The 57,671-nt window shown below is 44.3% G+C and carries 54 protein-coding genes (2 of these 54 cut by a window edge); 33 read left to right on the forward strand and 21 right to left on the reverse strand.

Annotated features, from left to right (window positions below):
• Both C942_RS21830 and C942_RS21835 read right to left on the reverse strand, forming a co-directional pair.
• A protein-coding gene (locus C942_RS21830) for an ABC transporter permease (protein WP_007470433.1) crosses the window boundary here: on the reverse strand, positions 1-347 show its start. Its footprint begins 355 nt before the window's first position; 347 of the gene's 702 nt are visible here — the first part of the coding sequence; the start codon lies at positions 345-347; its stop codon lies off the left edge, out of view.
• 6 nt (positions 348-353) lie between these two features.
• Positions 354-1,160, reverse strand: coding sequence for a substrate-binding domain-containing protein (locus C942_RS21835; protein ID WP_007470435.1), 807 nt, complete (start codon positions 1,158-1,160; stop codon positions 354-356).
• A gap of 295 nt (positions 1,161-1,455) precedes the next feature.
• Here C942_RS21835 and C942_RS21840 point away from each other — a divergent pair, with 295 nt between their 5' ends.
• From C942_RS21840 to C942_RS21850, 3 genes are all read left to right on the forward strand, one after another.
• Complete coding sequence (locus tag C942_RS21840) at positions 1,456-2,928, forward strand: sigma-54-dependent transcriptional regulator (protein ID WP_007470438.1); 1,473 nt, start codon at positions 1,456-1,458, stop codon at positions 2,926-2,928.
• Positions 2,929-2,944: 16 nt separating this feature from the next.
• Complete coding sequence (locus tag C942_RS21845) at positions 2,945-4,981, forward strand: sensor histidine kinase (protein WP_007470440.1); 2,037 nt, start codon at positions 2,945-2,947, stop codon at positions 4,979-4,981.
• A 403-nt stretch (positions 4,982-5,384) separates the two neighbouring features.
• Positions 5,385-5,741: a hypothetical protein gene (locus C942_RS21850; RefSeq protein ID WP_036801455.1), complete on the forward strand. Its 357-nt coding sequence runs from the start codon at positions 5,385-5,387 to the stop codon at positions 5,739-5,741.
• Here C942_RS21850 and C942_RS21855 read toward each other — a convergent pair.
• Positions 5,686-6,903 carry a transglycosylase SLT domain-containing protein gene (locus C942_RS21855; protein ID WP_036801458.1) on the reverse strand — a complete coding sequence of 406 codons (1,218 nt, stop codon included), beginning with the start codon at positions 6,901-6,903 and terminating at the stop codon, positions 5,686-5,688. The two genes, C942_RS21850 and C942_RS21855, sit on opposite strands and share 56 nt — an antisense overlap.
• Positions 6,904-7,204: 301 nt before the next feature.
• Here C942_RS21855 and C942_RS21860 point away from each other — a divergent pair, with 301 nt between their 5' ends.
• The 5 genes from C942_RS21860 to C942_RS21880 all read left to right on the forward strand — a co-directional run bounded on the left by C942_RS21860 (position 7,205) and on the right by C942_RS21880 (position 10,689).
• A complete protein-coding gene (locus C942_RS21860; protein ID WP_007470444.1) occupies positions 7,205-7,729 on the forward strand; it encodes a lecithin retinol acyltransferase family protein in 525 nt (174 codons plus the stop codon).
• A gap of 108 nt (positions 7,730-7,837) precedes the next feature.
• Positions 7,838-8,119 (forward strand): polyhydroxyalkanoic acid system family protein, encoded by a 282-nt coding sequence (locus C942_RS21865; RefSeq protein ID WP_036801462.1) that lies wholly within the window; start codon positions 7,838-7,840, stop codon positions 8,117-8,119.
• Positions 8,120-8,370: 251 nt separating this feature from the next.
• Positions 8,371-8,946: a phasin-related domain-containing protein gene (locus C942_RS24475; protein WP_007470448.1), complete on the forward strand. Its 576-nt coding sequence runs from the start codon at positions 8,371-8,373 to the stop codon at positions 8,944-8,946.
• Between the two features lie 125 nt (positions 8,947-9,071).
• Complete coding sequence (locus tag C942_RS21875) at positions 9,072-9,431, forward strand: phasin family protein (protein WP_007470450.1); 360 nt, start codon at positions 9,072-9,074, stop codon at positions 9,429-9,431.
• A 310-nt stretch (positions 9,432-9,741) separates the two neighbouring features.
• Complete coding sequence (locus C942_RS21880) at positions 9,742-10,689, forward strand: alpha/beta hydrolase (protein WP_051035888.1); 948 nt, start codon at positions 9,742-9,744, stop codon at positions 10,687-10,689.
• A 53-nt stretch (positions 10,690-10,742) separates the two neighbouring features.
• Here C942_RS21880 and pbpG read toward each other — a convergent pair whose 3' ends face one another.
• Both pbpG and C942_RS21890 read right to left on the reverse strand, forming a co-directional pair.
• Positions 10,743-11,645, reverse strand: coding sequence for a D-alanyl-D-alanine endopeptidase (pbpG, locus tag C942_RS21885; protein ID WP_007470454.1), 903 nt, complete (start codon positions 11,643-11,645; stop codon positions 10,743-10,745).
• Between the two features lie 258 nt (positions 11,646-11,903).
• Positions 11,904-12,863, reverse strand: a complete 960-nt coding sequence (locus tag C942_RS21890) for a hypothetical protein (protein ID WP_007470455.1) — start codon at positions 12,861-12,863, stop codon at positions 11,904-11,906.
• 437 nt (positions 12,864-13,300) lie between these two features.
• Here C942_RS21890 and C942_RS21900 point away from each other — a divergent pair, with 437 nt between their 5' ends.
• Genes C942_RS21900 through C942_RS24480 form a run of 3 tightly spaced genes read left to right on the forward strand, consistent with a single transcriptional unit; the run spans position 13,301 to position 16,400 of the window.
• Positions 13,301-14,203 carry a phosphate/phosphite/phosphonate ABC transporter substrate-binding protein gene (locus C942_RS21900; RefSeq protein ID WP_007470457.1) on the forward strand — a complete coding sequence of 301 codons (903 nt, stop codon included), beginning with the start codon at positions 13,301-13,303 and terminating at the stop codon, positions 14,201-14,203.
• Positions 14,200-16,092 carry an ATP-binding protein gene (locus C942_RS21905; protein WP_007470460.1) on the forward strand — a complete coding sequence of 631 codons (1,893 nt, stop codon included), beginning with the start codon at positions 14,200-14,202 and terminating at the stop codon, positions 16,090-16,092. Before C942_RS21900 ends, C942_RS21905 begins: the two co-directional genes overlap by 4 nt.
• The gene (locus C942_RS24480) at positions 16,089-16,400 is read left to right on the forward strand and encodes a response regulator (RefSeq protein ID WP_051035889.1); all 312 of its coding nucleotides are present in this window, start codon (positions 16,089-16,091) and stop codon (positions 16,398-16,400) included. Before C942_RS21905 ends, C942_RS24480 begins: the two co-directional genes overlap by 4 nt.
• A 149-nt stretch (positions 16,401-16,549) precedes the next feature.
• Here C942_RS24480 and C942_RS21915 read toward each other — a convergent pair whose 3' ends face one another.
• The 5 genes from C942_RS21915 to fdhD form a co-directional block, all read right to left on the reverse strand.
• Positions 16,550-17,182 (reverse strand): TetR/AcrR family transcriptional regulator, encoded by a 633-nt coding sequence (locus C942_RS21915; RefSeq protein ID WP_007470464.1) that lies wholly within the window; start codon positions 17,180-17,182, stop codon positions 16,550-16,552.
• A 113-nt stretch (positions 17,183-17,295) separates the two neighbouring features.
• A complete protein-coding gene (locus C942_RS21920) occupies positions 17,296-17,805 on the reverse strand; it encodes a DUF2505 domain-containing protein (protein WP_007470466.1) in 510 nt (169 codons plus the stop codon).
• A gap of 9 nt (positions 17,806-17,814) precedes the next feature.
• The gene (locus tag C942_RS21925; protein ID WP_007470468.1) at positions 17,815-19,806 is read right to left on the reverse strand and encodes an SDR family oxidoreductase; all 1,992 of its coding nucleotides are present in this window, start codon (positions 19,804-19,806) and stop codon (positions 17,815-17,817) included.
• Positions 19,807-20,555: 749 nt separating this feature from the next.
• Positions 20,556-21,470: a helix-turn-helix transcriptional regulator gene (locus tag C942_RS21930; protein ID WP_007470470.1), complete on the reverse strand. Its 915-nt coding sequence runs from the start codon at positions 21,468-21,470 to the stop codon at positions 20,556-20,558.
• On the reverse strand, positions 21,470-22,312 hold the full coding sequence (gene fdhD, locus C942_RS21935) for a formate dehydrogenase accessory sulfurtransferase FdhD (RefSeq protein WP_007470472.1): 843 nt from the start codon (positions 22,310-22,312) through the stop codon (positions 21,470-21,472). Before fdhD ends, C942_RS21930 begins: the two co-directional genes overlap by 1 nt.
• Before the next feature lie 236 nt (positions 22,313-22,548).
• On the opposite strand from fdhD, the gene C942_RS21940 reads away from it, so the two are divergent.
• From C942_RS21940 to C942_RS21975, 8 genes are all read left to right on the forward strand, one after another.
• Positions 22,549-23,016, forward strand: a complete 468-nt coding sequence (locus C942_RS21940) for a DUF3305 domain-containing protein (protein ID WP_007470473.1) — start codon at positions 22,549-22,551, stop codon at positions 23,014-23,016.
• Positions 23,006-23,680 (forward strand): DUF3306 domain-containing protein, encoded by a 675-nt coding sequence (locus C942_RS21945; RefSeq protein ID WP_007470475.1) that lies wholly within the window; start codon positions 23,006-23,008, stop codon positions 23,678-23,680. Before C942_RS21940 ends, C942_RS21945 begins: the two co-directional genes overlap by 11 nt.
• A 372-nt stretch (positions 23,681-24,052) precedes the next feature.
• Positions 24,053-25,723, forward strand: a complete 1,671-nt coding sequence (locus C942_RS21950) for a 4Fe-4S dicluster domain-containing protein (protein ID WP_007470477.1) — start codon at positions 24,053-24,055, stop codon at positions 25,721-25,723.
• A 10-nt stretch (positions 25,724-25,733) separates the two neighbouring features.
• Complete coding sequence (locus C942_RS21955) at positions 25,734-26,336, forward strand: TorD/DmsD family molecular chaperone (RefSeq protein WP_007470479.1); 603 nt, start codon at positions 25,734-25,736, stop codon at positions 26,334-26,336.
• A gap of 115 nt (positions 26,337-26,451) precedes the next feature.
• Positions 26,452-26,652 (forward strand): formate dehydrogenase, encoded by a 201-nt coding sequence (locus C942_RS21960; protein WP_007470482.1) that lies wholly within the window; start codon positions 26,452-26,454, stop codon positions 26,650-26,652.
• 13 nt (positions 26,653-26,665) lie between these two features.
• Positions 26,666-29,521 (forward strand): formate dehydrogenase subunit alpha, encoded by a 2,856-nt coding sequence (locus tag C942_RS21965; protein WP_007470484.1) that lies wholly within the window; start codon positions 26,666-26,668, stop codon positions 29,519-29,521.
• Between the two features lie 12 nt (positions 29,522-29,533).
• Entirely contained in the window at positions 29,534-30,145 is a 612-nt protein-coding gene (gene fdh3B, locus C942_RS21970) for a formate dehydrogenase FDH3 subunit beta (RefSeq protein ID WP_007470486.1), read from the forward strand.
• A 102-nt stretch (positions 30,146-30,247) separates the two neighbouring features.
• The gene (locus C942_RS21975; protein WP_007470488.1) at positions 30,248-31,324 is read left to right on the forward strand and encodes a formate dehydrogenase subunit gamma; all 1,077 of its coding nucleotides are present in this window, start codon (positions 30,248-30,250) and stop codon (positions 31,322-31,324) included.
• 101 nt (positions 31,325-31,425) lie between these two features.
• Here C942_RS21975 and C942_RS21980 read toward each other — a convergent pair whose 3' ends face one another.
• On the reverse strand, positions 31,426-32,421 hold the full coding sequence (locus C942_RS21980; protein ID WP_007470490.1) for an NADP-dependent oxidoreductase: 996 nt from the start codon (positions 32,419-32,421) through the stop codon (positions 31,426-31,428).
• A 217-nt stretch (positions 32,422-32,638) separates the two neighbouring features.
• Here C942_RS21980 and C942_RS21985 point away from each other — a divergent pair, with 217 nt between their 5' ends.
• On the forward strand, positions 32,639-33,058 hold the full coding sequence (locus C942_RS21985) for a MarR family winged helix-turn-helix transcriptional regulator (protein ID WP_007470492.1): 420 nt from the start codon (positions 32,639-32,641) through the stop codon (positions 33,056-33,058).
• A 218-nt stretch (positions 33,059-33,276) separates the two neighbouring features.
• On the opposite strand, the gene C942_RS21990 is transcribed toward C942_RS21985, so the two are convergent.
• Entirely contained in the window at positions 33,277-35,283 is a 2,007-nt protein-coding gene (locus C942_RS21990; RefSeq protein ID WP_051035890.1) for an LTA synthase family protein, read from the reverse strand.
• A 261-nt stretch (positions 35,284-35,544) separates the two neighbouring features.
• Here C942_RS21990 and cobB point away from each other — a divergent pair, with 261 nt between their 5' ends.
• Positions 35,545-36,255 (forward strand): Sir2 family NAD+-dependent deacetylase, encoded by a 711-nt coding sequence (gene cobB / locus C942_RS21995; protein ID WP_007470496.1) that lies wholly within the window; start codon positions 35,545-35,547, stop codon positions 36,253-36,255.
• A 109-nt stretch (positions 36,256-36,364) separates the two neighbouring features.
• On the opposite strand, the gene C942_RS22000 is transcribed toward cobB, so the two are convergent.
• The 4 genes from C942_RS22000 to potA all read right to left on the reverse strand — a co-directional run bounded on the left by C942_RS22000 (position 36,365) and on the right by potA (position 40,398).
• Positions 36,365-37,408, reverse strand: a complete 1,044-nt coding sequence (locus C942_RS22000; RefSeq protein WP_007470498.1) for an extracellular solute-binding protein — start codon at positions 37,406-37,408, stop codon at positions 36,365-36,367.
• A gap of 260 nt (positions 37,409-37,668) precedes the next feature.
• The gene (gene potC, locus C942_RS22005) at positions 37,669-38,439 is read right to left on the reverse strand and encodes a spermidine/putrescine ABC transporter permease PotC (protein WP_007470501.1); all 771 of its coding nucleotides are present in this window, start codon (positions 38,437-38,439) and stop codon (positions 37,669-37,671) included.
• The gene (potB, locus tag C942_RS22010) at positions 38,439-39,296 is read right to left on the reverse strand and encodes a spermidine/putrescine ABC transporter permease PotB (protein WP_007470503.1); all 858 of its coding nucleotides are present in this window, start codon (positions 39,294-39,296) and stop codon (positions 38,439-38,441) included. The genes potC and potB overlap by 1 nt, the downstream gene beginning before the upstream one ends.
• Positions 39,280-40,398, reverse strand: coding sequence for a spermidine/putrescine ABC transporter ATP-binding protein PotA (potA, locus tag C942_RS22015; protein ID WP_007470512.1), 1,119 nt, complete (start codon positions 40,396-40,398; stop codon positions 39,280-39,282). The genes potB and potA overlap by 17 nt, the downstream gene beginning before the upstream one ends.
• Before the next feature lie 364 nt (positions 40,399-40,762).
• Between potA and C942_RS22020 the strand changes: the two genes are divergently transcribed.
• The 3 genes from C942_RS22020 to C942_RS22030 are packed head-to-tail and all read left to right on the forward strand — an operon-like array spanning position 40,763 to position 43,002.
• On the forward strand, positions 40,763-41,557 hold the full coding sequence (locus C942_RS22020; protein WP_007470513.1) for a DUF2189 domain-containing protein: 795 nt from the start codon (positions 40,763-40,765) through the stop codon (positions 41,555-41,557).
• Entirely contained in the window at positions 41,554-42,342 is a 789-nt protein-coding gene (locus tag C942_RS22025) for a glucosaminidase domain-containing protein (RefSeq protein WP_007470514.1), read from the forward strand. The genes C942_RS22020 and C942_RS22025 overlap by 4 nt, the downstream gene beginning before the upstream one ends.
• Positions 42,343-42,345: 3 nt before the next feature.
• Positions 42,346-43,002 carry a DUF2987 domain-containing protein gene (locus tag C942_RS22030; protein ID WP_007470515.1) on the forward strand — a complete coding sequence of 219 codons (657 nt, stop codon included), beginning with the start codon at positions 42,346-42,348 and terminating at the stop codon, positions 43,000-43,002.
• Between the two features lie 112 nt (positions 43,003-43,114).
• Here C942_RS22030 and C942_RS22035 read toward each other — a convergent pair whose 3' ends face one another.
• Both C942_RS22035 and ptsG read right to left on the reverse strand, forming a co-directional pair.
• The gene (locus C942_RS22035; protein WP_007470517.1) at positions 43,115-44,026 is read right to left on the reverse strand and encodes a PIG-L family deacetylase; all 912 of its coding nucleotides are present in this window, start codon (positions 44,024-44,026) and stop codon (positions 43,115-43,117) included.
• 17 nt (positions 44,027-44,043) lie between these two features.
• Positions 44,044-45,486, reverse strand: a complete 1,443-nt coding sequence (gene ptsG, locus C942_RS22040) for a glucose-specific PTS transporter subunit IIBC (RefSeq protein ID WP_007470519.1) — start codon at positions 45,484-45,486, stop codon at positions 44,044-44,046.
• Between the two features lie 209 nt (positions 45,487-45,695).
• On the opposite strand from ptsG, the gene C942_RS22045 reads away from it, so the two are divergent.
• The 7 genes from C942_RS22045 to C942_RS22070 all read left to right on the forward strand — a co-directional run bounded on the left by C942_RS22045 (position 45,696) and on the right by C942_RS22070 (position 51,864).
• Complete coding sequence (locus C942_RS22045) at positions 45,696-46,400, forward strand: response regulator transcription factor (protein WP_007470521.1); 705 nt, start codon at positions 45,696-45,698, stop codon at positions 46,398-46,400.
• Positions 46,401-46,414: 14 nt separating this feature from the next.
• Positions 46,415-47,857: a HAMP domain-containing sensor histidine kinase gene (locus tag C942_RS22050; RefSeq protein ID WP_007470523.1), complete on the forward strand. Its 1,443-nt coding sequence runs from the start codon at positions 46,415-46,417 to the stop codon at positions 47,855-47,857.
• Positions 47,854-49,113: an ABC transporter substrate-binding protein gene (locus C942_RS22055; RefSeq protein ID WP_007470525.1), complete on the forward strand. Its 1,260-nt coding sequence runs from the start codon at positions 47,854-47,856 to the stop codon at positions 49,111-49,113. The genes C942_RS22050 and C942_RS22055 overlap by 4 nt, the downstream gene beginning before the upstream one ends.
• Before the next feature lie 247 nt (positions 49,114-49,360).
• Entirely contained in the window at positions 49,361-50,590 is a 1,230-nt protein-coding gene (gene pepT / locus C942_RS22060) for a peptidase T (RefSeq protein ID WP_007470527.1), read from the forward strand.
• Between the two features lie 189 nt (positions 50,591-50,779).
• A complete protein-coding gene (locus C942_RS22065; protein WP_007470529.1) occupies positions 50,780-51,184 on the forward strand; it encodes an MbcA/ParS/Xre antitoxin family protein in 405 nt (134 codons plus the stop codon).
• Complete coding sequence (locus tag C942_RS25545) at positions 51,184-51,330, forward strand: hypothetical protein (protein ID WP_232428209.1); 147 nt, start codon at positions 51,184-51,186, stop codon at positions 51,328-51,330. Before C942_RS22065 ends, C942_RS25545 begins: the two co-directional genes overlap by 1 nt.
• A gap of 48 nt (positions 51,331-51,378) precedes the next feature.
• Positions 51,379-51,864 (forward strand): RES family NAD+ phosphorylase, encoded by a 486-nt coding sequence (locus C942_RS22070; RefSeq protein ID WP_232428210.1) that lies wholly within the window; start codon positions 51,379-51,381, stop codon positions 51,862-51,864.
• 71 nt (positions 51,865-51,935) lie between these two features.
• Here the strand turns inward: C942_RS22070 and C942_RS22075 are convergent, their stop codons facing one another.
• On the reverse strand, positions 51,936-52,229 hold the full coding sequence (locus tag C942_RS22075; protein ID WP_007470531.1) for a hypothetical protein: 294 nt from the start codon (positions 52,227-52,229) through the stop codon (positions 51,936-51,938).
• Positions 52,230-52,551: 322 nt separating this feature from the next.
• On the opposite strand from C942_RS22075, the gene C942_RS22080 reads away from it, so the two are divergent.
• Positions 52,552-53,190 carry a hypothetical protein gene (locus C942_RS22080; RefSeq protein ID WP_007470533.1) on the forward strand — a complete coding sequence of 213 codons (639 nt, stop codon included), beginning with the start codon at positions 52,552-52,554 and terminating at the stop codon, positions 53,188-53,190.
• Positions 53,191-53,275: 85 nt separating this feature from the next.
• Here the strand turns inward: C942_RS22080 and C942_RS22085 are convergent, their stop codons facing one another.
• Complete coding sequence (locus C942_RS22085) at positions 53,276-54,025, reverse strand: oligogalacturonate-specific porin KdgM family protein (RefSeq protein ID WP_007470534.1); 750 nt, start codon at positions 54,023-54,025, stop codon at positions 53,276-53,278.
• Positions 54,026-54,758: 733 nt separating this feature from the next.
• Between C942_RS22085 and C942_RS22090 the strand changes: the two genes are divergently transcribed.
• Positions 54,759-56,483 carry a hypothetical protein gene (locus C942_RS22090; RefSeq protein ID WP_007470537.1) on the forward strand — a complete coding sequence of 575 codons (1,725 nt, stop codon included), beginning with the start codon at positions 54,759-54,761 and terminating at the stop codon, positions 56,481-56,483.
• Positions 56,484-56,906: 423 nt separating this feature from the next.
• Here C942_RS22090 and C942_RS22095 read toward each other — a convergent pair whose 3' ends face one another.
• A protein-coding gene (locus tag C942_RS22095) for a carboxypeptidase M32 (RefSeq protein ID WP_007470538.1) crosses the window boundary here: on the reverse strand, positions 56,907-57,671 show its 3' portion. Its footprint extends 720 nt past the window's final position; the window shows 765 of its 1,485 coding nt (coding positions 721-1,485); its start codon lies off the right edge, out of view; it ends in the stop codon at positions 56,907-56,909.

The following is a 57,671-nucleotide window of genomic DNA, read 5'->3' on the forward strand; positions in this document are numbered from 1 at the left end:
GAGACGAGGATAGGGAAGCAGATCAGCATCTGGCCCAGGATCATCGCTTGTTGAGTAAAGAGCATTTTCCAGTCGCCAAGTGGCCCTGATCGTGAGAGCAGCATATAAAGCAGCAGGCCGATAACCACTGTTGGGATTGACTGAAAAGTATTAAATAGAGACAGAAGCAGCCAGCGCCCAGGAAATCTGCCGTAGGCGAGGGCGAATGCAATAAGCAAAGCCGGCAGCAGCACAATACTGATTGCCAGCAGAGATACAGAGAATGAAACACCAACGATCCCCCAGAGAGCGGGATCGCCGCTCAGCAAAAGCTGAACGGCTTGTTGGCTGGTTTGCCAGATAGTCATTTATTATCAGATAGCATCTGCGACAAACAGCTGTTCACCGTGTCGCTTGTAGTTATTGATCATTTTTTGTGCTTTCGGATTTACCAACCAGTCGCTGAAAGTTTTCGCGCCCTGGTAGTTGATGTCCGGGTAGCGGCTTGGGTTTACCAGAATAACCTGGTACGGGTTGAACAGACGCTCGTCGCCCTGAACCATGATGGCAAGGTCTAGCTTGTTTTGGTATGCCAGCCAAGTACCACGGTCTGTCATAGTGTAGCCCTGAAGCTCAGAAGCCATGTTCAGTGTCGGACCCATGCCCTGGCCAACTGCTTTGTAGCCGCCGAAGTTTGGTTCCATCTTAGTTTGAGCCCACAGGTTCAGTTCTTTCTTGTGAGTACCGGAGTCATCACCACGAGAAACGAAAGTCGCGCTGTAAGATGCAATTTTCGTCATTGCATCAGCAACATCTTTGTCGCCTTCGATTTTAGCCGGGTCGCTCTTAGGACCAACGATCACAAAGTCGTTGTGCATCAGTTTACGAGGAAGCACGCCGTAGCCGTTCTCAACGAACTTGGCTTCAGCCTTAGGTGCGTGAGTCATCACCAGGTCAACATCGCCGTTTTGACCCATGCGCAGGGATTTACCTGTGCCAGCAGCCAGAACGTCAACACTGTAGCCAGTGTCTTTCTTGAACTCAGGCAGCAAGTAGTCAAGCAGACCTGAATGATAGGTACTGGTTGTTGTTGCCAGACGGATGGTCATGTTTTCAGCGGCTTGAACTGCGCTCGCAGAAGCAAGGGCCAGAATCACAAAAGTTGTTTTTAGAAATTTCATTGGTCTTCCTGACTTAACCGTTAATGAATTAGTTCAGCGGGTAACTAGCGTAAAGTTTGAGGCTTATCGCTGAGGAGTCTTACCCGTCCGTTATAAGCGGTTCCCTTAGCAAATCGAATGCCAGGTTGCTTGTGTGACAATATTTTATCGCGAGAGCTATCAGTAACCTAATGATTTAAAACAAATTTGAGTGGGTTGTCATGATGTCAGCCCGGAATCGATGATAAACGGCTTTGACATTAATCTATGCGGTGAGACAAAATGTCGCACTCACTCCCTTAATTAAAATAATGTTATGTCTGAAACTGCAGCCTCTACCTGGTCTGCGATGTCGGTTCTCGTTGTTGATGACGAACCGGGCATGCGCGCAATTCTTAAAAAAGCCCTTGGAAAGAAGTTTGCCCAGGTCGATACCGCTGGTAGCGTGGAAGAAGCCGAAGAGCTTCGCAAGCGCTGCCATTTTGACTTATTGATCGTAGATATCAACCTGCCTGGCCGCTCAGGTATTGAGTGGCATGAAGCTTTTGATCCGTCGACACGCCGTAGTGATGTGATTTTCATGACCGGATACGCTGATCTTGAGACGGCAATCAAGGCACTGCGTGCGGGTGCTTCAGACTTCATTCTAAAACCTTTCAACCTCGATCAAATGATGCAGTCGGTAAACCGTTGCATGGAAAGGCGGTTAGTTGAACGTCAGAAATTTGCATTGCAGCGTGATGTTGAGCGTAGTCATCCGGTAGATATTATCGGCGATGCGCCGCGTACCCTGATGATGAAGAAGATGATTTCTCAGGTGGCACCATCGCTGGCTGCGGTTTTGGTTGAAGGCGAATCCGGTACGGGTAAAGAATTGGTTGCCCGTGCGCTTCACCAGTTAAGTAAACGAAATGGCCCGTTTGTGCCGTTGAACTGTGGTGCAATTGCACCGGATCTGCTGGAAAGCGAACTGTTCGGTCATGTTTCAGGGGCTTTTACCGGCGCTAAGAAAGGGCGTGAAGGTCTGTTTCGGGTAGCAAACAATGGCACGCTGTTTCTGGATGAAATCGGTGAAATGCCGTTGTCTATGCAGTCATCGCTGTTGCGGGCACTGGAGCAGAAGGCGATTCGTCCGGTTGGTGCAGAGCGCGAAGTTCCTGTTGATGTACGGATTGTGGCTGCAACTAACCGAAACCTGAAGCAGGAAGTCGAAGAAGGCCGTTTCCGTCGCGATTTATATTACCGCTTAAACGTATTGACTATAGAACTGCCTGCATTGCGTGATCGCCAGGAAGATATTCCGGCACTGGCTCACCACTTTACTCAGCAGCTGGCAAAAGATTTGGGTGTGAAGCCGGTCAGTTGGACACATGAAGATATCAGTTCCATGCAAGCCTATGACTGGCCGGGTAATATCCGTGAACTGCGAAATATGATGGAGCGCTGCTTGTTACTGGGTAAGCCACCAGCTGAATACTGGCGTGAACTGGCGGGGGATATTCCGGCATATTCGGTTGCGGATATTGAAGCAGAACCTGTTCTTGAGGATGAGAATGCTGCCGCGAACGAAAGTGCAGATGATAAACGTCCTTGTACTTGTACCAGCTTCGAAGGGAATGAAACCTTCTGTTATCCGAGCGACTGGACGCTGAAAGAGGTTGAGAAAGCCCACATCATGCAGGTTGTCGACAGCAACGAGGGCAATAAATCAGCGGCAGCACGCCAGCTTGGTGTAGCCCGTAAAACGCTTGAGCGTAAGTTTAAAGAGTGGTCAGAAGAAGACGCCTGATTAGGAAACACAGACGATGAAAACATTTTTGGCGATGTGGATTAGGCGGTTTCGCACTATGGTGCGATATCGACTTTTGCTTCTGACCTCTACCCCTATTTTTATTACGCTGTTGGTGCTGATAGCACTAACAATGTACTGGACATTTATGTACACCTGGCAGAATGCACTGAAGAATGTGCGTGCTGACCTTGCCGTTTCTCATCACAGTATGGTGCTGTTGCAAAAGCAGCAACGTATGCGCCTGACATCGCTGACAGAGTCATATGATTTTCAGTATTTAATGAGAAATGATGAAGCCGCACTTATAGACTGGGTAAGTCGCCAGGCTCGTCGTTATGATCTTGACTTTGTTGTGCTTCATCCGGCATCGGCTCTGGGGGAGTTCCCGAAATCAAATCGCCATTTATTACTGCAAGGTGAAGAGCAAACTTTTTTCCAGCGACTGAGTACTCCTGAGCTGGAAGATTTACATGCAGATTTACCTGCACGGGCGCAAATACCTTTGTTGCAAGAAGGCGCAATCGAGACTAAAGGACTGGTTAGCCGTAGTCTGATCCCGATTTTCAATGAAGATAATAATCTGCAATGGATTATCGACGGCGGTATGTTGCTGAACAACAGTACCTCCTTGGTGGATAGAATCCGTGATTTGGTTTATGCGGCTGATACGTTGCCAGAAGGTAGCATAGGTACTGTTACTCTGTTTATGGACGACGTTCGTGTCAGTACCAACGTTCCGCTCGATAGTGAAAAGCTGAATGGTCGTGCGATTGGTACCAGGGTTTCAGAGGAAGTAAGACAGGCCGTTCTGGATAAGGGAGAAACTTGGTTCGGCCGGGCATTTGTTTATGATGCTTGGTATGTTTCCGGTTATGAGCCGCTCAAAGATCACAACGACGATATTATCGGAATGTTGTATACCGGTTATTTGGAGTGGCCGTTGATTCGGATCTACCTGACCAATCTGGTTGAGCTGGGCTTCGGCATTGTATTTGTTTTGTTGGTTTCCGGTATTGTGGTTTACCGTGGTGCCCGTGATTTGTTTTTGCCGATTGAAAAGATTCACCATGTCGTCAAATCCGTCCAGGTGGGTAAAGATTGTCGAATTGGTGAGCTGGATTTGGTCGAAGACCATGAGTTGGAAATCCTTGGCCGGCAGTTTGATAGCATGCTCGATTTGTTGCAATTGCGAAATGAAGAGATCAAACAGGCTTCACTGGAGTTGGAAGATAAAGTGAAGGAGCGCACTCAGAGCCTTCACGAAAAAACCGAGGAACTTGAGCAGCATATTAAGCTGCTGAATCAGGCTCGCAGCAAGCTGGTAACCAGTGAAAAACTGGCTGCGCTTGGAGAACTGACTGCAGGTATTGCTCATGAAATTAACAACCCGACAGCAGTCATTCTGGGTAATGTCGAGTTGTTGCAGTTCGAACTTGAAGACGATGCTGAAAGGGTTAAGGAAGAGCTGGAAGCTATCCACCAGCAAATTGACCGTATTCGGAATATTACCCGCAGTCTGTTGCAATATAGCCGCCAGGGTGGGGTACAGGATGAAGTGACATGGCAGCATTTAAACCCGATTGTTGAAGAGAGTCTGACTTTGGTTCGTCCTGGTATTAAGAAGAAGGCGATTGAGATCGAAGTCAGCCTGAATGCAAGGTGCTGTGTTGAAGTAAACCGTCACCAGCTTTTACAGGTTCTGGTGAACCTTCAGATGAATGGTGTCCATGCTATGGACGGTCAGGGATTGCTCGAAGTGAAGTCAGAAGACTGGCTGGGTGAGCAAGGTGAACCGATTGGTGCTGTGGTACATATCAAAGATCACGGTTGTGGTATCAGCAAGGAAAATATCGACAGGATTTTTGACCCTTTCTATACCACGCGGCGTAGCGGTACAGGACTTGGGTTGTCAGTCAGTCAGAGCATAATCAGCCAGATTGGCGGAGAAATATGTGTTGAGTCTGAGCCGGGTGAAGGAGCAACATTTTCTGTTTATTTGCCAGAAAAGGCAATAACAGATGATAAACTTGAACTGGCTGTAGAATTATGAACTGCTGACAGTTGAAGATTTACAATCTAATAAATAATAAAGGCATGACTGGATCATGCCTTTATTATTTCTGCTAGCAGAATATTATTTTATGCGTAATTTTTTTTGCATTATGTACCCATGAAAATTAAACCGACAAACATACAAGTTAAAGAAAATAGTGCTGTCCGCCGTATAATACCCATGCGATTCGGGAATATCATTTCATCGTGTTGCATACAATTCTCCTTTATGAGCAGAATAGGTCGTTTTTATTATCTACCTCAGTATAGAACAGGATTTTCACTACTGAGAAAAGGGCTCGAACCAGCTGAGAGTTCGGAACTTGTTAATATCCATAATAAAATCGTACCTATTAAAAACTGATGTCTATAATTATGAAAAAAGGAGAGTGGTGACATTTATGAAATTGATGGTTCTGGCTATAGGTGTTTTGCTGCAATTTATAGCATTGTATATTGCTTTTTATCTGGATATGCCGGGGAATATCTATCTCGCAACTTTAATATCTGTCTTGTCAATTTGTAGTCTAATAACAATTCGGGGACTAATGGCACCGGTTTGTTTGCTCGCAGGGATTTTGATTGGTCTTTCACTTTCACATAATGAATCCGATCTTGAATTTTTGGCTAAATTAGAAAATTCAGTACAAAGCCTTTTTGTTAATGGTTCACATGCTCTCAAAAATATCGAAACAGACGCTATTACCGATTATCTACCTGGAGAGTTGGAATCAACAGCTCTTGCCCGGCAAAAATGATTGAATCGGATAAATTATTCACGCTTTTAATCATAGAAACGGAAGTATTGTTTAAGGAAGCAAGTTCACTAAGAGATTCACCAATCCGAATGTGGTGAATCGTGAATTTTTGTTTAACGTAGACACTGCTCTCCTTATTTTTGTAGAACATGTCTTTGGTTTTACTTGGAATTAATATTCGGTTATCCCTTTGGGCAAAAGTATAGCCATTAGTATAAGCAGGATTGAGAGCATATAGTTCGACACTGTTGATACCAGCATGTTGTGCGATGATATCAAGATTTACCTTTTCGTTAATAATGACTTCGGTAACAACAGGCTCTGCTGAAATCGGTGTCAGATCCAGCTTATATTTGTTTCTGTACTTAACCAGGTTAGTCATTGCCAGAAGTTTAGGTACGTATAATTGTGTTTCTGTTGGAAGTTTTAGTGCCCAAAAATCAGTTGGTTCACCTTGAGAACGGTTTTCTTTAATGGCATTTCTGACTCTTGCCTCACCTGTGTTGTAAGCAGCCAGAGCATGTAACCAGTTTTCGTCAAATCGTTCGTACAGATATTCAAGTAGATCTAAAGCGGCTTCAGTTGAAGATATGATATCCCTGCGTCCATCATAGCCGGCTAAAAATTCCAAACCAAATGTTTTAGCTGTTGGTTCAGTAATTTGCCACAGCCCGGCAGCTCCGCGGTGAGAATAAGCGAATTGATCAAATGAGCTTTCAACAAAGGGCAGTAATGCTATTTCAATAGGCATATCGCGCTTCTTCACCTGCTCATAGATATAGAACAGGAATGGCCGGGCACGTTCAGTAACAGTATCAATATGGTATTGGTTGCTTAAGTACCAGTTCTTATAGTACATAACCTGTTTATTGGGCGGGACTCTTAACGAAAAAGAATGGCCTAAAACCTTCCAAAGGTCTGTCTCAATATTTTTTGCTACTTTCCTGCTTTTTTCTTCGGTTGTCTGAAGTGGGCCTCCGGTAGCAACATAGCTGCCTTCCTGCATTTTTTTGCTGATAATACATTGACTGACAATGTTTTCCGGGAAATTATCAATGTTCATTATCAGTTCTGACTCAATTGTCGGAGGGATAATGACATCATTGAGTCCCTGGCAACCAGCCATTAAGAAAGAGGTAAGCAGGATTAACTTTAACTTCATAGTAGCAACTCGAGGATAAATTCTTGTTATTAGTCACGACACCACTGGAAAAATGCGTTAATCAAAAAAATTAAAGCCATCTTATATTTATAGCAGCATAAAAATACAACGAAGTGTTTTTATCTAAATTTTGCTTCTCGATCCAAATGATGAGAAAGGTTAAATCTAAAGATTGAGACAGGGTTAATTTACTGATTTGGCCAAGTGTTTCCTGTGCTTGTATTAGACTTAAGCTTACTGTTGTGAAGGTTATTAATAAGCGTTCTCGCGGTTGTCGTTTGATATACAAGCAGGAGCAGTAATGATGTCTGATTCTATTTATCCGGTGGGTATAGTATTGAAAATTCGCTGTAGTACTTACTGGCATTACGGCATCTCTGATGGTGAAGGCGGTGTTATTCATAATTCGAAGAAAAGACTTCGAGTTCAAATTGATTCTCTGGATGATTTTACTGAAGGAAGGGAGATAGTGGTCAGTTCTATAACCAGTGAGAATCCAAGGCGGGCCTTTCATTATGCAAAAAAACATATTGGACGGCCTTATAACCTGTTTAACCAGAATTGCGAGCAGTTTGTTCGCGAAGCTCACGGCCTTGATGTTGAGTGTACCCAGTTTCAGAAGCTTCTGGTGACGTTGACAGGCAGCTATATGGTCGTTAGAGGTGAACAACCAACAATGAAAATGGCAGGGATAGGGATGTTACTGGGCGCGTTGATGTCTCCGTCTGAGCGTTCTCCTTACGGAGGGGCGGCAACAGGAGCCAGGGCTGTAGTGAAAAGCTCCATGTATGTTTCTCAGATGCTGAGAAAATTGAATATGTTATGACTTAATGAATTGTGAACAATTGGATCTTCGGCACAGAAAAATTCATATTATGCAAGTATGTTAATAATAAGTAATTGAGTAAATGCACTAATTCGAGCGAGTTTTTCTGTGACTATTTTAATTGAACGTAATCATGACTTTCCTATGGATAAGATCACCACGCTGTCAGAGCAGATCGCCGGAGAGCTTGAACAGGAATATGGACTGACCTGGGCATGGCAGGAAAACAAACTGATGATTAATCATGCTTCAGCAAAAGGTTTTTTGCAGTCAGATGAAGGAAAGATCACCATTGAGCTCAGGTTATTGGGCTTTGCTGCAAGTTTGTTCGCACCCACGATAGAAAGCCACATATCAGAACGGTTGGATCAGCTGTTATTACCCAACTGATTCATTTAGATTGGCCGCTTCGGCCTCAATAGATCCGATTTGAATTAAAAAGAGCCTTGAAAGAGGCTCTTTTTATATCCTCTTGTGACCTTCCTTCCAGCCCGCCTGCTAAATCGAAAATATTTGATCAAGTCCACGATAAATCCTTGTTTTAGGGAGAACATTCTAATTGAAATTCTTAATCTTAAGTCAAGCAGTCAGGCAATACCCACTGGCTGACAAGTTGTCTCAGATATTAGGAGGACACACTCATGGGCATCTTTAAACAGACTGCGGAAGAATCTAAAAAAGAGCAGATTCGTGACGCTATGGTCTACAACATCTGGTTAGCTGGTTTGGGCGCTTATGCAAAGAGTGCAGATGAAGTTAATCAATTGTCTGATAAAGGCAAGAGCTTATTTGACGAGTTGATCGAGCGTGGTCGTGCGGTTGAGTCAAAAACTAAAGAACGTGTACATACTGCGCGTAGCCACACTTCAGTTGCTATTGAAGAACGCGTACACAACATGGTTCAGAAGTTGATCGGTATTGATAACGAACGTTTGGATCGTGTCGATGACAAGATTGATCACCTGACTGCAAGCATTGAAGCTCTTGTTGAACGTCAGCAAGTAGCTAAACCAGCTGAAAAGAAAGCTGAAAAACCAGCACCTCGTGCCAGAAAAGCAAATGTTGCTCGCCGTAAGCCGGCACCAAAAGCAGCAACACCAGCTGAAAAGAAAGAGCCAGCAGCTAAGGCAGCAACTGTAGCGGCAAAACCAGTTCCAAAAATTGAGCCTGCAGTAGCAAAGCCAGTAACTGAAAAGGCTGATCAAAAAAGCCAGTAGTTGATGCAAGCTACTGATTGAACTTAGCCGGTAACGGCATAACGGTCAGGTATCAGATGAATAAGACCTGATACCTATCAATAGACTTTATGTAATCCAGCGTATTAACGCGGGGGGATAAAATTATGAGCGATAACACAGTAGTTAAAGCGGCTAAAAACGTCGTAGAAAGCGGTGAAGGTATTGCACGCAACATCTGGCTTGCTGGTTTGGGTCTGTACAGCCGCAGCCTTGATGAAGCACAGCAAATTAACGAGAAAACTAATCAAATGTTCGACGAACTTGTTGAACGTGGTAAAGAAGTCGAAATTCAGGCTAAAGAATGCATTGGCAAGAATGCAGAGAAAGCAACAGATGAAGTTGAGGCAGGCATGAATGATTTGTTCTACCGTCTCAGCGGAGTTGACCGTGAGAAGCTTGAGCGTATGGACGAGAAAATCGACAAGCTCACTGCTGCGGTAGAGAAATTGGCAGAAGCAGAGTAACTGCCAGTTCGGGGTTACGTTCATAAAGCCAGCCAGACGATAAAGTAACCCTGTTTTAGGTCTAACTGCCTTTCCCAGTCTGTAGGTGGTTAACCTTTTAGGTTGCGCGTGGGCCATGCACGCGCACCTTTTTTCATTGCTATGTTGCAATTTTGTTATATACACTCGCCAAGAAAATACCAAACTGCATAAAAAACCGTTGAACTAGGCGTAATATTTCGGAAATTTTGTGATGTTTTACCGCCATGTATTGACCAAACGGGCTTTTTAATCCTACATTTGTTACTGAATTGTAATAAAGGTGGCGTTTATGGATAGTTGGCGCAATAGGGCTTTTAACAAGGTTTTGTTTCGAATCATGCGACAGCGACTCGCCGGTTGTAACACTACTGACGAGATGCGTGATTTGATTTTAAGTATTGATAGCTATGGCGCCTTAATCAGTGCTCCACGGGGAATGGAAGTAACCCCGACTAAGTTTGCTGACACCCCTTGTGACTGGATTGATATGCCACATAGTAGTGGTAATAAGATTATTGTTTATTTTCACGGTGGCGGCTTTTGTTTCAGTAGTCCCCGTATTCATAATGCCTTTCTGGCCCGCCTGGCGAATGCTACCAAATCACGCGGTTTGATGGTTAATTACAGCTTGGCCCCTGAACATCCTTATCCGGCGGCACCAAACGAATGTTTTGCCGTGTACCGGGCATTGTTGATGCACGGTTATCATCCCAACCAAATTATTCTTGCCGGTGACTCTGCTGGTGGAAACCTTACCCTTACAACCTTACTTAGGTTACGCGATGCAAATCTTCCTATGCCAGCGGCTGCAATTATGATTTCGCCTGTTACGGATATGGCCGTAACGGGTGAGTCCGCTTTCAAGAAGTGTAAGGATGATCCATTTTTCGATTTGAGTACGCTGTTGCTGATGCGTAATAACTACATTGGTACGCAGAATCCCTGTGATCCTGATATTTCGCCTTATTACGCACAACTTCATGATCTTCCCCCCATGTTTCTTACCGCTGGGACAGAAGAACTGTTGATGGATGATTCCATTCGATTAGCTGAAAAGATAGGTGAGGCTGACGGAGATATCACGCTTCATGTGGTAAAAGGGGTACCGCATGTGTACCCGTTGTTTTATCAGTTAAGCGAAGCCAGAGATGCGATAAAGCTGATGGCGAGTTTTGTTCAGGAAAAATACAAAGAAGCAAAAGCAGAAGTAAAACCTGAACATAAAGAAGCTAGCTGATTTTTATTTTTTTAGGGAAAGCTCCACTTGCGATACGGATTTTTAATTACTGGTTATTTTGTATTTGTAAGTTCAGAGAGCTTCTGTCGCTGGTAATGCCAGGCAGAATCTGACACTTTTCCGCTTTTGCCGGTCTGAATCCATTTTTTGATTCGGCCGGCATCGCCGATTGGGGTTAGTTTGCCATACGCGTCCAGCATCACCATGACTAGTTTTTTACCATCGACGTTAGCGATCATTGCCAGACAGCGTCCGGCAACATCCAGATAACCAGTTTTGCTTAAGCCAACTTTCCACTTTTTACCCCGAACCAGAGCGTTAGTATTGGTGTAGGCAAGCTTATACCTTGGCTTTTTGAAATAAGCTGTGTGTACAGAGGTTGTGCTGTATTTGCGAATCTGAGGGTATTTGTAAGCGGCTTTGACCATTTGGGCGATATCAGCCGCGGTAGAGACGTTATCCGGGCTCAGTCCCGAGCTGTCAACAAAGCGTGTGTTCTTCATGCCTAAAGACCGGGCTTTTTGGTTCATTGCCTTAATGAAGGCATCGTAGCCTCCCGGATAGCTTCTGGCCAGAGCAGCAGATGCCAGGTTCTCAGATGACATGAGTGCAATTTGAATGGTTTCTCCTCGGCTTAACTGTGAATCCATTCTGATTCGGGAATAGCCGTTATAGATACGCTCTTTGTCTCTGGGCTCAAAGGTGATCTTTTCTTTTAGCGATAGTTTCGAATCCAATACCACCATAGCTGTCATCAGTTTAGTCAGAGAAGCAATTGGCATAATCAGGTCGGCATTTTTTTTGAAAAGAGTCTTGCCGGATTTCAGATCAGTGACATAGGTGCTGACTGATGCTGTTTCAATTTTCTTTGGATCGAGCGTCGAGGTCTTTGCCGATACAAAGTTCGATGTTCCGGCCAAAATTATATAAAAAATCAGCAAGATGGCTTTGCCCACAGTGACTCCTTGGCATTTTATGATGAACACTAACTATTGAGTAGTTAATCATTCCCTCAATTCTTAAACAGTGCAAGTTATGATTGTGTAAAGATGACAGTAAAAATATGTATTAAGCTACAAATGCTGATGTTAGCTTGCTTTGACGGTGGGATTGTCTGAGCGATGAGAATGAGCCAGCACATTCGCAGGTTAGTTTAGGATATGCCCCATAATTGCTTTGGTTTTTAGCATAGTTAAGGGGCACGTCTAGTATTGTTAGAAATTATATGTCAGTCGGACAGGGGTCGAGATATCCTGAATGGTTGATTCTTGGTGGCCATCAAATCTTGCCAGAATCGCGTATTTGCCTTTGGCTAATTTGACGCTGATATCGCTGCCGGTTCCAACGGGCAGCCCGTCGACATAAAAGCTGGCAGCTTTGTTACTCAATAGATGAATACTGAATGATTCGACTCCAATCTCTTTGATGATCTGTGCTTCTATATTTTCATTGTATTGAACAAATAAGTTGAAGTTAGCACGATAGTCAACGTTACCGTCATAATCCATCAAAGCAGACTTAACCTGGAAATTGTTATTGCTGCTGGTGATAGAAAGCTGTCCGAAGTGATCTTCAATGGCTTTATTGATCAGTTTGGATGTCGTCTGTTTGTTTTCGAAACAGGCGCGAATTGACTGATAAGGTGAGCACTTGATCTTACCTGCTATCGTCATAGGAAGTGGATTAGAGAACTCTTTTTTAAGGCGGTTGACGACGTTGTCTTTAAGAGAGGATAACTTATTGTTGTAGATTTCTTTCGATTCACGCAGAGCTTCGTTCAATAGCGCTATTTTCTCGTTGTGGTGCTTAAGTTGTTTCTGGTTATGTTGAATCTGTTTTTGGCTCTGCTTGATGCGTTTCGACGCTTTTTTCATCGCATCAAAGTAGAAGTCTGTCTTTTCTTCAGTACCAGAGAGCATTTCGTTGCTGAGTTTTTGTTGGTATTCCTGATAAAGCTGCTTTTCTCGCAAAATGGTCGATTTGAGTTTTTCAGTTTGTGAGCTGAGAGTGAAAATACTGCTATTTACTTTAGCAAGCTCCTTAAGTTCAGTGGTGTTACTGTATTGGGCTCTGACTTGCTTCACTTGCTTGGCTTCAGCCTCTGTTAACAATGAAGTTGCATGGCTGGTAAAGGGAGCAAGTATCGAAGCAATAAGAAAAGCGTGTTTGAACATGAGACGGTTAACCTTTGACAAGTGATTCATATGAATCTCAGATATGGCTAATTTGTTGTTATTTATAATCGACACATCTGTAAATAGGCAGGTAGTTTAATGACCATACCGGATAAATGTCATGCTTTTTGTTTTTTTAGACTTAAAAAATTATACATTTATCAAACTTTTGAGCTTCAACATGGGGTTGAAATCAAAGAAAAAGGCCTCGTGCACAGGTCTGGTGTTATAGGAATGAATGCTAGTCGAACTGAGCATGGGCGAATTAACGAGTTTATTTATTCAATGCTGTGTCTGTTTGATGACCTCCTCAAATATTTTATATGCAACAGATTTGTCTCTCTTCTACACTGGATTTAAAGAGTAAGTAAACAATGTGATAACAACTATCGTCATGTCGGATTGATGATGTTTAATTTTGTAGAGGGATATAAATTATGAAAAGGATGCTGCTGATATCTATCTCATTGGTGACGATTTTTTTTACCTCGTTTTTTACCGCGATGGCTTTTAGCCAGCAGTTGATCATTGGCGCAGTTAGCAGTGAACCCAGCGAAGAAATTGAAACGTTTCTACCTTTCAGCCAATACTTAGCTGAACATTTGGAATCCGCTAACATCGAAAGTAGCAAAGTAGTGATAGCTAGCAGCCCCTCTGATATGGCGAACTTATTTTCTGAAGCTAAAGTGGATATCTATATCGATAGCCCTTTGAGCGCATATAGCGTTGTTCAAAATGCTGGTGGAAAGTTTTTGCTCAGGCGTTGGAAAAAAGGAACATCAGAATACAATAGTACTATTTTTGTCAGAGCAGACAGCGATATTAAGACGCTGTCTGATTTGAAGGGGGAAGTGCTGGCGTTTGAACGTCCTCATTCGGCTTCAGGATATTTGTTACCCAAGTTAGATTTGATGCAGTTAAATTATGATCTTGATGAGATTAAGCGTATTAACCAGCATTCTTCACAGGAACAAATTTCCTATATTTTCAGCAATGATGACGAAAATACTTTCTTTTGGGTTCAAAAGGGATTGGTAAATGCTGGGGCGATGAGTACTGCAAAATTTAATGAAATGAATCGTGATAACTCACAAAATATGCGAGCACTGCACATTTCATTTAATATTCCTCGTCATGTAGTGGTTTATCGTAGCGACCTTGACCCTGAACTTGTTGATAAAATCCGTCTGGTTTTGCTCGAGTTTGATAAGTCAGACTTGGGGAAAAAAGTACTTAAGCAGTTCGAAAAAACAACAAAATTTGATGAGATTCCATCCCAGTTTACTGAGATGTGGCCAAGATTATTACCTTTGTTGGAAGCTGAGTTGGTTACACAATGAAGATAACGGTAAGAAGTCAGTTAATTATTTTTGCCACTTTAATTACCTGTGTGGTTGTTACAGGGGTTATAGTCTATACATTATACTTTGGAAAAATACATAAACTCTCTGCTTATACCAATAACAGCTTGCATACGAATAATGTATTGGCTCATTCAATCGTAAATCCTCTTTATTTTTCAGATCTTAAGTCTCTAAAAAATCAGATGAGTTACGCATTATTTAATCCTAATATGATGTGTGCAGTGATTCGTGATGCATCATATTCTATTATTGCAGAGGCTAGTCAGTCTGGTTTTGCTGACTGCCCTGAAGATGTCTATCAACTTAGTGGTGAGTTTCAAACTAAGGTACCGGCTATTGTACGTAACGATGACGGTTTGTTTATTTGGCAGGTGATTATGATGCCGAATAATGAACTGGTTGGTTACCTCCTTGTGGGATTCACCCTTGAGCATATTGAACAATCTATTAGCAATGATTTGAGAGCATATTTGTTACTCACTGTGTTATCGCTGATTATTGCCTTATTGTTTGCCTATATGTTTTCACGGTTCTTTAGCCAACCGCTGACGCACATGGTTCAAGTTTCTCAGGATATTGGACGAGGGGTGTTAAACAGCAGGGTTACAGCAATGAGGAATGATGAAATTGGTGATCTTTGCAATGCCATTAACACCATGGCAGAGAATTTAAAAAAGGTCACTGTTTCAAAGGATTACCTCAATACTGTGATCAATTCACTGGGAGAAATGCTGTTTGTCATCGATAACAAACTGAACGTTCGACAGGTGAATGCTCAGGTAATTGATGTGCTGGGCTACAGTCAAGAAGAGTTACAGGTGAAGTCGTTACCGTCACTTTTTGCCTCAGCTGACTTTGCCATGATAGCTGATAATGAGATTTTAGATTATCTTGAATCAGATGTAATTGAAATTACGCTTCAGAGCAAACTTAATAAAGTTGTTCCCATTTTATTATCGACATGTCAATTAAGCTCAGAAAAAGAAGGTTTACATGGTTATGTGTGTATCGCCAGGGATATTACTGAACGAAAGTTAGCTGAAGAGCAACTACAGCAATATAACACTGAGCTGACATTAAGTAATCAGGCGTTAAAGATAGCGCAAGATCAGTTGATTCATTCTGCAAAAATGGCTTCTATGGGGGAAATTACAGCGGGTTTGGCTCATGAAATTAATCAACCACTTGGAGCTATTCAGTTAAATGCAGAGCTAATACAGGTTATTGCAACAGAAGAAGAAAATATTAATCCTGAAGAGCTTGCCGAAATTTACAATAAAATACACCGGCAAATAAATAGAATAAAAAGGATAGTACAACATCTTAAAACATTTAGCCGTGATGATAAGGTCGTTGAGTTTAATGAAACAGATGTTGTTGGTTTAATAGAGGACTCACTGGTTTTGTTCTTACAGCGATTTAGATTAAATAAAATAAAGCTGATTAAGGACATTTCGTTGGATATGCCAAAAGTGGAATGTAATAGAATTCAGATTGAACAGGTATTAACTAACTTATTAACAAATGCTGAGCATGCAGTAGCAAATTCAGTGGAAAAAGTCATTCAATTAAGAGCTTATAGTAAGGATGGTTATATCGCTATTGATGTTGAAGATAATGGTTGCGGCATTCCTGATGAGCACTTGAACAAGATCTTTGATCCTTTCTTTACCACAAAGCAAGTTGGTGAAGGGACAGGACTTGGGATGTCAATTAGCTACGGTATTGTTCAGTCTCATAAGGGTAAGTTGACTGTAAGAAGTAAATTGAATAAAGGAACAATTTTCACATTGCTGTTACCAATTAAACAGAATCATCAAATTCAGTCGGATGAAGTAGTTCGCTTACAGGGAGAAAGCCGATGAAAGTATTATTGATAGATGATGACCAGGATTTTAATGACGCAATTTATCAACACCTAAATCGAAAAGGTTTTGAGGTTCACACCGCTTATGATGGAATACAGGGTTTACAAAAATTTAAATCATTGCAACCTGATCTCGTCATCACAGATATCGTTATGCCAGACCAGGATGGTCTTGGTTTTTTGATTTCTATCCGAGATAGTAATAATAATTTCCCGTGTAAGGTGATAGCAATATCAGGCGGTGGCCGTATAGCCGGGAAGACATACCTTGAAATGCTAAATCATTTGGTGTTGATGCTATCTTAAGTAAGCCTTTTTCCTTTAAAGAACTATATTGTGTTTTAGGGCAGTTAGGGCTTGCTACTGCAAACTGAATTTGAGGTATCAACCTTAATGAAATAGTGCCATGCGTAGGCATGGCGCTATGAGTATGATATCTATCAATAAGATGGATATCAGTTAACTAATTCATCTAGCAAATCCTGATGCGTATAGAAAGGTGATTCTGCTGATTCGGTCAGGTACGGCTCGACCATAGAAATCAGGCGCAATACACCGGCACGGATCAAGTCTGTCTCACTGTACTTGTCATCAAGCAGAGTCTGATAGTTAAGCCAGTTTAGGCTAACCAGCAGTAAATTATCAGCTAGCAGAGGCAAGCTTTTATCGTCACACTTAAGTTTGCCGAGGCTAATAAGGTGCGCCAGCATATCATTACTCAGTGTACGAAGCTTGAGGATCAAAGTACGGATTTTCCGTTTGATCTGAGGGCTTTGACCGTTGAGCGTATCAAGGTTTCTGAACAAGAAACGGTAATGGGTAAACAGCGCCATTATGGTGTGCATAAATGGCCAGTAATCATCAAAATCCTGGACCTGTTTCGGGTATTCATTGCTGATTGTCGTCAACGAGTTTTGAAGCTCGGAGATAAGCGTAGCAACGATTTCGTCTTTCCCCCTGAAATGGTAGTAAAGATTACCCGGGCTGATCCCCATTTCTGTTGCAATGATCAGGGTGCTGACCTGCGCGATTCCGTCGCGGTTAAACAGGTCTAGGCTGACTCTTAAAATCCTGTCACGGGTTTTCATTGTCTCTTCCTTGTGTTCCGGAAAGGTAGCTGAACACGCTGTTTTAAATGCAAGTGGCCATAAAAGGCGTTGCTTAGGTGAACAGCTACTTCTCCCGTTAACTTGTTAGACGATTACTCTGTAACAAGGTGCGGCAGTTTTTCGCGAAGGAAATCGTATTCTGCCTGCATCTGGCTCTTGATATCGTCACAGATGAAAGATACAAGTGTGCTACCGATCAGAGGTACAGATGACTTAACGGTAACAGACACATTATTCTGAGTGCGGATACCGGTTTCATTAGGTTCGCTAAACATCATCTGGCCGGAGATAGTGGCCGGTACACCGATGATTTCCACCTTCATGTGACACAGCAGTTGTTCATTTTCCTGCCAGTGCCAGGTTTCTTTTTGCTTCACGGTGTTATAGCTACCCAGCAGGCTTTTCAGCATAGCAGGTACATTCGCCGGTACTTCACGCTGAGTTTCGATAGTGAAACCATCGTCAGTTTCTTCAATACTATTGACACGAATGTTTCTGGCACCGAGCGCTTTGTACTTATCTACAATCAGGTCATCTTCGCTGAAATAGCGCAGGATGGTATCCAGATCTTCCTTATAATCGTGAATTGCGGTTATTTGCATAGTGTTACCTTACATATGAATTTCGCGCATGATGCTGGTTAACGCCTTGGCTTCGGCAGAACCTTGTTTGCTAGGATCCGTTTTGTGTTCCTGGCCATCGGTTTCTGGCGAAATGCTGAAGCCGGCATTCATGATTAGTTCGCCCAGTTTCGGGTAAGCGCCATGAATGAAGGCGGCAAATAGGCCTAGGCGGTTTGCGATACGTTTTGGCTTCTCGATAATCGCTTTCACGATTAGGTCAGCAGCTTCATCGGAAGTCAGAAGCGGAATACCACCTTCAGCATTGCGGTAGTGGTCGGCAATCATAGGTGTTTCAACCAGCGGCATGTTGATAGTGGTGAAGTTAATGCCCTGGGTGCAAAGCTCAGTAGCTGCAGTGCGGGTAAATGAATCAAGGGCAGACTTAGACGCTGCGTAAGCAGAGAAACGAGGCTGGTTGGTCAATACTGCAATAGAGGAAATATTGATGATATGGCCGGAGTGATCTTCAACCATATTAGGTAGCAAGCCCAGAATCATTCGCAGTGAGCCAAAGTAGTTCAGCTGCATAGTACGTTCATAGTCGTGCAGGCGCTCAACAGAGTGCATGACGGAACGACGGATAGAGCGACCAGCGTTGTTGATTAGGATATCGACCTTACCATGGCGCTGCTTGATCTCTTCCAGCGTCTGCTGAGCTTCTTCATCTTTGCTCAGGTCGCATTGGTAAATAAATGCGTTACCGCCGCGACGTTCAACTTCATTACGAACTTCTTGCAGACGGTCAAGGTTACGGGCGATAAGAACCAGAGTTGCGCCGGTTTCTGCCAGTTTAAGAGCAGTGGTATAACCGATACCGGAAGAAGCACCAGTAAGTGCGATCACTTTACCTTTTACGGTACCTTTCAGAGTGCGCTCAACGTGCAGGGATGGATCCAGGTTACGCTCCCAGTAGTCCCAGATATTGTTAACGTAATCCGGAAGGCGAGGGCAGCTGATGTTACTGTCAGACAACGCGTTCAGCGTATTCGAGCAATCGAACTGAGTCGGATAGTTAAACATCTTCACTGCATCTTTAGGGATGCGCATTTCCTGGCTCAGAGCATCAATAACATTGCGCAGAACCGGTAGGTGGCCAAGCTGTTGCCAGAAGTTGTTCGGGATCATGCGGAACAGGCGCATGTCTAAGCGCATCGCCATGCGTGGCGCGTGGCCTGCTTCGGCAATCATGTTGATAACTTCACCGGCACGGTATGGATCCGGGTCAACGATGTGGAAGCATTTGTTGTCCAGCTCACCTTTATGAGCAATGTGGTCGATGGTGTCAACCACGTAATCAACCGGAACCAGGTTCAGGCGGCCACCTTCAAGGCCAAGAAGCGGAGTCCACTCAGGCAGTGAGCGACGCAGGCGCTGAATAATCTTGAAGAAATAGTAAGGACCGTCGATACGATCGGCTGCACCGGTTTGGGAATCACCGATAACAATACCAGGACGGTAAGCACGCCATGGAATGGTTGCTGTTTCCTGCACCAGCTTTTCAGCGTTGTGTTTGGTAGCGAAGTAGGCGTTTTCAAGACCTGTTGCTTCGTTGAGCATGTCCTCGCGGAACCAGCCTCGGTACTGGCCTGCAACCGCAATAGAACTGATGTAGTGGAAGCAACCGGCGTTAATCCGTTCAGCCAGTCGTAGTGTGTGTTCTGTGCCATCAATATTGGCACGCATCATCGCTTCTTCGTCAGCTTCCAGATCATAGATAGCAGCAAAGTGGAAGAAGTTAGTGATTTTGCCTGTCAGTGACTTGATGTCGTCAGCAGACAGGTTGAGGTTTGCTTCCGTGATGGAGCCACGGAACGTGTGGAACTTGTTGCGTGGAAGTTCGTATTTTTCAATCAGCTCTAGGAGTCTCTGATCGTCCGCTTCACTGAACGAAAGAACATAGATATCCCCAGGTCGTTTTGCCAGACGTCTGATAAAATTGGAACCGATAAATCCTGTTGCGCCGGTAATGAAAGAATTCATGACCACTCCTTACGCGATTTATAATTTATTTGAAGACAGAGTAATGTAGTTATACTGGTCGGATGACCGAGCCTCAGTGTGCACCTAGTGGCACAAAACCTCAAAGTAAATCACGTAAAAATCTGGACTAGATCAAGATTCCTAAAGGGAATTGCAAAAATTAGAGCATTTGCTCACATTTTGGCTTATTAGATTTGTAATTGACGTTTATATCGACATATCTAAATTCAAACTCTGAAGCACCAACTATTTGTATTACTTATGTTTTTTTGTCTGACATTTACTGTTATGGCTGAAGCTTTTTATATGTTTTCTATCAATAGAAAAACGGCATTAATAATATTGCTTCAGTGAATATAGAGACTGGAACTAAAACATGGTGAATTGGCCGACAATGTTCGCTGTCTGTTATTTATGGCAGCAGAAGCGGTTTCTGTTTTTGTGTGAGTTATGGCTATTCAGTGCAGTGTGTCTGTGAGCAGATGATGCTCCTGAAATTCAAAATGATAGCATTGTTGGTTTTTTCTGAGCTTTATTACATGAAATGATGGATTTGATCCGAGGCGACATCAAGGTGGTTTGTTGTTTTTGCTATCAGTTTGTGGTGAGTTCTTAAAAATACGGGACAAGAGAAATAAAAAAGCGAGAAGGTGTGATGTGACCTTCTCGCTTGAGTGTTTTGATTACTTACCTTGCCTGTAGCTAGGTGACGTATGTTTTTAGCAAGGATTAAGAGACGTCAGAAACGTTTAGTTCGCGCTCCAGACCTGAGTTCCAGTTCGCTCGAAGTTGTAACCGCCGAGCTGATCACCTTTGGCCTGAACTTCAGGATCGGCAAGCGCCTGTAGCAATTGCTGCTGCAGGGTGCGGAAGTAGATATTCTTCGGAATAACCAGTTCAAATGCTTCGCGACAAATCGGAATAAAGCCCAGGCCGAATTCACCTGCGGTACTCTGGCTGGCACAACCGACATCAGCCTGACCGCGGGCGATACAAGACGCAAGCTCTCGCTCACTGTTACACACATCGGCCTTAGTCAGCATATCGATGTTGAAAGCATGACCATGAAGCCATTCCTCAAGCGCACGCATACTGCCAGCACCTTCCTGACGAAGTGCCCAGCGCCAGCGGGAAGCCAGTAATTCATGCGGGCTCAGCGAACGGTTGTTAACGCATTCGGCGATCTCATGGCTCACTACCAAACCCTGTTGGCGCTCAAAGGCATGGATCAGTACCCAGTTTTTATGTCCAGGATACTGTTGAATCAGAGCCGGGTGACGTAATGGCGCTTCATCGGCATGGCCCCAGTGAATCGCACACACATCTACATGGCCTTTGCTCAGCATTGATAAGCCTTGTCGTGTACCGGTAGAGGTATAGCCGACAAGTGCAGTGCTACCCAACTGGTTAGCCATCTTGCCGACAATCATTTGCAGCAACGGGTCATCGGAACCTGCAATTAACAGACGATCGTTCAGTACGCCGTTATGACAGGACTCTAGAAGCCATTGATCTAACATTGCTTTAGGGAACAGCCATTTGCCTGTGACTTTGGTTGCTGGTAACACACCGTCGTTAGCAAGGGCATAGACTTTCTTTTCGTTAAGATCGAGGTATTCCGCCACCAGTTTGGCGTTCATGAATTCAGGAAAGCTGGTGGACATTATTCATTACCTCCGGCGTTTTCGCCTTTTACATCTAGGGTCAGATTGTCCTGGCCGTTATATACCTGGAATCGATGGCCTTTGGCGCGGGCAATCATGGTAATGCCCAGCTTTTGCGCCAGTTCATAACCCATCTGAGTTGCACCTGAACGTGACAGCAGCACAGGGATCCCCATCTGGGCGACTTTAATTACCATCTCTGAAGTCAGGCGACCTGTGGTATAGAAAATCTTGTCTTCACCTTTTTCGTCTTGTAGCCACATTTCACCGGCCAGCGTGTCGACAGCATTGTGGCGACCTACATCTTCAACAAAAGAGAGGATTTTGGTTCCGCGGCAAACGGCACAGCCGTGAATCGCACCGGCGGCTTTATAGGTCGCGTTATGATGTGTCAGCGCTTCAAGAAGGCCGTATAAACTGGATTGCGTGACACGAGGCTGGGGCAGGGTAACGCCTTCAAGTTTTTTCATTACATTGCCGTACATGGTTCCCTGACCACAACCGGACGTAACGGTTTTCTTGCTGAGTTTCTTTTCTAGCCCGTCTGTATTTTCCCGCGTAACAACGGCGGCGGAATTGGTATCCCAATCAATGATCAGTGATTCGATGGCATCAAGATCTTCGATAAAGCCCTGGTTCTTTAAATAGCCAAGTACTAATGCGGCAGGGCGCTCACCCAGTGTCATCAGAGTGACAACTTCTACCCAGTTCAGGTAGACAGTCAGAGGATGCTCGCAGGCGATTTCTTTTTCCATCATATCGCCGTACTCATCCATCACCTGAACGGTCATGGTCTGATCGACGGAAGATTTGGTTTTAATGATTTTTGGCAATTGGGTCATCAGAGATTCCTGCTGAATCTGTTCATGAGTCTATGCTCGAGAATGCGTATCGCATGAAACTATGTTTGTAACATGGCATATAAGCAAACATCGTTCCAGTTCTTATTAAGTTCTTATTAAATTTGTAGGGATATTTTGTCGTAAACAGCAAAAATTCCAGAGTGGAATTAAGTTGGTCTGATATTTGCTTTAACCGCCTTATTCGAGGGTAAACGAGCTAAGAGTAAGGAGTGAGTGTGCCAGAACTACGTAAAGACGAATCCGTATGGCCGATAGCATTTCGACTGGTCTCTGAAGAGAAACAAATTGGTCGTTGGACGACACTTGCCTGGTCTGTAGAGGATGTATGCCTGTATGACGAAGACAAGAAAGACGATGTTGTTCAGTCTGACGACGGATACCTGCTCCCGCTTGAGCTTTACCGTGACGAGCGAACTGAATACCGCTTTAACCTGAGCTCTCAGGACCCGCATTTATTCTTTGTTTGTGAAGAAGACAACGAACAGCTCTCTCCTTTACTGGTAACGGCTGCGCAGAGTGTCGCAAGTAGTTATATGGACGGAGATTATCAGGTTCTGCATATCCAGATCCCGCTTCAGGTTCAGGCCTGGATGGAAGCTTTCATTGGTCGACATGGTGAGCTGATTGAATGTCGTCGTAAACGCGGCGGTAAAGGAAAGAAAGGGCGATCCAGTGGCAACTAATTTTTTCCAGCGTTGGTCCAGCAGAAAGTTAGCTGCTCGAGAGGAACCTAAACAGGAGCCTCTGCAAGACAAGGAGGCGGCTCAACACCTGAATGCTGAAGCTTCAAATGAAGCTGCTAATTCAAAGGAAGTGGCTGATTTTTCTGAGCAGGCAGCAGTTCAAACACCAGCAGCAGTTAACCAAATTCCTGCTGATTCTGCCCCGGATGATGAAAGTGGGCATACCGCTCCGACGTTGGAAGACGTCGATGAGGTAAGTTACGAAACCGGCGTTGCTTCTTTCATGAAGTCTGATGTTGAAAAGTCAGTAAAAAAAGCTGCATTACGTAAGTTATTTCAATCAGAAGAATTTAATTATATCAGTGACATGGATGATTGTACGGGAGATTACTCCAATCTGACCCCGTTAGATTCCAGTGTTACCAAACAGCTTCGTAACTGGATGGATGAAGTTGTTAACGATCTTGAACAAGAAGGTGAGGAAACGGAATCAGTGGAGTCAGCAGAACAGACTGAACTTGATTCTATTGATATCCATTTTGACCCTAACCAATTGATAGAAAAAGAAGCTTTTGCTTCAAAGACGCAGGAATCTTTCCCTACCTCGGCTGAGGGTGAAACATCGGAAAAAACACAGGAAGAGCAACCTGTGAAAGATGTTTAGATTGCCGAGCAAGATGAATGTGTAAACCGAAGCTAAGCACTCTGTACCAGAGCAAATCCTAAAAAAAAGCAGTCAGCCGGAGCAGATAACCCATCAAAAATCGGGTTGGGACAAAAAGGGAAAAATAACCTTATTAAAGCCCGGGACATTTTGGCGCAGTGGGAATATTTGTTTGAGACAAAATGTCCCGCTGGTAAGAGGTCAAACTGTCTCCTTCCGATTTTGGTTCCTTTTGGGTCATTTTATTCCGTGAAAAGTTGGTTCGGTTATTGCTCTTATAAAGAGTAAGAAGATACCTGTTCGGAATTTTTCCATATAAAAGCAGGACTTCGATCGGCACTGACTGACGGTGACGAGTAGACAGGAATAATAATGTTAAAAAGTACACTAGAAGCGTTTTCTGACAACCTGTTTTCAGACAAGAACGGACAAGCTCGCCAGGCCGCGATTAACGGTACGGTTGAGTTGTCTAACTTGATCCCGCCTACGGTTTCTTACGAAAGCCGTGGCAACCTACTGATCATTGGTGAGCAGGAAACAATTACAACGGCGGCAAGCCAGTTTTCAGAACTGAATTCAGTCACGCTTTTGGCTACAGAAAAAGCAGAGACAGAAAAGGCTGAAAATCTGTACTTCAGCAAAGAGGTGGCTGTGAAAGGTTACCTTGGTGCTTTTGAAGTAACTTGTCGTGTTGAAGGCGCACTTACTGATACCACCGCAAATTTGGCAAAAGTGGCTATTGGCCGTAATTGCTTTGATCTGATTGTTGATATGACAGCAGATGGCGTGGTTGCAACAGAAATTCCGGCTCCCGGTTATTACCGTGTAGGTGCAGGCAAAGGGAAACTGGCTCGTGTTATTGAAGAACTTCCGGCTATGCTGGGAACATTCGATAAGCCTAAATATTTCCGCCTGAATCCGGACAAATGTGCGCACTCATCACGTGGTGTAAGTGGTTGTGACCGTTGTGTTGATGCATGTCCTGCCGGAGCTTTGTCCAGTAATGGTCATGCAATTGAAATCAATCCATACCTTTGTCAGGGCGTTGGTACTTGTGCGATGGCATGCCCTACAGAAGCCATTACATACGCATTGCCGGATCCTGACAATACTCAGCACTTTGTTCATCGTTTACTGACTCGTTATCAGGAAGAGGGCGGAGAGACTCCGACACTTCTGTTTTACGGTAACCGTGACGAGAAAACCCTGGCCGATACGCTGACTAAACTTCCGACAACAGTCATTCCTGTTGCATTGGAAGAATTGGCAACGGTAGGTGTTGATACCTGGTTTAGTGCACTTGCTTATGGTGCCCATCAGGTGCTTCTGGCAACAAATACGGCATATATTCCTGCCACGATTGATCGTGTTCTATCTGAAGAACTGACTATTGCCCAAACTTTCCTGAGCGAACTGGGTTATGAAGCTGACCGCATTACGTTATTTAACTTTGCTGATGCTGAATCTTTCCAGGCATTTGATGCGCCTCTACTTTCTGAAGCTAAGCGTATTGAAGGTGCTAAGCGCGAAAAGCTTTTTGCTGTTCTGGAAATGCTTTATGACGCAGCCAGTCAAAAGCCTGCGTGTTCTGAACTGCCTGCTGATGCACCTTATGGTTCAGTTGAATGCCAGTCATCTGATTGTACGTTATGCATGAGCTGTGTTGCGGTTTGTCCGACTCGTGCTCTGCATGCGGTAGGTGATCGTCCGGGACTTTTGTTCATTGAACAGGATTGTGTTCAGTGCGGTATGTGTGAAAAGGCATGTCCTGAAAAAGTCATTGCCATGAAACCTGGCCTTAACTGGGATAAGGCAACACGTCAGGAAGTTCGCGTTATTCATGAAGAAGAGGCGGCTTGCTGTACAAGTTGCGGAAAACCATTTGCCCCTGCATCTATGGTGAAAATGCTGACTGAGAAGTTACAAGGTCACTCTCATTTCCAGGGCGATGCTATTCGTCGTCTGGCTATGTGTGAAGACTGCCGTGTACGAGATGTGTTTTCGAAAATCGAAAACGATCCAGAAAGCCAGCTAAGAGTGTAAGGAGCAGAAAATGGAACAGGTAACGGTGAATCAGCAACACGAACAATCACAACTTCGCGTCGAGATCTACTCCATGCTGGCACATCTGCTGCGTAAAGCACCGGATGAGAATGCCATCAACTGGCTGGCAGAACTGGATGTCGAAGACACTCAGCATCAAACCAACGAGATGGCTGCTGCCTGGCCGCTGCTTAAGCTGGCTGCGCAGAAGGCAAATCTTATCGCCCTTGAAGAAGAATATCAGGATCTGTTTATCGGTATTGGTCGTGGCGATGTGGTGCCATTTGGCTCCTGGTATCTGACAGGGTCTCTGATGGAAATGCCTCTGGCTCATCTACGACGCGATCTGGCTGTGCTTGGTTTCCAGCGGGATGAATCGGTGAAAGAGCCGGAAGATCATATTGCTGCACTGCTTGAGGTGATGGCAATGCTGGTGGAAGAGGGACAAGAGCACTTCCAGAAGACATTCTTCAACCGCCATATCGCCCCTTGGTTTGAGAAGTTCTTTGCCGATGTGAAAGCGGCTGAAAGTGCAGTGTTCTACTGTGCAGTCGGCGAGCTGGCACTGCAATTTTTAACCGTAGAGAAAACGCGTTTCCTTGAAGCAAAGTAATCTTTGTTTTCAATCGCTTTTTATTACGACGTAACTATAGAAAAACAAAATAATCGATTTCTTGCTGGTGGCTGTTGTAGCCACTTACAGAATAACGATAACGGAGCAAGCTTTAATGAGTGAGCAAAAGAAACCCAATGAAGGCCGTCGCCAACTGTTGAAAAACATTGGTCTGACTATGGCTGCTGGTGCTGTTGCTGCTGGCACAACGACTGTTGCCAATGCGGCAGGTGATAAGCCAGAAAATAAAAAAGAAACTAAAACAACCGGCTATCGCGAAACTCAGCATATTCGTGATTACTACGAAACCTTGTAAGGCGGAGCAATAAATGAAACTGACTAAACGTTCCGACAAAGTGAGCAAGGACGAAAACCAGCTAGGTATTTCTCGTCGTTCCTTCATCCGTAACTCTTCACTGGCTGCGGCTGGTGGTATTGCTGGTGCAGGCATGTTTGCACCGGGCATGATGAAAAAAGCAGAAGCAAAAACTGTTGACCCTGAAGCGCCTGTAGAAATCAAGCGTACTATCTGTTCTCACTGTTCTGTGGGCTGTGGTATTTACGCTGAAGTACAGGAAGGTGTCTGGACCGGACAAGAACCCGCTTTTGACCACCCTATTAATGCCGGTGGACACTGTGCTAAAGGTGCTGCGCTGCGTGAACACGGCCATGGTGAGCGCCGTGTGAAATACCCGATGAAGCTTGTTAACGGCAAGTGGAAGAAACTGAGCTGGGAACAGGCTCTGGACGAAATCAGTAAGAAAGCACTGAAAATCCGTGAAGAGTCCGGCCCGGATTCCGTTTACTGGCTGGGTTCAGCAAAACACAACAACGAGCAGGCTTACCTGTTCCGTAAAATGGTATCTATGTGGGGTACCAACAACGTTGACCATCAGGCGCGTATCTGTCACTCAACGACGGTTGCCGGTGTAGCAAACACCTGGGGTTACGGTGCGATGACGAACTCGCTGAACGACATGCACAACTGTAAGTCGATGCTGTTCATCGGTTCGAACGCCGCTGAAGCACACCCGGTAGCAATGCAGCACATCCTGATCGCGAAAGAGAAAAACAACTGTAAGATCGTTGTTGCTGACCCGCGTCGTACCCGTACTGCGGCGAAATCTGATCACTATGTATCTCTGCGCCCGGGCTCTGACGTTGCTTTCATCTGGGGTGTGTTGTACCACATCTTCAAAAACGGCTGGGAAGACAAAGAGTTTATCCGTCAACGCGTTTGGGGTATGGATGAAGTTCGCGCTGAAGTGGCGAAATGGACTCCTGCAGAAGTTGAGCGCGTAACCGGTGTGCCTGAAGCAGAGGTTTACCAGACTGCGAAACTGCTGTCTGAAAACCGTCCGGGCTGTGTTGTTTGGTGTATGGGTGGTACTCAGCACACCACTGGTAACAACAACACTCGTGCTTACTGTATTCTTGAGCTTGCTCTGGGCAACATGGGTAAAGCGGGCGGTGGTGCAAACATCTTCCGTGGTCACGATAACGTACAGGGTGCAACAGACTTCGGCGTTCTTTCTGACAACCTGCCTGGCTACTACGGCTTGTCTGAAGGTGCATGGAAACACTGGTCTCGCGTATGGGATGTTGATTACGAATGGTTGAAAGGTCGTTTTGACCAGGCAGATTACCGCGGTAAGAAGCCGATGAACAACGCTGGTATTCCTGTTTCTCGCTGGATCGACGGCGTATTGGAAGACAAGGCTAACATCGAGCAGAACGATAACATTCGTGCCATGTTCTACTGGGGTCACGCGGTTAACTCGCAGACTCGTGGTCCAGAAATGCGCAAAGCAATGGGCAAACTGGACATGATGGTTATCGTTGACCCATACCCAGGCGTAGCGTCTGTAATGAACGGCCGTACCGATGACGTGTACCTGCTGCCTGCATCAACTCAGTTTGAAACTACCGGTTCTGTAACGGCAACTAACCGTTCGATCCAGTGGCGTGACCAGGTTATCGAGCCTCTGTTCGAATCTAAACCTGACCACGAAATCATGTACCTGCTGACTAAGCGTCTGGGTTTTGCTGATAAGCTGTTTAAGCACATCAACGTTGAAAACAATCAGCCAGTAATCGAAGACATCACCCGTGAATTCAACAAGGGTATGTGGACTATCGGTTACACAGGTCAGAGCCCTGAGCGTATCAAAGCGCACCAGCGTAACTGGCACACTTTCAACCGCACAACGCTAGAAGCGGAAGGCGGTGAAGTAAGCGGTGAAACTTATGGTCTGCCTTGGCCATGTTGGGGTACACCTGAGATGAAACACCCGGGTACCCACATTCTTTACGATACATCGAAGCCTGTTGCTCAGGGCGGCGGTAACTTCCGTGCGCGTTTCGGTGTTCAGTACCAAGGTGAAAGCCTGCTGGCAGAAGATAGCTACTCACTTGGTTGTGAGCTGGAAGACGGCTATCCGGAATTTTCTGACAAGCTGCTGAAGCAGCTTGGTTGGTGGGATGACCTGACTGAAGAAGAAAAAGCAGCGGCTGAAGGTAAGAACTGGAAGACCGACCTTTCTGGCGGTATCCAGCGTGTTGCAATCAAGCATGGCTGTATTCCTTACGGTAACGCAAAAGCTCGTGCCAAAGTATGGACATTCCCGGATGCCGTACCTCTGCACCGTGAACCACTTTACACACCACGACGTGACCTTGTAACAGATTACCCGACATGGGATGACAGCGAATCTAAATTCCGTCTGCCAACGCTGTACAAGTCTATCCAGGAGAAAGATGTATCCGGCGAATACCCGATCATCCTGACTTCAGGCCGACTGGTTGAGTACGAAGGTGGTGGTGAAGAAACCCGTTCGAACCCGTGGCTGGCAGAACTTCAGCAGGAAATGTTTGTTGAGGTGAACCCGAAAGATGCTAACGATCTTGGATTCAAAGACGGCGACATGGTGTGGGTTGAAGGTGCCGAGAAGGGTCGCATCCACGTTAAGGCGATGGTAACTCGCCGCGTTAAGCCTGGCCTGGCATTCATTCCGTTCCACTTCGGCGGTAAGTTCCAGGGTGAAGACCTACGCGAAAGATATCCAGAAGGTTGTGATCCGTACGTAACCGGCGAATCTGCAAACATCGCAACCACGTACGGCTACGATCCTGTAACTCAGATGCAGGAAACTAAAGTAACCCTTTGTAAGATCTCTAAAGCGTAAGGAGTCATTCTGATGGCACGTATGAAATTTCTTTGTGACTCTAAACGTTGTATCGAGTGCAACGGTTGTGTTACCGCCTGTAAAAACGAAAACGATGATGCTCTTGAGTGGGGCATCCAGCGCCGCCGCGTTGTAACCCTGAACGATGGCGAGCCGGGTGAAACGTCAATCTCAGTTGCTTGTATGCACTGTACAGATGCTCCGTGTATGGCGGTTTGTCCTGCAGACTGTTTCGAGCAGACTGAAGACGGCATTGTTCGCCATAACAAAGACCTGTGTATCGGTTGTGGTTACTGCCTGTTTGCCTGTCCGTTTGGTGCACCTCAGTTCCCTAAACATGGTGCGTTCGCTGAGCGCGGTAAGATGGACAAATGTACTTTCTGTTCCGGTGGTCCGGGTGTTGAGCCTGGTTCTCTGGAAGAGAAGCAGAAATACGGTGCTAACCGTATTGCTGAAGGCAAGCTGCCGATGTGTGCATCTTTGTGTTCGACTAAAGCACTGCTGGCAGGTGATGCAGAAAAAATCTCTGCTATCTACCGCGAGCGTGTGGTAACCCGTGGTGCTAAAGAAGCTGGTTGGGCTATGTCTGAAGCACTGGATGCAGGCAAAGTACGCAAAGCGTAACTGTCTCACTTAACCAGTACCTTGGGTACTGAACGGCTTCAGCCTGATTTTAGGCTGAAGCCATGATTCATCAATACTGTTTTAAAACAGTCGGGAGTTTTAATGACTAAGCGAATTCAACGCTGGTTTACCATGCTGGTTACTGCATTCATGCTGACATTTTCGCTGTCGGCGTTAGCCAGCGATGAGACCGGTCAAAATACTGGTATTGAGCGCTTGGGTGAAACTGTGGTTCAGAAAGAAATCATTGGTTTTGCCGGTGCTGACTATTGGCGCATGGTCAAGGATGGTCAGGAAGGTTACACCACATCTCGCTCGCCGGAGCACGGTGTGCTGATTTCCGTTCCGGGACAGACATGGTTCATTCTTAAAGAGAAGTGGATGTCTCCGCTGGGCGCGCTGGCAATTTTCGGCAGCCTTGCAATGGTGGCGCTGGCTTATTTTGTTATTGGCCCACTGAAACTGAGCAAGCCGAAAACGGGCCGCAAGATCAAACGCTGGAGCCGTCTGGATCGTGCACTTCACTGGAGCATGGCATTCACTTTCCTTACGCTGGCTTTCAGTGGCCTGACACTGGTTTACGGCAAACACTTTATTAAACCTGTTGTGCCGACTGAGCTTTGGAGCTGGATCATCTATGCAGCAAAGCAGTACCACAACTACATTGGTCCTATTTTCGCCGTTCTGCTAACTGTTGTTCTGCTTAAGTGGTGGCGTAAGAGTACCTTCACCATGGTAGACGTGAAGTGGTTCATGAAAATGGGCGGCATGGTAGGTAAGTACAAAGGTACGCATCCGTCGGCAGGTTTCTCTAACGGTGGTGAAAAAGCAATCTTCTGGCTGCTGATTTTCTTCGGTGCATTTATCACTGTGAGTGGTTTTGTTCTGGACTTCCCGCTGTTCGGTCAGACTCGTCGTGATATGGAGCTGTCTAACCTTGTTCACATGCTGTCAGCACTGATCCTGATCTGTGGTTTCATCTTCCACATCTACATCGGCCTGTTCGGTATGGAAGCTGCACTGGATGGCATGATCACCGGTGAAGTAGATGAGACTTGGGCGAAAGAGCACCATGACCTGTGGTATGAAGAAGTGAAAGATCTTCCGGAAAACCAGCCGGGTTATAACGCAAAAGCTGAAGCTGAGCTAAAAGCCGAGGCCGCTAAGCAAAGCGCCTGATAACAGCTGTTGTTATTTATTGGTTTCAACGTTTGATAAAAAAGCCGGTGATTTGATTCACCGGCTTTTTAGTTTGAGCTCAGAGTCTATGCTGATTTATATTAAAGCTTAACCAGCATTTTTCCTTTATTCTTTCCCTCAAACAGACCGATAAATGCATCGGGAGCCTGCTCCAGGCCTTTGTAAACCGTTTCTTCCCATTTGATCTTGTCTTCGGCAATCCAACTTCCCATCTGTTTTGCGAATTCACCGTAGTGATCCCAGTGGTCAAATACAATAAAGCCCTGCATCTTCAATCGCTTGATAATGATTAATGACAGGTTGGAAGGACCGGGCTGAGGTTCGGTAGCATTGTACTGAGAAATCAGGCCACAGACGGCAATACGGCCGTTTTGGTTCATGTTATTCAGCGCAGCTTCCAAATGTTCGCCACCGACGTTCTCAAAATATACGTCAATGCCTTCCGGTGCGACTTCAGCCAGTGCCTGGCTCAGGTTTTCAGTCGTTTTGTAGTTAATCACGGCATCCACACCAAGCTCTTTCAGCAATGAAGCTTTTTCATCAGAACCGACAGAGCCAATAACCTTGCAGCCATGCATTTTGGCGATTTGACATGCAACACTGCCAACGGCACCTGAGGCGGCGGAGACAAAGACAGTGTCAGTCGGTTTCAGCTCAGCAACACGGAATAGTCCGGCCCATGCTGTCATGCCCGGCATTCCCATAATGCCCAGAAAACTTTGCAGTGGCAGCTCAGTGCGGGGCAGGAGAGTCAGGCCTTCGCCATTACTTACAAAGTGGCTGCGCCAGCCCATCATGCTGCTGACATGGCTCCCAACAGGGAAGGCCGGGTTTTTAGATTCAATGACTTCACCGATAGCGCCACCTTCTAACGCTTTGCCAACCTGGAATGGTGGAATATAGCTTTCACGATCAATCATGCGCCCACGCATGTAGGGGTCAACGGACATCCAAAGGTTTTTTACCAATATGTCTCCTTCACTGATTTCGTTCAGTGAAATGGTTACGGTTTCGAAATCATCTGTAGTCGGAATACCCGCTGGGCGTGATTTGAGCTGAATCTCTGTGCTGTTCATGAGGTTATTTTCTCCTGCCAATTCGTTTGTTTGTTGAGCATTATTGAAAACAGGTTTGCGCAAAACATTTGTGCGCAAACTAATTTGTTTTTTTACTTTATCGGGGGCAAAGGAGAGATGCAATAACTTTGTGAGAAAACATTTTGTGCGCAAGGTATTTTTTGTGATCGGATTTCAAGTTAGACTAGAGGGGTTTTTCAATTAAGCTGCTAAAAATATGACTCAGAAGTTATCAGATAATGTGTGTTTCGCTCTGTATACGGCAACCAATGCGCTTGTTCGGGCATACAGACCACTACTGGATGAGTTTGACCTGACTTACCCTCAATACCTGGTGATGCAGTCGCTTTGGTATAATAATGACGTTAGTTTGAAAGAAGTTTCCCATGATACCCGGCTGGACTCTGGTACTTTAACGCCGATAGTGAAGCGACTGGAGCAGAAGGGTTTTTTAACGCGTAGGGTGTCAGAAGTTGATGAACGCAAGAAAGTCATTTCGCTGACAGAAGAGGGGGCCGAGCTGCGCGAAAAAGCCAAGTCCCTGCGTGACAAGTTAGAAGCCAAATCGAATATGGCTGCGGAAGATGTTGAGTTACTGCGTCGTTTGTGTCTGGAACTTGCCGCAAACTTGCAGTAAGTGGTTATAAATCTGCAATAAAGATACACAATCTATATTGGTGGTGAACTAAGGCTTTAGAAGCTAAATTTTAATGCACTATAACTTTTATATTTAAAACAAAAAAACATTACAAATACATATAAAAATAAGAAAAGCCGGAACTCAAATAGACCGGCTTTATCAGGGCTGTATTCTGGCAGAGGTGATCGTTTTTTAGCTGAACACTCTCTGAAGAATTAGTCTTCCTCAGTGTTTGTTTGAGCTGTCAGGCTGTTGTCTCTTTCTTGCAAAATACGAGCGACATTTTCTGCATCTGGCATTCGGTATAAGCCCTGGTTGTAAGCCATCGAGCCCCATAGCGCATTGGCCTTAGCAACTTTCTTTTGCATATCAGTCGCTTCTTCCGGGGTGATTTCTTTGGTATCAAAATCATAGTGGTAGCCACGTGGTTGCTTTTCAGGAGAAAGGACTACCAGCTTGTCTCGGGTTAGGTAACCGAAGTTTTTATCAAACTGCATCATGGCCCGTTCAAACTCTGGAGCCAGAGGTTTTGTCATGTCATGTCCGAGCATGGGCGATACACTTCGAATACCAATTAGCGACATCAAAGTGGCTGGCATGTCAGTGTTGCTGACGATGCGGTTGTCTTGACGTGGTTGAATATCTTTACCCAAAATAATTGCAGGAATATGGAAATGTTTTACCGGTACTAGTTTTGTTCCGTATACGCGTGCGTCATGGTCTGCAATAACAATGAAGACAGTGTTATCCCAGTAATCGGATTGTTTTGCTTTTTTAAAGAACTCACCGAGAGCATAGTCCGCATACTTTACTGCATTATTACGGGTTTGCTTGTCAGCATCGTATTGTTCTATGCGGCCGTCAGGGTATTCAAACGGACTGTGATTTGATGAGGTAAATACCAGGCTGAAGAAAGGCTTGTCGCTTCTACTTAGTTGAGTGAATTGCTTATGAGCCATGTTATACAGGTCTTCATCTGACGCTCCCCATGAACCTTTGAACACTGGGTTCTCATAGTCATTTTCATCAATAATGCTCTGGAAGCCATTACCCAAGAAGAAGCTCTTCATATTATCGAAGTGGCTTTCACCTCCGTAGATAAATTGGGTGTGGTAGTTTTGTTGTCCAAGTAGCTCGGCGATAGTGAAGAAGTTCGTCTGGCTCTTACTCAGCTTAACAACCGCACGGGATGGTGTTGGCGAGAAACCCGTTGTGATCGCTTCGATACCACGTACAGAGCGCGTACCCGTGGCGTACATTTGGGTGAAGTTCCAACCTTCCTTCATCAGCTCATCGAGATTTGGAGTAAGGGGAAGTCCGCCTAAGCTACCGACAAAACGGGCACCCAGGCTTTCTTGAAGCAGAATAACCAGGTTTTTCTTTTTGCCGGTATAGCTTGGTTCATTGACGTTCAGAGTCGGATACTCTTCTGAGATAAATTCTCCGGTTTTACCTGAAGACTGACGCACAAGGTCAATGATCTCTTGTTTAGGCATAGTTCCGTAGAATTTGGTTGCGCTCTTCTCTGAAGACATGTTTTTAATGGCAAAGAACAGCGAATAAGAAGAGTTGAGGGTAAGGTCATTAACCAGTGGATCGCTAGAAAAAGCAACCATAGAAGGGTTGAGTGGGCGGTGACCAAGAGACGAACGGGCTCCCATAATGCCGACAACAACAACTAGCAGGGCCATTAGCGGGCGCCAGTACCATTTTGTGACAGACATTTGCTTAACGGCATAATCGCCAAACTTCCAGCCAAGAAACAGGGTAAGAAGAGAACCAATCAATCCGATTGCCAATTCAAGCTTATAACCGACCCAAAGCATGCTGAAAACTTCTTTCGGATAAATCAGATATTCAACAAAAAGGCGATTTGGTCGTAAGTCATATTCCATGATGAAAGACGGTGTTGCTAGTTCCATATACACCATCAACCATAGACCACCGACTAACCATACACGAAGTACAAACCGCCAAATTTTGCCGAAGATACCGGCCTGAGGTAGCAGAGTCGCCAGCATTGCAGGCAATATAAGTAACCAGCAAAGTGTTGCAATATCTACCCGCAACCCCTGAAGCAGTATTGTTAGCCAGCCATCAGCATCAGATACTCGATCAGCATGCCATATTGCCAGGGATAGGCGGGATAGCGTCAGGAGAGACAGCGCAAGAAGGCTGAAAATCAAGAACGGGAAAAGGGGTCCTTTCCTATTATTAGTCATAATGAAGTTTAATTATTTATTGATTTATAAGGGCATGTGATTTTATGCATGCAATAAGCGGTATAAAACACCGTTTCTGTATGCGGAATGTATGGCTATGTCCGTTGCACAAGACATTTGTTGAATAAGTTTTGGGAGAGCGGTGTCAAAAGAAAGTTATAGTTATGCTTTACGACTAAGGTATGATCCTTAGTGCTTTATAACCATCTAAAATCAATGGTATAACTAAGGGATTCACCCTATATAACAGGGACTATGTGTATGCTTTTTCCTTACAAAAATATTGTCGTTCTGACCGGTGCGGGCATTTCTGCCGAATCCGGTATCAGTACTTTTCGTGATCAAGATGGGCTTTGGGAAAATCACCGCATCGAGGATGTTGCGACCCCTGAAGGATATCGACGCAACCCGGCTTTAGTTCAGAATTTCTATAACCAGCGCCGACAGCAGCTTGAAGGAGGTACTGTTGACCCTAATGCCGCTCATTTGGCGTTAGCCCGACTGGAGAAGGAGCTTGATGGCAAGGTGACGATTGTTACTCAAAACATTGATAACCTCCACGAAAAAGCCGGCAGTCAGAATGTCATTCACATGCATGGTGAGTTGCTGAAAGCTCAGTGCAGTCATTCCGGGCAGGCGGTTGAATGGAGTGGGGATATTTCACTGGAAGACCATTGCCATTGTTGTCAGATTCCGGCGCCGTTGCGTCCGAATGTTGTCTGGTTCGGCGAAATGCCGATTGGCATGGATCGTATTCATGATGCATTGGTGAAGGCGGACTTGTTTGTTTCTATCGGTACATCCGGTGCTGTTTATCCGGCAGCAGGATTTGTTCATGAAGCTGCGATGCACGGTGCTCACACGATTGAGTTGAACCTGGAACCGAGTGAAGTTGAAAATGAGTTTGCTGAAAAGCGTTACGGCATGGCGTCGGTCATTGTGCCTCAGTTTGTTGAAGAAATTCTTGAGTAACAACCCTGATGCTCGGTATTAGGTTGGATTTAAATCGTATTCACATCTGAACTGTAAAAAAGCCTCGCAGTTGCGAGGCTTTTGTCATTTCATTGGTTACTTTTACTGATTACTGACCAGCTTTCAGCTTCTGGTAGTACTCTTCGTAAATAGTGTTCGCAGAGCCTACGCTGTCTTGCCATTCACCTGCATCCATCACATCTTGTGGCGGGTAGATGTTTGGATCGTTTACAAACTCAGCAGGAAGTAGCTTCTTAGCAGAACCAACTGGAGTTGGGTAGCCGATTTCCATCGCAATCTTAGCGGCGTTTTCCGGACGAAGCAGGAAATCGATCATCTTGTGTGCAGCGTCGACGTTTTTAGCCGTTGCTGGGATAGAGATGCTGTCCATCCAGAAGATAGCGCCTTCTTTTGGCCACACGATTTCAATTGGAGCGCCTTCCTGACGAGCCATGTACGCAGAACCATTCCAAAGCATACCCAGTGAAGTTTCACCTGCCATGTATGGGTTAGCAGGGTAGTCTGAGTTGAATACCAGTACGTTTGGCATCAGTTTCTTCAGTTCTTCGTAAGCTGCTTTTAGTTCAGCAGGATTTTTAGTGTTTGCTGAGTAGCCAAGTTTACGCAGAGCGATGTGGAAAAACTCACGAGCGTCATCCATCATCATCAGCTGGCCTTCCCACTTAGAATCCCAAAGGTCAGCCCAAGAGTTGATTTCAGCTTTGTCCATCATCTCGGTGTTTACACCGATACCGGTTGCACCCCAGATGTATGGGATAGAGTAGTCGTTCTTAGGATCGAATGACTTGTGCAGGAAGTTAGGATCCAGATCTTTGTAGTGAGATAGTTTGGAGTGATCAATCTTCTGCAGCATGCCTTCATCACGCATCTTAGATACGTAATAAGTTGAAGGAACTACCAGGTCGTAACCAGAACCATGTGTTTTAAGCTTGGCATACATGGTTTCGTTAGACTCGTAAGTAGAGTAGATAACCTTGATACCGGTTTCTTTAGTAAACTGCTCTAAAACTTCGTTAGGAATGTATTCAGACCAGTTGTAGAAATACAGCTCTTCATCTGCAGCAGTTGCCATGTTTGAGAACATTGCCATTGCGCAAACACCACCGGCCACCAAAGAAGACCATTTTTTCATTTTTATGTGCTCCAAAAAATCAGGATAAATTGAGATTTATCTCCAGCAATCGTACTCAATACGTTGCGTATCAAGTATTTTCGCTGCTCCTACACTAAAAAAGCAATATAGACGTTAAAAATTCGTCTTATTGCTTTTATATATGATTATAAAATATAAAAATTAAGTCAGAATTATAGCAGAGAGGGATATAAGAAAGGCAACCAAAAGTGATTTGATTGCCTTAAATGGAGGTTTACTGAACAATTGTATAAGTAAACTTACTTAATTTTTTCTCTGGCCAGTAACTGAGAGCAGATTACCAGGAACAGGGAAACGATCAGCATAATTGTTGCTAGCGCATTCACTTCCGGTGAAATACCTACTTTAACCATTGAGTAAATCTTAAGTGGCAGGATTTCATAAGCCGGGCCTGTTACGAATGAACTAACAATTACGTCATCCAGAGACAGAGTAAAGCTTAACAGCCAACCTGCAGCCACAGCTGGTTTTGCCAGTGGCAGGATAATTTGTTTCAGAATTACCCATTCACTTGCACCCAAATCGCGGGCAGCTTCCAGCATCTTCACATCAAACCCTTTCAGGCGGCTGTATACAGTTACAACCACAAAAGGCAGACAGAAAGTGATGTGGGAAAGAAGCAGGGTTAAAAAGCCCAGCTCAGCACCCAGTAGAATGAACAGCGCCAGCAGTGAGATTGCCATTACGATATCTGGCGACATCATTACGACAAACAGCATGCCATTAACAAAGCTCTTTCCACGGAATTGGTAACGGAACAGGGCAACAGCTGTCAGGCTGCCGATAATCGCAGCAGCAGTTGCAGAGAACACAGCAATATTAAGTGAGTGCCATGCTGCCTGCATCAGACTGTCGTTGTTTACCAGCTGCTCATACCATTTCGTTGTGAAGCCACCCCATTTCATACCAAATTTGCTGGCATTAAATGAGTTCACAATCAGAATAATAATCGGCGTATACAGGAAGGCATACACCACAGTCATCAGACTGAACTTAAATACGCGTCCCATTATTCCAGCTCCACCTTACGGTTAAGTAACTTACCGGCACGGTAGTAAGCAAACAGCATGATCGCCATAGCAACAGTCAGTGCAATACTAGTTGCGGCACCAAACGGCCAGTCTCGTGCATTCAGCACCTGGCTCTTGATTACGTTACCAATCAGCAGGTTCTTCGCACCACCCAGCAGGTCGGACACATAGAACATACCTAACGCAGGAAGCAGTACAAGAAGGCTGCCTGCGATAATGCCTGGCATTGTCAGTGGCAGAATCACTTTAACAAACGTCTGGAATTTGCTGGCGCCAAGGTCTCGAGCTGCTTCAATGTATGTGTGATCCAGCTTTTCAATTGCTGAGTACAATGGCAGCACCATAAATGGCAACAGAATGTATACCAGACCAACCATTACCGCGTACTCGGTGTACATAATGCGTATTGGCTTATCTATGATGTCCAGGTACAGAAGGGCATTATTGAAAACACCACGGGTACCCAGCATGATTTTCAGGCCGTATGTACGGATCAGTGAGTTAGTCCAGAACGGAACAATAACCAGAAACAACATAAACGGACGCCATTTCTCCGGCATTTTGGCAATGCCGTAAGCAAACGGGTAACCGATCAACAGGCAAAGTAGGGTAGCCACCATCGCCATATAGAACGAGTGGCCCATGACCTTTGCGTATAGAGGATCAAACAACCGGACATAGTTATCCAGTGTGAATGTCATTTCGATCAGGTTTGCATCATCCCGGGTCAGGAAACTGGTGCCGATGATCATCAGGTTAGGCATAAATACAAACAGCACCAGCCAGCTGACAATTACCGTGATGATGATGTTCTGAAGATTAAGCTTCTTGTTCATCTGCAAGTACCACTTCCCAACTTTCAACCCAGGTAACGGCAACTTTCTGATCCAGAGAGTGGTCTACATCAGGATCATCTTCGTTGAAGAATTCGCTAACCATTACAGAAGTACCTGATTCCAGCTCAACAACGGAATCCAGAGTCATACCTTTATAGGTACGTTCACGGACATAGCCGATAATACCGTTGGCACTTTCACCATTGTTGATCTCTTCCAGACGGATATCTTCAGGACGAAGCAGTACTTTAACTTTATCGCCTTGCTTCACTGGTAGTTTACAGTGAATCAGAGAAGAACGGCCTTCAACGTCAGCCAGAACACGGCTTTCATCCAGACGCTCTTTAACAACGGCATCAAAGACATTGATTTCACCGATGAAGCGAGCAACAAACAGATTAGATGGCTCTTCGTAGATTTCACGAGGTGAACCGTCTTGTTCAACGTAACCGTCACGCATAACGATAATGCGGTCAGACATTGATAGGGCTTCTTCCTGATCGTGAGTAACGAAAATAAAAGTAATGCCAAGTTTTCGTTGCAGCTGTTTTAGTTCAATCTGCATCTGCTTACGCAGCTTGTAATCAAGGGCAGACAGAGATTCGTCCAGCAGCAGAACTTTAGGCTTGTTTACTACAGCACGGGCAATGGCAACGCGCTGTTGCTGACCGCCAGAAAGCTGGTGAGGCTTACGTGATGCGTACGAGTCAAGCTGAACCATGCGAAGGGCTTCCATAACGCGTGGTTCAATTTCGCTGTCTGCGACTTTTTGCATCCGTAAACCGAACGCTACGTTGTCGAACACCGTCATATGAGGGAAAAGCGCGTAACTTTGGAATACTGTATTCACGTTACGTTGTTCGGCAGGAATGTCAGTTACGTTGTCACTGGCAATAATTACCTGACCTGAGTCAGCATTTTCAAAACCTGCAATCAAGCGTAGTACTGTGGTTTTTCCGCAACCAGATGGGCCCAGGATGGTAAGGAATTCACCATCATTTACATCCAAGTCCAGACCAGTGATGATTTGTTTGCCGTCAAAGCTTTTGTTCAGCCCTTTCAGCTGAATCACTGGTGTTTTAGTTGTTTCTGTAGCGTTCAATTCTACGTTATCTCCACCTTGGGGGGCATGATTTCATCCCCACTTCTTGGGTAAATTCAGGAGGCGCATAATAGACGCCAAACCATGTAAATTAAAGCGGTTTTCGTGGTTTTTTTCGTTCTCGTGTTCCCTTTGGTTATTTTGCACCTAACAAATGGTAATCGTAACCTCTGTACTACTGTTTTTTGCTCAGGGTTACAGAGAAAAATCCGTTTTTGCTATCTATGTAAAAGTCAGGTCAATGACAACCAAAAATCATAGGTTTGATGGCATTTTGAACACTTTATTCTGACAGGATTTTTATCTGGCCTTCAGCTGACGTACAATCACGCTACTGTGACTATGAATAATTGATGAAATCAGAATGAACAATAAAACATTCCATGTCGGTGGCTCGATAGATAAGGCTATGAAAGGTGCTTGTGAACTACAGGCTGTGGCTGTGCTTCAGGAAGCCTGGAAAATAACAGCGAAGAACTTTCTGTCTTTCTTCCCTGCGATTTTCGGTTTATTTCTGGCTCAGGTTGCTTTGTTGCTGGTTGGGTTGCAGGTTCAGCTCGGTGACGCTTCTGTCTTTTTTGATGCCATTATTAACGGTGGGGAAATCTCTGCGGAAATCGTTGAGGCCGGGTATATGGCAAACTTCTGGTCAGATGTATTGAGTGCGCCGCTGTATGTTGGTGTAAGTCTCATGGCGCTGAACCATGCTGTTGGTCTTCCAACCAGGCCAAGTCACTTGGTTAAAGGATTCCCGTTCACTCTGGTATCTATCATTACTATGCTTTTGACATCGTCAATTCAGGGGGTTGGTAACGCGATTTTCCCACTGATTGGCTTGTTCCTTTCTATGGCATTCAGTTTTGCCATTATTCTGGTTTGTGAAAAGCGAACCACACCACTAAAAGCTATTCAGTATTCATTGATCGCCACAGTTAAGAAGTTGATGCCGATGACGGCTATTTATCTTGTTGTGATGATCATGTTCTTTTTCTCTTTTGCAATGGCCGGGATCGGCCTGATCTGGACAATTCCATTCTTTTTCAATGTTAAAGGGATTATTTACCGAAACCTGTTCGGTATCACTCTTCAGGTAACAACGATGAAGAAGGGTAGCGACGACCATCAAAATAAGAAAGACGACAAGGTTTTTGACGCGTGATAAAAACAACAAAAAAATTTGCTTTTCTATTATTGCTTAGTGGACTAACGGCGTGTGGTGAAACGCCAGTAGAAGACAAAACACACAACGGTGACGAAGGAGTAACACAACAGGCAGAAAAACGACCGGACTTTCGGGCGATCAAGGATGTGGCTCAGAAGAAAGCGGCTTTTTTTGATTTTCTGCGGCCAGCAGTTGAACATGAAAACCAGCGAGTTGAGCGTGAGCGTCAGTTCCTGCTTGAACTGGAGGGTAAGTTCAAATCCGGTGCAAATATTGACAGCGAGTCTTTGGCTTATGCGTCAAAACTGGGAAGAGTGTATCAGGTGACCCTGAATGGTGACGCTGTCACACCAGGGTGGTTTGATGAAATGTTAAAGCGTGTGGATGTGCTGCCGGAAGAACTGGTTCTAAGTCAGGCCGCCAATGAATCTGGCTGGGGTACGTCACGCTTTGCTGTTGAAGGTAATAACTATTTTGGTCAGTGGTGTTATCGTAAGGGATGCGGTTTGGTTCCTTCTGCCAGAACATCGGGCGCAACACATGAAGTTGCTGTTTTTGATTCTGCTTATTTGTCGGTTCAAGCATATTTTATGAATGTAAACCGAAACCGTGCTTATACAGATCTTCGTGATATTCGCGCTGCGCAACGAGCGGCCGGTGAGCTGATTGATGGTGCGAAGTTAGCAGAAGGACTGAGTCGTTATTCGGAGCGTGGTCATGCTTATGTTGATGAGATTCAGGCGATGATCATGCATAACAATAAGTATTGGCGCCAAGGATAAAGGATGAAGTTAGCCCATTGGCTGTTAGCCGGCTTGTTCGCAACGGCTTCTGTTTGTGCTCAGGATGTAAACGCACAAAATATTCAGATGCGATACAGCACTCTTTACGGAAAGCTGAAACAAAATGTGAAACAAGGCCATGACGATGTACGTATAGCTTTCTATCTTTTGAATCAAAAAGATGGCGAAGTATGTACAGTTCACAAAGGATGGATGCAGAAAGAAGAGCATTACGAAGAGCTGGTTATTCCTGCTGATGACGAGTTGGCAGTGCCGATCGACAGTAATCTTCGTCAGGCGAATCCGGACGTGACCTTTGTGATTGATGACGGTATAACTTGTGATGTCTCGATGCAGGTGATTGCCAATAAGCAATATGGTCAGTCTGTCAGCCAATCGGATGTCGCTTCTCTTGTTCCGCAAATGGACAACTTACTGTCTGATTTGGGCGGAATGTTTTCAAGTTGGTTTATGCCTGAAGTCGGTGGCGTGGTTGTCCATTTTGCTGATGGGGTGACAAAACCACTTCAAATTTCAAGCGGTAAGGCAATCAACGTAGAAAATAGAAAAGCGATAATCAAGCTGGTTGAACTTAGTCAGGGGGATGTGGTGACATTTCCTGCTGAGGCTTTGAAAGTCACGCCATGGATTCAGCGTTAATTGCGCTAAGGCTTTTCTTGGTCAATGAAGAACAAATAAAACCCGAGCAATCGCTCGGGTTTTTTCTTATCGCCAGATACATCAAAGTAACTGGTCTGTGGGGGAATCGAGTTTACTTCATGGTACAGAAGTCAGAAGAACACAGTTGATGTGTTTTTAAATCGGCGTAAGTAGACATATCCCACTTGTATATATTCTCAAAATCAGCGCTTTCCAGCGGTGGGATATAGCCGACATCATATTGGCTTAGGTAATACTTTTTAAACATCTCAAGCTTATATTGTTTGTTAAACCAGTAGGAGATCTTGGTGATTGCATTGTTAGGCAATCTGGCTTTGATACTGTCTAGCTCATTCATTGCTTTATCCGGATTAGCACCAGTGTAAGGTTGATCCTCTCCGAAGTAGATTTGACATTTGGCCTGACTACCTAAGTCGTGTGCAGCCTTCATGATTGCTTCACGTACGGTGAAGTGATCGATGTGTGAGCCGTTAGCCAGAAGAACAAACGCGGCGCAGTTGTCTTGCTTAAGTACTGGAGTAACATCAGCAGCAATGCGCTCATAAACGTCAATCTCAGCTTGTCTGAAGTCAGGGAAGGAGCCTGCGGGGCCTCCACCTGCGGTCGCTGACCCTTTATATAGACGCAGCGGAGCATCATAAAAACCTGCGGTTTTATATCGGAAGTTATCCCAACTTCCAAACATTTCAGTATGTGCACTGAAATCTTCGTTGTAGCGCATCTTCGTGACATCAAGAACTCGTTTGTTCGTTAAAACATCCAAATGGTTCGTTGTGTAGTTCGACAAGCTAAAGAACACTTCCGTCACGTTGGTTTTTTGTTTGATACTTCCCTCATTAGCTAATTTGCTGATTAAGCCGCCAAATGTCAGCAAAATATCATCGGGATGAGGGCTCAAAAAGTACAGGTTTTGCTCAGGAATAGTTGAGTAATTCTGAGCGGTGGCCAAACTTGGAGCCATGGCCAGTGAGAGCACAACTAACGATGTTTGTAATTTATTCATTATTCACAACCCCTTTATTAATTGGTTGCTACCAGCACTTCATTAATTTCTGTTTTGATATTGTCTGAATTAGTACCAAAGATTGCCTGTAAGTTATCGCCGATAACCAGAACTTCACGGGCACCTAATTTCTTGATGGTATTCACATCAGCCTGCTTGATATCGTGAAGGCTCACACGAAGGCGAGTGATACAAGCATCAACATTTTTGATATTCGTTTTACCGCCAAGTGCAGTGATCAGCTTCTCAGCAAGTTCAGAACCAATTTCTGCTACCTGAGTGATGTCGCTTTCGTCGGCTTCGCGTCCCGGAGTCATCAGATTCATCTTAGTGATCATCAGACGGAATACGGTGTAGTACATCAGAGCCCAGATTGGACCGATAACAATAAACAGCCATGCATTGCTGGACAGTGGGTAGTAGATCAGGAAGTCAATGGCACCGTGAGCAAAGGTGACGCTGTGGTGAATATCAAGTGCACTGACAAGAGCAAAGCCAAGACCGGTAAAAATACAGTGGATGACATATAGCACAGGTGCTACGAACAGGAATGAGAACTCCATAGGTTCTGTAATACCGGTTAGCCATGAAGTTAGTGCGGCAGAAGCCATAATACCACCGACAAGCGCACGCTTTTCAGGGCGGGCAGAGCGGTAGATAGCCAGACCAATCGCAGGTAGGGCCCACATAGAATACATATAACCACCAGCAAGGTTACCGGCAGTCGGGTCACCAGCCAGATAACGTTGAATTTCACCTCGGATCACATCACCGGTTTCAGGGTTAATATATTCACCGACTTCAAAGAAGAAAGGAACGTTCCATATATGGTGAAGACCGAATGGAATGAGCGAACGTTCAACAAAACCATAGATACCAAAAGCAAGTGTTGGACTCTGGTAGGCAGCCCAGTGTGAGAAGCTGTCGATCATTCCACCGATTGGTGGCCATACGTAGCTCATCACAATACCCAGAGCTATGGCGCTCAGGCCGGTAACAATAGGCACAAAGCGTTTACCGGCAAAGAACCCGAGGTATTCAGGAAGCTTAATATTATAGAAACGGCCATAAAGGACTGCGGCTATTGCACCAATAATGATACCGCCAAAAACACCGGTATTGATGGTAGGTATACCAATGACAGTAGCAGTTTCTATGCCGTGCAATTTGGCCATAACCCCCATAGTGGCGGTGAGAATTGCAAAACCGACGGTTGCAGCCAGTCCGGCAACACCATCATTATCACTCAGGCCTAACGCCACACCAATTGCAAAAATAAGCGCCAGGTTACTGAAAACCGCATCACCGGACATTGCCATAATGTTGGAAACCAAATCCGGTAGCCATGAGAAGTTGGCAGAACCAATACCTAGTAACAGACCGGCTATTGGTAATACAGCGACAGGTAGCATCAGCGACCGCCCGATTCTTTGTAGAATACCAAAGGTAGAACTGAACATAGAGATAATCCTTATATTGTTAACGATTGTTCAGTTTCAACATTAAAGGAATAAATACTCGGTAAGGTAAATTATGGTTATTCGTTTGTAATAGAATGCTTACAAAGTAAATAAAAATAGTAACTACATCTAAATACCAATAAAAAATGTTGCGATATACAAGTGAAGACCTTATAAGTTAAATCGCTCATGTTAAGAAAGGATTCGGCATGGAACAGAAAACAATATTGGTTGTGGATGACAGCGAAGAAATCAGGGATGCTTTAAGTGAGTATTTAAGTCGTTCCGGATTTAATGTTATTACTGCATCTGATGGTGATGAGATGTGGCAACATTTCAATCATCAGGAACCACACTTAATTGTGTTGGATATCATGCTTCCTGGTGATGATGGCTTAACGCTTTGCAGCAAAATAAGGTTAAGGTCACACGTTCCAATTATTATGTTAACTGCCGTTTGTGATGAGGTTGATCGTGTCGCTGGATTAGAAATTGGTGCAGATGACTATATAACGAAAACATTTAGTCCAAGGGAATTATTGGCGAGAATAAAAGCTTTGTTGCGTCGGAGTCAGTTTAGCAACAACACACCGTTTAATCGCAGGATAGGCTTTCTGAACTGGACTTTTGATACCGTCAAAAGGCAGTTAATTCATGAAACTGGCGACGCGGTTCAGCTATCTGGTGCTGATTTTTCATTGTTAAGCCTGCTATTACAGCATCCGAACAAGGTGTTCAGCCGGGATGAGATTGCTCAGTGTGTATGGGGGCGAGATGTTGAACCGATGGAGCGGGGCATCGATGTTCAGATGAGCCGTTTACGTAAACATCTTCATGATGATTCACGTTCAATAATTATTACAGTCAGAAATAAAGGCTATATGCTGGCAGTTGATTCTATTTATGAAGCATAAGTGATATAGGCGTTATGAGAAAACTTAAACCTGTTTATTTTAAGTCAATTTCATTTCGTGTCGGTGTGACATTGTTGGTTGTTATTGTTATCGCTGAATTAATTGCCGGAGCAATATGGTTTCAGGCAAATGAAGAATCAAAAAAAGAAAATATAACCAGTACAATGTTGAATATATCAAGCGCAGCATCAGAAACGTATAATTATTTTAAGTCATTACCAGTTAATTATCGACATCTTATTCTTAATCAGTTGAGAGAGGCCGGTGGTACACGCTTTTTTATTTCAATCAATAATACATATGTGCCTAATGAAAACATTGCTGGTTATAATTTCACTCACTGGTTATCAGAACTGACAGAAAAAGAACTAAAGAATAAAATGGCTTCAGCAAAAAATATCAGAGTTTCCATCACCAGAAGAGAAGACATCCGTGTATTTAATTCGGGAATTAAACTGGATGAGTTGCCTGAAATATGGACAAAATACAGCCTGGTTCTGGGTGAACTGAATTTACCGATACTGGTGATGCAAATTGAAATGTCAGACCAGGAATGGTTTTACATTGCTTCGGTTCTTCCTGTGCCTTTTTCATCTCTGTCGACACAGTTTTTGGATCAACGGCAGCTAATCTTTCTCGGTATTACATCTATTTTGCTTATGCTCGGTACCGCCTGGATCTTACAAAGAGAAATCCGGCCGGTTAAATCATTGGCTAAAGCAGCAACTTTGATGGGGTCTCAGTTGGTTGTGACTGAAATAAAGGAAGAAGGCAGCAAGGAAACTCGGGCCGCAGTGCATGCTTTTAATAAAATGAATCGTCGAGTAAGGGCGTATATCCGTGATCGTGAAATGTTGTTCAGTGCGATATCTCATGATTTAAAAACACCGCTGGCTTGCCTCAAGCTGCGAACGGAGATGCTGGATGATGACAATACAAAGAAGCGGTTTGAGAAACTGCTTAATGAAGTCGATCTTATGCTCAAAGGCGCTTTGCAGTGTATTCGCGAAACGGACATACATGAAGAATCTGAGTGGATAGATATCAGTCAGTTAATCGGAACATGTGTTGAATATTACAACCGGGAATCTCTGCGCATCACACTTAATTCTCCGCCTGAAGTTCGTTATGTAGGAAAGCCCGTCGCGATTAAGCGGTGTGTTTATAACTTGGTTGATAACGCAGTTTTATATGGTGGCAAGGTAGATATCTCAGTATCCGACTCTGACGATTGTCTGGAAATTACAATCCGTGACTATGGACCCGGTATCGAGAACAAATTACTTGAAAAGGTATTTGAACCTTATTTTAGAGCCGAACAGCTGGATGTTCACGGTTCCGGACTTGGTTTAACGATATCCCGAAGCATCGCTCGTTCTCATGGCGGCGATCTGAAACTGAATAATCATCCCTGTCAGGGGCTTGAAGCTCATTTAATTTTATCGAGAGAAGTATGAGATATGCTTTAATTGCTTTGCTTGTCGGCTGTTTATTGACAACCTATGCCGATACAACGCTGGCAAGTCAGGATGTTCATTTCCTTCATTGGTGGACATCTCAGGGGGAAGTTAAATCAGCTGAGGTGGTGAATGATGCGCTCAGTGAAGCAGATCTAAATGTTATCAATGTGCCTGTTCAGGGCGGCGGAGGTAAAACAGCCAAATCTATTTTGCAGGCAAGAGCCATCGCGGGAAATCCACCGGATATGGCTCAATTGGAAGGTCCCGCGATCAAATCATGGGCGGCTTTGGGTTTTTTGCATAACCTCGATGATGCAGCTAAACAGCAAAACTGGGATGAAAAACTATTTTCACTGGCTCGTGGAATTCATCAGCATAATGGTAACTATGTCGCAGTGCCGGTGACGCTTCACCGACTTAACTGGATGTGGGTGAATATGGACATCCTGAACCGACATAAGTTAAAAATGCCTGAAAGCTGGGAGCAGTTGATTGATGTTTTCTCTCAGTTAAAGCAAAAGGGCGTTTCGCCGTTGGCGATTGGCAATGAACCCTGGCAGATTGTTCAGTTGTTTGAAAATATCGCTTTCGGGATAGGTGGGCCGCATTATTACAGAAAGGCTTTCATTGAACTGGACCCTGATATTTTGGCCAGCTCAACAACCCATGAAGCATTAAGAAAATTCCGTCAGATCAGTACTATTGTTCTACCTGACTTATCAAAGCAAAGGTGGGAGGAAGCAACAAAGGATTTGTTAGAGGGAAGACGGGCATTTCAGATCACCGGAGACTGGGTTGCCGGTGAGTTGATGGCAATGAACGGGGAATTTCCTGACAATATTCTTTGTTCTCCGACACCATTCCAACAGTCAGGCTTTATCTACAACATGGATAGTTTTGCTTTATTCAAAAAGCCGTTGCTGACAAATGAACAGGCAAATCGGATAGCAAAGATTGTCTCTGAGCCAGATTTTCTTTATGAATTCAACCGAAGGAAAGGTTCAATTCCTGCCTACGAGAATGTTTCCCTGAAAGGTTTTAATCCTTGTGCGCTAAAAGCAAAGCTAGACTTTAAACAAGCAGAAGAATTGGGAACCCTGGTTCCAAGTATTATTGATTCGATGGCGGTCAGCCCGGTTATAGAGAAAGCAGCATCCAGCGAGTTGTACCGTTTCTTCAACGACCCGACCATGCAGCCAGATGATGTTATCGTTCATATGCAGAATATGGGGTCAAGTAATCTGAATCTTTAGGAAATCTTAGAATTGTTGTGCAAGATCTAACTCAAAAGCAGCAAATGCTGCTACATGGCTAGCAAAATGGGAATTTAAATCGTTCAATTTACGAAAACCTGATTCATCGCAAGTCATTTTAGTTTTGTGTCCCTGATACTTGGTACGCATTATCTGAGGCGAGCCTTGTACGTTATAAAGCCTCTAATTCAAAAGGGTCATCTTGATTCTCCAGACAACTGATTCACCAGATAATTAAGAGTGGGACATGGATAAATTAATTGAGAGATTTTTGCGTTACGTTAGCTTTGAAACTCAATCTAACTCATCAGTTGACCACTGCCCGAGTACTGAAGGGCAGCGCGTGCTTGCAGAACAGATCAAAAAAGAGCTTGTCGAGCTTGGGCTTAGCAGTGTAGAGCTGGATGAAAACGGCTATTTGACTGCTCGTCTGCCATCTAACATTGACTATGAAGTTCCGACAATCGGCTTCATCGCTCACATGGATACAGCGCCGGATGCATCCGGTAAAGATGTAAAACCTCAAATCGTTGAAAACTACCAGGGTGGCGATATTGCTCTTGGTGTTGGCGATGAGGTGCTATCTCCGATTCAGTATCCTGATCTGAACAAACTGCATGGTCATAACCTGATCACAACTGATGGTACAACACTGCTGGGTGCAGATAACAAAGCTGGTATCGCGGAAATTATCACAGCCATTGCTTACCTGAAAGATCACCCGGAAATTAAACACGGTGAAATTTGCATCGGTTTTACACCGGACGAAGAAATCGGTCGTGGTGCTGATTTGTTTAATGTTGAGAAATTTGGCGCTAAATGGGCATACACCATTGATGGCGGCCCGGTTGGTGAACTGGAATATGAAAACTTCAACGCATCTTCCGCTGATATTATCTGCCACGGTGTGAACGTACACCCAGGCACAGCAAAAGATAAGATGATCAACGCCATGAACATCGCAGCACAATTCCAGCTGATGATGCCTACGGAAGAAACACCTGAGTGCACAGAAGGCTATGAAGGCTTCTACCACCTTGTTGCAATGGAAGGCGGTGTTGCTAAGACTGTTCTGAACTACATCTTGCGTGATTTTGATGGCGATAGCCTAGAGCGCCGTAAAGTCTTCATGCAAGAAAAAGTAGATGAGTTGAACAGCAAGCTTGTAAAAGGCCGCGTTGAACTGAAGATCACTGACAGCTACCGCAATATGCGTGAAATGGTTGAGCCTCATCCACACATTATTGAACTGGCAAAAGAAGCAATGATTGAGTGTGATGTACAGCCAATCATCAAGCCAATCCGTGGTGGTACTGACGGTGCTCGTTTGTCATTCATGAACCTGCCTTGTCCAAACATCTTCACAGGTGGTTACAACTTCCATGGTATCCATGAGTTCATCACTGTCGAAGGTATGCAGCAGGCTGTGAAAGTGATTGTAAAAGTCGCTGAAAACACAGCGAAAAAATATCAGTAATTTCTGATTAACTGCGTAATACTTCCCATAAAGAGCCGCATTTATGCGGCTCTTTTTTATCTGTGTTGTTTACAGAAGAACAGGTAGAAGATGTAGCGATGGTATAGAATATAACAAGGATGGTTATTTATAATCATCAGTGCTAATCTTGTTCATAAATAGACAATGAAAAATGGTTGAGAGGTGCTTATGAACGCATCCCAGGCTAAACAGAATCAGCCCCAGGCCGACGCAGGTAATGTTGTGTTGCCAGTGGTGTTTAATATTCTCGATAAATGGTCATGTACACAGGCCCAACAAATGGCGGTATTGGGCTTAACCAGTCGATCGACTTTGAACAAATACCGAAGCCATCCGGAATCTGCCAAGGTGTCTAAAGATCTGTTGGAGCGAATGAGTTATATCCTGAATATCCACAAGTGCTTGCGGATATTGTTTACTTCCGACGAAAGTGTTTACAGCTGGGTTCAGAAGCCGAATTCTCATCCGTTTTTTGCCGGACGTTCAGCGATGGATGTGATGATGCAGGGTAAAGTTGTTGATTTATATCAGGTTGTTTCACGCCTTAACGCATGGCGGGGTGGGCAGTCCTGATGTCATATCCGACTCGTAAATTTGATGATCAACATTGCTATCGCCTGATCCCGTCAAAGTATCCGCCAATCAATTTATATGAAGATGTGGCGGATGCATCCCAGTTAGATGCCGTTTTTGCGATTGAAGCCCTGACCAATCCGTGACTGACTGAAGAGGTCGGTAACTTTGCCAGCGTACCGGTGGAAGAGTGTTTGGTTGGTATTCCTCATTGTAGCTATGTGATGGCTGCTTTTACCCATGTTAATCCAGATGGCGCGAGGTTTAATACTGCCGATTTTGGTGCTTATTATGCGGCGCCGGATGTACATACTGCGATTAAAGAAACGGTACATCATATGGAGCGAGTGATGGGATATACGCAAGAGCCTGCTCAGGACATCCAGATGCGGTGTATTGATGCGTGGTTCAATGCTGAGCTAACCGATATCACTGATCAAACTTATCTTGATTCAGAACTTTACCATCCAACAAATTACAGCCATTCACAGGCACTTGCCTGTTCGCTCAAGTCAGAGAAGCAGGATGGGGTGGTTTATCAATCGGTTCGCCATCAGGGCTACAATTGTTACGCATTATTCAAGCCAAATTTGGTAACCAAGGTTTGCCAATCAAAACACTATAGTTATAAATGGAACGGCAAGTCTGTGAATGCAGTATTTGAAATGCAGTTGGTATAAGTAGAAGCGAGCAAATAAAAAAACACCCTATGCCAGCTTGGTAGCATAGGGTGACTGCTAAAATAGAGGGGCTATTTTAGTTCTTTTTCAGCTTCTTTAGCTGCTTCTTCAAATTCTGGGGTGTTATCGATACGTTTGACAATGGCATTGTTCAGATGCTTCAAAATCGCTGTCACAGCATGTTCTTTAGTAACATTATCTCCTTTATCTATGGATAACTCATGCTTACCACGTAGGCCGGTTTCATCTTCTGCAATATGAAGCCAGTCTGGGTGCCAGTAAAATGATTTACCTTGTTCTGTCATCCAGTTATGGACACCACAGTTGTTACCTTTGTAGTTCAAGTCTTGAGCTTTGTACTTCATTTAGTTCCCTTTTCAAAGTCATGTATCGAATGAACTTGAACAGTATAAAAAATAGAGAAGGCTAAACTGTGACCAATCATACATAATTACAGAAAGCTGCTTTTGTGTGACATGAAAATTTGTGATGAATACAATTTTTTAATTTACGGTAATGATGAAAATATATTAAATGTCGCTATTGATTATGTCTGCTGTAATAAATGCTTGAGATTCTTGATAATAGATTTATATGGTGTCGAACTTATTGAGTATTAATGATAGGTTAGCTTACAAATAGATTATCGGATAGCGAGTGGCAGCACTCTAAAAATTGGTGGGAGATATGAACGAAAAAGCAAGGACAGATTTAGGTCTACTTTTGACCGATCAAGAAAAGTTGCTTGATGTTTTGTCGCATAACGTTCAGTGTCTGGAACAGTTTCCGGATCTTCAGACTTACTTACTGAGAGAAAAACCCGAATCAAAAGCGTTTAATAAAGCATTGAAAGAAGATAAGTTTACGAAGGATGAGGTGCTCGATCTTATCTTTGAACGATTAGACTGGATCGGTTGGGAGATCAGGTTAGAACTTAACTGTGATTTTCTGCTAAATCGTGTCGCTTCTATTGTCGGGGATGATATAAGTAAGATTGATAAATTAGGCATTAAAGATTTCGGAGCCAACAATTTATATAAACTCCTTAATATGGTTTCAGATGCGGTTCTAACCCATGAAGAAATTAAGCCTTCTTTTCCTTTCTTATCAGAAAAAGGGCATGCTAATCCATTGTTTTGGAAAAAAGCTGATATAGCTTACAGTGCATGGGTATCAGGTTATTCATCACACTGGAAATTAAATCAATACTTTAAGGACAAGTTTGATGTTGCTGTCCCACAAAGTGCTATTCGTTTTTTTAAGCAGTATGGAAACCCAATAGATTGGCTCGAATGGCGTGAATATGCCGATTATAAATCAGATTAATGATTTTTTACCAATCTAGCTGTTTTGCGTTTCTTCTAACATGACCTATAACAGAGGCTCTTTTCAGAGCCTCTGTATATTCGTATTAAAAAGAGTAAGAAAGACCTACTTTAAATTCATTTTCATTGGCCAAATTCAGTCGGCCCATATCGCTCTTGAGGTGATCAGAGTTTTTGATTGTATATTGAGCATATGGAGTAAAATCACCAATACTGTATGCGGCTTTGAATTCCCAATCGCCGTTATGTCCTTTAATTTCGTTGTCGCTATTTTTTTCGTCGAATCGATAGATGCGGCCAATATACTTAACTGACAGTTCAAGATCATCAACAATTTCATAACCAGTTCCCAACTCAAGCCGATGAGTATTTTGGCGGATATCTCCGGATGAATCTTTAAAGCCACCAAAATCATAATCGGTAAATCCACCATGCTTCGCGGTTTCGAAGCGATATCTGAACATAACATTCCATCTCGAAGTGATTTCAAGATCTGTTTGTATACCGAATTTCCATGTGTTACCTAAATCGAAAGGCTTTACGGAGTCTTTTACGTAACCGTCTGGATGAGTAAATTCGACTTGAGGGGTAATAGAAAAACCCGGCTTGATTTCAGCAGGGTAACCCACTTCGATATTGAGTTCTTTACCGAGGCCATCTCTAAATACACGCTCCAGGCTTGCATCAACGCCCCAAAAGCTTTGATTCAACTTTAGAGAAGTTTCTTTACGATTAGAATGGCTGGCTTCAACAACCGTGTTAAAGTCATCGGCAGCAAAAGCACTACTTGCCACAGCAGAGATTAAAGTAGCAATCACGACTTTATTAATTTTCATGTTTAACTCCAATAAATGAAGCGTTCCTTGCAATATTATCCGTATTGAATTACGCAGTCCTTAAGGCTCCTAAGGCTGTAAGAGCCTGTTTCTTTGTATAAAAAGGCATGCGTTCTGATGGATGTGCTTAGTGATGCACTCCAGAAGACGAGGGCATAGTATGAGGTGTGTTATTTCAGGTCGTTTCTAATGTGTTTGGAAGTCTTTGGAAATCATTAAAAATGATTTGATGGCATGATAAATTGGAGTATCAACAGTGAATAAAAAAACAGCAAAAGCTGGTTTTTCTTGGAATATGTAGAACCGCTTATAGCTAGCGTTCAACAAGGTGTTTTTTAAAATACTCTGGGTTCAACTTTTTACCGGTTGCTCTAACGAGTAACTGAGCTGTAGAAACTGTCGATGCTTTTTCCAGATGTGCCAGTCTAAATAACCGTCCATAATTGTTGGTCATTACACTGTACGCATTGTCCTGTAATGCATCCTTTAAAATATCAGCTTGAAGTTTTGCGCAGTAAATAATCAACAGGGTGAATGGTGTATGGAAAATGACCTAAATGCCTTCGCATATAGTATTCTCAGTACCAGTAATTCCATCTGGGCATAATCTGTATCAATACATTTCATGACAGAAATAATTTTATATATCTTTTAAACTCCCGCAATAATTATACGGTGTTCACTAATGGCGCACCCTCCTTGCATCACAATATTATTCCGGTTGAGTTGAATCATGACAAAAAAACTGTTGTTACCTTTATGTATTGCTGTTGGGCTCTCGGCATGTGGCGGGGGCGGAAGCTCTACTTCTTCATCGCCAGCAGTTCAGGATAAAGGGAATTATCTTGCAGTTACTCCTACGATAAAGCAGGGGGTTGGCGTGACTCTTGATTGGAACCAGGTTCGTGGTGCCGATTACTATAAATTGTTGCGTTATCGAGGAACCAGTTTACGTTTGACCAGTGAAGAAGTGGCTTCGCACCTTACAGGAACTTCGATGAAGTTGGATCTTGACCTGGTCGATATGGATGCTGCGACGGCTGATTATGAGCTGCTTGCATGTGATCGCTCTAATTATTGTTTTGTTCAGTCGGCAAAATTCCGTCTGAAAAATCTGGAGCAAACTGTTGGCCGGGTAAAAACTCACATTAGTCGTTATGACTCGGACAATGTACGGTTTGGTAAAGCTGTTGCATGGCAGCAAGATTACCTAGTTATCAATACCGTTGATGATTCTAAAGGGATTGCTGAGATTTATTCTGCTCAAGCAGATGGTCAATACCAAGTAGATAAAAGCTTATGGCAGAAAACATATCTAAGAACAGCTGATGCTCATACAACACGAGCCAATCAAATTGTGACAGCAGGTAGAAGCTTTGATGATTTCTTCCTTGCTGCAGCAACGGAACCGACTGAGTCTGGAAAAACTGAGGCTTTTGTTCATATGGCGAAAGCCATGGATATACAGAATAATGGTCAGACAGAGCGTTGGCTTCAGGGCCATACCGCACCACGTGGACCTGTAGCTGACAGCTATGGTGCAGCGTTAGCCAGTTCTGGCGAGGATGGGGGCATGATTGTAATGGGCCACCCGACAAAAAACACCAGTGGCGAAGTTTCGTTTTACAACTTTAAAGCTCTGCACTTCCCGGCCGCGCCAGATAACGCGATGAAGACGATCCCGGCTCCTAGTCAGTTTACGATCAAACGCCCTGACGGTTTGGCAGTGGATGCACAATTTGGTGCCAGTGTTGCCATCGCTAAGGATGAAGTGATGGTTATTGGTGCGCCGATGGACTCGTTACTAAAGGGGACTGCGAGTGAGATTGCCCATGGTGGCGCAGTTTATGTGTATCGTAAGGCGCTATCCCCAAGGAACTATAATGAAATGTGGCAGCTTGAGGCAACACTGAGCTTGCCAGATGGTTACACAAAGGAGAACAGCGGTTTTGGTAGCTCTGTAGTGATTAATAAGCAAGCGAACCTGATTTTGGTGGGCGCACCGGGCATAGACCGCGTACTGACTTATAAATATGATGAGCAGCGAGGCTTTTGGTCCAAAATTGATGACATTTCTCCGGTAAAAGCATCCGCGGGACAAAAATTCGGCAGCCAGTTGGCGCTCAGTGATAAAGGTTTTCTTGCTGTTTCGGCTCCGTTAGCACCATGGCGCGGCTTTGGTTTCCATACCAGTGCAGATACTTTGGAGCGAGGTGGCGATCTTGATGGTGCTGTCTATATTTACCGTTTGAACAATTACGGTAATCGAGATTATGTTTCGGAAGGTGCAATCACTGGTGATAGTGTTTCTGGTGTGAAGGAAGAATTTGGTGCTTCATTGAAATTCAAACCTGGCACGAATACTTTGGCGGTAGGTGCGCCAGGCCATCCGTCAGATCCTGAACTGGACTGGAGTGACCGTTCATGGCCTAAGGCTGGCGCAGTTTATATTTTTTGATCTAGCGACAGTTATGTTGATTCTTACTTAAGAGCAGTAAAAACCGGTAGGCACTTGCCGGTTTTTTTATGCCTTTCGCATTGTTGTATTCGATGTTACGACCAATCTAATTGAACAGTCCTTGTTCCCTAATTATTACCTCACCTTCTGTTAGCTCGATAAACCATTCAAGCTGCAAGTAAGCAAAAGTGGAGGCAGACTATGTGTCTGGAAAGTTAAAGAACAATCACCGGAACGACTATGTTAGATCATAAGCTCTACATATATTTGTCCCAAAGTGTGCAAGTGAAGGGTAATGTAAGGCTTCTAGCAATTCAGTGTTAGTCCCATAAAATCAGTATATTAATACTAAATAAGTGATTGAAGACAGGATGAAGAACAGAGGAGGAAGCAAGGCTGAAACTAATCGGCCTTGCGTTGTGTTTATTTCAGATAGCGATCGATAAGGTGCTGCTTGAAGTACTCTGGGTTTAACTTTTCTCCGGTTGCTTCAATGAGCAACTGATCTGTAGAAACTGTTGATGCTTTTTTCCAGATGTGTCGATCTAGCCAGTTGAAAATCGGTGACAGGTTGCGGGCATGGATCAGGTTTTCGATATTCATTTCCCGGCGCATTGCTGCCATAAACTGCGCTGCGTACATGGCACCTATTGTATAAGACGGAAAATATCCGAAACTTCCATCAGTCCAGTGGATGTCCTGCATACAGCCATCGGTATGGTTGCATCGTGTTGTCAGGCCAAGGTATTCAGTCATTTTTTTGTCCCAGAGTTCCGGGATGTCTTCAACCTCGATATGACCTTCAACTAAATCACGCTCGATTTCGTACCGTAGAATGATATGGGCAGGGTATGTCACCTCGTCGGCATCAACGCGAATATAATCAGGTGTTACGCGAGTATTAAATAATGCCAGGTTTTCACTGGTTAGTGCTGCATCGTCACGACGGCTGAATGCATCACTCGCCAGTGGAGCCAAGATATCGAGAAAAGCTTTGCTGCGTGAAAGCTGCATTTCAAAGAACAGGCTCTGTGATTCATGAATACCCATTGATCGCGCTTCGCCTGCTGGTAGGCCACGCCACTTGGCTGGCAGACCTTGTTCATAACGTGCATGGCCAGTTTCGTGGATTACGCCTAACAATGCAGACGTGAAATCTGCTTCATCATATCTGGTTGTTATCCGGAC

It is taken from the genome of Photobacterium marinum, from assembly GCF_000331515.1.
GTDB classification, from domain to species: Bacteria; Pseudomonadota; Gammaproteobacteria; order Enterobacterales; family Vibrionaceae; genus Photobacterium; species Photobacterium marinum.

Excerpts from the sequence above, each read along its gene's own strand:
- C942_RS21840 (WP_007470438.1), top strand. The coding sequence starts at position 1,456 with ATGTCTGAAACTGCAGCCTCTACCTGGTCTGCGATGTCGGTTCTCGTT.
- C942_RS21975 (WP_007470488.1), top strand. The coding sequence starts at position 30,248 with ATGACTAAGCGAATTCAACGCTGGTTTACCATGCTGGTTACTGCATTC.
- ptsG (WP_007470519.1), bottom strand. The coding sequence starts at position 45,486 with ATGTTCAGTTCTACCTTTGGTATTCTACAAAGAATCGGGCGGTCGCTG.
- C942_RS22085 (WP_007470534.1), bottom strand. The coding sequence starts at position 54,025 with ATGAAAATTAATAAAGTCGTGATTGCTACTTTAATCTCTGCTGTGGCA.
- C942_RS21980 (WP_007470490.1), bottom strand. The coding sequence starts at position 32,421 with ATGAACAGCACAGAGATTCAGCTCAAATCACGCCCAGCGGGTATTCCG.
- C942_RS22000 (WP_007470498.1), bottom strand. The coding sequence starts at position 37,408 with ATGAAAAAATGGTCTTCTTTGGTGGCCGGTGGTGTTTGCGCAATGGCA.
- C942_RS25545 (WP_232428209.1), top strand. The coding sequence starts at position 51,184 with ATGTCATATCCGACTCGTAAATTTGATGATCAACATTGCTATCGCCTG.
- pepT (WP_007470527.1), top strand. The coding sequence starts at position 49,361 with ATGGATAAATTAATTGAGAGATTTTTGCGTTACGTTAGCTTTGAAACT.
- C942_RS21985 (WP_007470492.1), top strand. The coding sequence starts at position 32,639 with ATGACTCAGAAGTTATCAGATAATGTGTGTTTCGCTCTGTATACGGCA.
- C942_RS21855 (WP_036801458.1), bottom strand. The coding sequence starts at position 6,903 with ATGAAGTTAAAGTTAATCCTGCTTACCTCTTTCTTAATGGCTGGTTGC.
- C942_RS22030 (WP_007470515.1), top strand. The coding sequence starts at position 42,346 with ATGAAGTTAGCCCATTGGCTGTTAGCCGGCTTGTTCGCAACGGCTTCT.
- fdh3B (WP_007470486.1), top strand. The coding sequence starts at position 29,534 with ATGGCACGTATGAAATTTCTTTGTGACTCTAAACGTTGTATCGAGTGC.
- potB (WP_007470503.1), bottom strand. The coding sequence starts at position 39,296 with ATGAACAAGAAGCTTAATCTTCAGAACATCATCATCACGGTAATTGTC.
- C942_RS22045 (WP_007470521.1), top strand. The coding sequence starts at position 45,696 with ATGGAACAGAAAACAATATTGGTTGTGGATGACAGCGAAGAAATCAGG.
- C942_RS21905 (WP_007470460.1), top strand. The coding sequence starts at position 14,200 with ATGAAGATAACGGTAAGAAGTCAGTTAATTATTTTTGCCACTTTAATT.
- cobB (WP_007470496.1), top strand. The coding sequence starts at position 35,545 with ATGCTTTTTCCTTACAAAAATATTGTCGTTCTGACCGGTGCGGGCATT.
- C942_RS24480 (WP_051035889.1), top strand. The coding sequence starts at position 16,089 with ATGAAAGTATTATTGATAGATGATGACCAGGATTTTAATGACGCAATT.
- C942_RS21845 (WP_007470440.1), top strand. The coding sequence starts at position 2,945 with ATGAAAACATTTTTGGCGATGTGGATTAGGCGGTTTCGCACTATGGTG.
- C942_RS21860 (WP_007470444.1), top strand. The coding sequence starts at position 7,205 with ATGATGTCTGATTCTATTTATCCGGTGGGTATAGTATTGAAAATTCGC.
- C942_RS21930 (WP_007470470.1), bottom strand. The coding sequence starts at position 21,470 with ATGTCCACCAGCTTTCCTGAATTCATGAACGCCAAACTGGTGGCGGAA.
- C942_RS21960 (WP_007470482.1), top strand. The coding sequence starts at position 26,452 with ATGAGTGAGCAAAAGAAACCCAATGAAGGCCGTCGCCAACTGTTGAAA.
- fdhD (WP_007470472.1), bottom strand. The coding sequence starts at position 22,312 with ATGACCCAATTGCCAAAAATCATTAAAACCAAATCTTCCGTCGATCAG.
- C942_RS21915 (WP_007470464.1), bottom strand. The coding sequence starts at position 17,182 with ATGAAAACCCGTGACAGGATTTTAAGAGTCAGCCTAGACCTGTTTAAC.
- C942_RS22020 (WP_007470513.1), top strand. The coding sequence starts at position 40,763 with ATGAACAATAAAACATTCCATGTCGGTGGCTCGATAGATAAGGCTATG.
- C942_RS21925 (WP_007470468.1), bottom strand. The coding sequence starts at position 19,806 with ATGAATTCTTTCATTACCGGCGCAACAGGATTTATCGGTTCCAATTTT.
- C942_RS21875 (WP_007470450.1), top strand. The coding sequence starts at position 9,072 with ATGAGCGATAACACAGTAGTTAAAGCGGCTAAAAACGTCGTAGAAAGC.
- C942_RS21955 (WP_007470479.1), top strand. The coding sequence starts at position 25,734 with ATGGAACAGGTAACGGTGAATCAGCAACACGAACAATCACAACTTCGC.
- C942_RS22050 (WP_007470523.1), top strand. The coding sequence starts at position 46,415 with ATGAGAAAACTTAAACCTGTTTATTTTAAGTCAATTTCATTTCGTGTC.
- C942_RS21850 (WP_036801455.1), top strand. The coding sequence starts at position 5,385 with ATGAAATTGATGGTTCTGGCTATAGGTGTTTTGCTGCAATTTATAGCA.
- C942_RS21950 (WP_007470477.1), top strand. The coding sequence starts at position 24,053 with ATGTTAAAAAGTACACTAGAAGCGTTTTCTGACAACCTGTTTTCAGAC.
- C942_RS21890 (WP_007470455.1), bottom strand. The coding sequence starts at position 12,863 with ATGTTCAAACACGCTTTTCTTATTGCTTCGATACTTGCTCCCTTTACC.
- C942_RS22055 (WP_007470525.1), top strand. The coding sequence starts at position 47,854 with ATGAGATATGCTTTAATTGCTTTGCTTGTCGGCTGTTTATTGACAACC.
- C942_RS22075 (WP_007470531.1), bottom strand. The coding sequence starts at position 52,229 with ATGAAGTACAAAGCTCAAGACTTGAACTACAAAGGTAACAACTGTGGT.
- C942_RS22035 (WP_007470517.1), bottom strand. The coding sequence starts at position 44,026 with ATGAATAAATTACAAACATCGTTAGTTGTGCTCTCACTGGCCATGGCT.
- C942_RS21990 (WP_051035890.1), bottom strand. The coding sequence starts at position 35,283 with ATGACTAATAATAGGAAAGGACCCCTTTTCCCGTTCTTGATTTTCAGC.
- C942_RS21880 (WP_051035888.1), top strand. The coding sequence starts at position 9,742 with ATGGATAGTTGGCGCAATAGGGCTTTTAACAAGGTTTTGTTTCGAATC.
- C942_RS24475 (WP_007470448.1), top strand. The coding sequence starts at position 8,371 with ATGGGCATCTTTAAACAGACTGCGGAAGAATCTAAAAAAGAGCAGATT.
- potC (WP_007470501.1), bottom strand. The coding sequence starts at position 38,439 with ATGGGACGCGTATTTAAGTTCAGTCTGATGACTGTGGTGTATGCCTTC.
- C942_RS22065 (WP_007470529.1), top strand. The coding sequence starts at position 50,780 with ATGAACGCATCCCAGGCTAAACAGAATCAGCCCCAGGCCGACGCAGGT.
- C942_RS21900 (WP_007470457.1), top strand. The coding sequence starts at position 13,301 with ATGAAAAGGATGCTGCTGATATCTATCTCATTGGTGACGATTTTTTTT.
- C942_RS21965 (WP_007470484.1), top strand. The coding sequence starts at position 26,666 with ATGAAACTGACTAAACGTTCCGACAAAGTGAGCAAGGACGAAAACCAG.
- C942_RS22090 (WP_007470537.1), top strand. The coding sequence starts at position 54,759 with ATGACAAAAAAACTGTTGTTACCTTTATGTATTGCTGTTGGGCTCTCG.
- C942_RS21835 (WP_007470435.1), bottom strand. The coding sequence starts at position 1,160 with ATGAAATTTCTAAAAACAACTTTTGTGATTCTGGCCCTTGCTTCTGCG.
- C942_RS22080 (WP_007470533.1), top strand. The coding sequence starts at position 52,552 with ATGAACGAAAAAGCAAGGACAGATTTAGGTCTACTTTTGACCGATCAA.
- C942_RS21920 (WP_007470466.1), bottom strand. The coding sequence starts at position 17,805 with ATGCAAATAACCGCAATTCACGATTATAAGGAAGATCTGGATACCATC.